The organism is Pseudomonas sp. CFBP 5748 (genome assembly GCF_053850495.1).
Genome location: NZ_JBSPTN010000002.1, coordinates 1 through 57,406 on the forward strand (window position 1 = coordinate 1; position 57,406 = coordinate 57,406).

Consider the following 57,406-nt stretch of genomic DNA (forward strand, 5'->3'; position numbering starts at 1 on the left):
ATCACGTTATTGGCGATGAAGAGGCTGTAGTAGCGGTAGGCGACCAGGTAGATGGCCACGGCTGCGACGACGATCCAGAGGGCGTTGATGGGTTCGCCGCGGCGCAAGGCCACGACACTCAACGCACAGGCTCCCAGAACAGCCACGGCAAACCAGGCGAGGTGTTTAACCAGACGGGTTGTCATTGCGTGTCTCCTGCCGATATCCAGTGGATTGCGGCGATTGTTTTTATAGTGTGCCCCGGCTATTCGGAGCCGGCCCAATATCCCTGTAAGTCGTCAATAAATAAATCCGCAGTACTACGTACGGGCCATCTACGTAGTTCTACGTAGATGGCCATATTCCACAGGTTTATGCCTCGCACATGGGTTTGACATATGATGCCCGCCATCCACCTCCCCGCCGCCGAATCCGGACAGGAGTACAGATGCTGCTCAAACACAAAATCGTCGCCCTCGGGATCCTGCCCCTGGTCCTGGCGATTGCCGTCATCTGCGCACTGGTGATCTCGCTCAATCGCCAGTTAGGCGATCAACAGGCCCAATTGATCGAAGACAGCATCCTGGCGAGCAAGCGCGCCGAGTTGAAAAACTATGTCGAGATGGCGCAGAGCCTGATCGCCCCACTGTATAACGGCGGTTTGGGCGACGAACGCGCGCAGCAGCAAGTCCTGGAGGAACTGCGCAAGCTCAGCTTCGGCATCAACGGCTATTTTTTCGTGTACGACCGCCAGGGCCGCAGCCTGATGCACGCCCGGCAGTCGGAACTGGTGGGGCAATACCTCTGGGACATGAAGGATCCCCACGGCCTGCCGGTGATCCAGGCGCTGCTCAAGAGTGCCGAATCCGGCGAAGGTTTCCAGCGCTATGCCTGGAACAAGCCCTCCTCCGGCCAAGTGACCGACAAGCTCGCCTACGTGGTGATGCTCGATCGCTGGGGCTGGATGCTCGGTACCGGGATCTATCTGGAGGATGTCGAGCGCGCCACCCAGCAAGCCCGCGATGAAGTGGCCCAGGGCATCCACACCACCATGCAGGCCATCGCTGCCATCGCATTGGTCGCGGTCCTGCTGGTGTTTGCCGGCGGCATGACCCTCAACGTCAGCGAACACCGGCTGGCCGACAAAAAGCTGCAGCGGTTGAACCAGCGCATCGTCAGCTTGCAGGAGGAAGAGCGTTCGCGAGTGTCTCGCGAACTTCACGACGGCATCAGCCAGTTGCTGGTGTCGATAAAATTCCAGTTCGAACTGGCCAGTCATGTGCTTGAAAACGGCCAGGAAAACGGCCTGGGCATTTTGAAAAACGCGACAGACCGACTCGGCGAAGCCATCGGCGAGATTCGCAGCATCTCCCACGACTTGCGCTCTTCCCTGCTCGACACCCTGGGCCTGCCTGCCGCCATCGGCCAACTCGCAGCAGAGTTCCAGCAACGCAGCGGGCTGGAGGTGTCCTACCGAAGCAACGAATTCGATTGCCGCCTGGAAAATGGAGCGCCGGTCTCGCTGTTTCGCATTGCCCAGGAAGCCCTGACCAATATCGAGCGTCACGCCGGTGCGAAAAGCGTCGGCATCACCTTGTTCGGCTCCGGCCAGTCCTTGCGCCTGACGGTGGTGGACGACGGGATGGGTTTCAACGTCCCACAGGTCGAACGTGGCCATAGCGGCATCGGCCTGCGCAATATCCGCGAACGGGTCGAGCATTTCGGCGGACGACTGGAGTTGACGTCGGTGCCGGGGCGAAGCGAGCTGGACATCCTGCTGCCCATGAACCTGTCGGCGACAGAAAGCTGATGCGCGCCCACTCCCACAAGAGCACCTGCCAATGAACCTGCCCCCCGTAATCCGCGTCGCGCTGGTCGACGACCACTCCCTGGTCCGCGACGGCATCAGGGCCCTGCTGTCCGTGATGCCCCGGCTGGAGGTGGTGGGCGAAGCCGAGAACGGCGCGCAAGCGATCGAGATGGTCGGTCGCTGCCAACCGGACCTGCTGTTGATGGACATCAGCCTCAAGGACATGAACGGGCTGGAACTGACTCGTTTGCTGGGCAAGCAATACCCCAGCCTCAAGATCCTCATCCTCAGCATGTACGACAATTATGAGTACGTCAGCGAATCCGTGCGATCCGGCGCCAGCGGCTACGTGCTCAAGAACGCGCCGTCGCGGGAGATCATCGCGGCCATCGAAGCCATCATCAGCGGCGGCACCTTCTACAGCGCCGAGATTGCCCAACGGCTCGCCACAGACCAAAACACCGATAACGAACTGACGCCGCGGGAGAGCCAGGTGCTGTCCAAAATGGTCCAGGGGCTGAATAACAAGGAAATGGCCCGGGAGCTGGACATCAGCGTACGGACAGTAGAAACCCACCGCCTGAGCATCCGCCGCAAGCTCAACATCGACAAACCCGCGGCGCTGGTGAAATACGCGATCGATCACGGGATCATTTCGCGCTGATAGAGAAACCCGCTGTGGCGAGACGATTTATCCCCTCACCACAAGGCTCAGTGTTCAGCAGATCGTATGCGTTACTTCGCAAACAACTGACTCATATCCTTGAACGCCTTGAACTCCAGCGCGTTGCCACAAGGGTCGAACAAAAACATCGTCGCCTGCTCGCCCACCTGCCCCTGGAAGCGGATATAAGGCTCGATCACAAACTCAGTACCAAAGGACTTCAAGCGCTCGGCCAGTGCTTCCCACTCTGCCCAACCCAATACCACACCAAAGTGCGGAACCGGAACGTCGTGGCCATCGACCGGGTTGCTGTGGACGCTTTCCTGGGACGCCGTCTTCGGGTGTTCATGGATCACCAACTGATGACCGTAGAAGTTGAAATCGACCCATTGCGCACTGGAACGACCTTCTGGCAGTCCGAACACATCCGCGTAAAAAGTACGGGCTGCCGCAAGATCGTAAACGGGAATAGCCAAATGAAAGGGAGAAAGACTCATCAGGACACCGGTCGTTTTCGCAAGAGAGAAACAAGCCTAGCGCCGCACTTGAAATAATAAAATCAATATAAATTAGTCAGAAACACAATTATTCTTTGTGAATGATCAAAGAACTGAAAACCCTCATCGCCGTCGCCCGCGAAGGCACTTTCGCCGCCGCCGGCCACCGCATTGGCCTCACCCAGGCAGCCGTGAGCGCCCAGATGCAACGCCTGGAGGCCGAACTTGGTTTCGAGATCTTCGATCGCAAGGGACGCTCGGCCCACCTGAACCGCAGGGGCCATCAGATCCTGCTGCAAGCCCAGGAGCTGCTTCGCCAATACGACAACCTGGGCTCCTCCAGCGTCGGCACACCGGCCAGCGTATTGATGAACATCGGCGCCATCGCGTCAGTCCAGCGTTCATTTCTGCCGGACGCCTTGGCACAGTTCCACCGCCAGTGCCCACACTGCCGGACGCGGGTGATTCCCGGTCTGTCGATCGAGCTGATCAACTTGGTGGACGTCGGCGAAATCGACCTCGCAGCCATCATTCGCCCACCTTTCTCATTGCAGAGCGATCTGCGCTGGACCACCCTGATCCAGGAACCCTACCGCCTGATCGTACCCCGCGATGTGCCGGGGGATGACTGGGCCGGATTGCTCGCCAGTCAGCCGTTCATCCGTTATGACCGCTCATCCTTTGGTGGCCGGCAGGTGGACCGCTTCCTGCGCCAGATGCACATCCCCCTGCGGGAGGTCTGCGAGTTGGACGAACTGGACGCGATCATCAAACTGGTGGAAAGAGGCGTCGGCATCGCGTTGGTTCCCCAGACCGCAGCCCATCACGACTGGCCTGCCGGGGTGCGGGTCCTGGACCTGGGCTCACATACCTTCCATCGCGACATCGGCCTCGTCCACCGCGCTCCGCAAAGCCTGACCGAGCCAGTGCGCCTGCTTGTACAGCTGATGGCCGAGCAGGCCCAGGGCAGCTGACGAGCCCCCCTGCGCCGGGAGTTCCGATCAACCACCGTAGATCGCGAACCGCTGTGCCCCATGGATGGCTCAAGATTTATAGTGAACGGGTACGGCCTGCTTCCCATCGGCCCGCCCCATCAACAACATCAAGGCGACCCCAAAGGAAAGTGCGACAGTCACGGCGCCGCCAAGGTAAACAGCCTCGATGCCCCAGCCACTCGCCAACACACCGGCCAGCGGACTGGTGAGGCCCAGGGAAATATCCAGGAACGCAACATAAGCCCCCATGGCGAGGCTGCGAGTTTGCGCCGGCGCGCGCCGCACCGCTTCCACCCCGAACCCCGGGAAGGCGAGCGAATAGCCAAACCCGGTCAATGCAGTCCCCAGGTAAGCGACAAGCGCGGTGTCGGCCCCCCAGATCAGCAGCAGCCCGACGGCCTCGATGACAACACAGACCAACGCCACCTGCGCACCGCCAAGCTTGTCCGGAAGATGCCCAAACAAGAGGCGAGCGCCAATGAACGCCAGGCCGAACGCGGTGAAGGCCAGCGACGAGTTGCCCCAGCCCCTGCTGGCGAACAACAGAGCGATGAACGCGGTGACAACCCCGAACCCGACACTGCAAAACGCCAGCCCCAGGCCCGGGGTCCATACAGTGCCCAGCACTTGGTAGAACGGCGTGCGCCGGGTCGCCGTGGGGGCGACAGCGGTGACATTGGCAACAACCAGCAGTGCCAGCAGCGGGATGAATACCGAGCTCACGGCAATGCCCATGAACCCCCACGCAGCATTCAGAAACACGCCCGCCGGCGCCCCCAAGGCAAAGGCGCCGTACATGGCGATGCCATTCCAGGCCATGACCTTGCCCGCATGTTGCGGGCCGACCAAACCAATGCCCCAGCCCAGCGCGCCGGTGACGATCAGGCTTTCGCCCATGGCCAGGATGACTCGGCCCAAGAGCAGCAGCCAGACTGAAACCACCGGCACCTCGACAAACGCCAGGGAAACCAGGTACATCAGGCCGGAACAGGCCGCTGTCACCAGGCCGGCAATCACCGCACGCTTGGTGCCGCGGATATCGGCGAAGTTGCCGGCCCAGGAACGCGAAAACAGCGCCGCGGCGAACTGCGCGCCCACCACCAGGCCTATCACCAGCGTGCCCATGCCCAGCGTGTCGTGCAGATGCAAGGGCAAGACGGGCAATTGCATGCCTATCGTCAGGAAGCCGATGAACACCGTCAGGGTCAGTGGAAGTAGCTTCAACACCGGATTGGCGCCGGCGTCCCCAGAGGTCGCCGAAGAAGCAGGATGCGTATGTTTGTGAGTCATGAGAGTCATACCAGAGGAAGTCGTTGAGTGCCGTTTGGGGGACGACTAAAATGCGATCAATTCGTCGCATTCAGAATACAAACACCTCGTCGCATTTCCTATTCGCATTCCCCCTACAAGGCTCATCCATTCATGTCCGAGCGCTCAAGCCCACAGATTTCCTCGAGAAAACAACCCCGACAGGCACGCTCGACCGAACTGGTCTCCGCCGTTCTGCAAGCCGCTGTTCAGGTTTTGGCAACGCAAGGCGCGCGGCGCTTCACCATGGCGCGCGTGGCTGAGAGGGCCGGGGTGAGCGTCGGTTCGGTGTATCAGTACTTTCCCAACAAAGCGGCGATCCTGTTCCGACTGCAAAGTGATGAATGGCGCCAGACGTGCGAGATGTTGCGCAATATCCTTCAGGACAACGGCAAATTACCCTTCGAACGGCTGCGTACACTTGTGCAGGCGTTTATCCAATCGGAATGCGATGAGGCGCTGATCCGTGTCGCACTCAGCGACGCCGCGCCGCTTTACCGTGACGCCCCCGAGGCGCAAGAGGCCAGGGCTTCGACGGAACAGGCGATGGGACTCTTCATGCAAGAGGTGCTGCCCACGGCAGCGGCGGAACACCGAACACTGGCCGCCGACTTGATCACCACGACGCTCAGTGCCGGAGGTAAACAGTTTTCAGCAACGCCTCGCTCGCCTGCGGAGATTGAAAAATACGCGCAGGCAATGGCCGATATGTTTTGCGCCTATCTGGCCAGTCTTGAACAGCCCTGAACCTCATCGTCCTTGGACCAGGGCGCTTGCTCAGGACTCAACCTCAGCCTGCCTGTCGAACCGATGTGACAACTCATCCGCCACCGTCTGGTTACGCCCGGCTCGCTTCGCCTGGTAAAGCAAGCTATCAACGCGTTTGTACAGGCTCTGCCAGGTTTCCTTGGGGCCTAGGCTGCCGACACCAAAGCTCGCGGTGACCGGCCCGACAGCATCCAGTGTGGCGCAACCACCGTGCTCGATGGCCATTCTCAAGCGCTCCGCGCACTCATGGGCTTCCCGGGCATCGGTGTCCGGCAGGAGCACGGCGAACTCCTCGCCGCCGAGCCGACCGACGATGTCGCGTTTGCGTGCCGAGGCACGCAGAAGTTGTCCAACCTCGCGCAGGACGTTATCGCCCACGTCATGACCGTGGGTGTCGTTGATGCTCTTGAAATTGTCGATGTCGCACAGTGCAAGCGACGTCGTGCCACGCGGGCTCTTCATCAGTAGCAACGACACCTGGTCCTCGAAGCCGCGCCGGTTCAAGACACCGGTCAACGGGTCGAAATCGCGCTCGCGCCGCAAGTCATCGATCACATCGGCAATGGCAGCGGCGAGAATCGTAAAGGCAAGCGCAACACCCAGCACCGCCAGGGACAACTGGAGCGCCTGCCAAAACACCGAGTTGACGAAAGTGATCCGGTCGACAGGCGCCGAAAGCCCGACGGTCAACAGGGTTCGCGGAAAGAAATGTAACGAGAAGACCAGCAACACCCAGAACAGTGCCTTGTCGACGAGTCTGCCGCCCACCAGGGATCTGAGCTTGAGCGCAGCCACCAACAGAATCGCGCCGTAGCCAAAGTTCTGGATGTAGATGCGCGCAAGGAGGTTACGGTCAATATAAAAAAACCAGGCCAGCGCCAGCGTGAGGAGACATACCACACCGACATCCAGCCGCCAACCGAAGCGCTTCTGCGAGCGCAGCAAAACGCCTTCGGCCACTGCCAGGACCGCCGAGGTATACAGTGCGCCGGACACAACAGCGTTGGGCCCGATGCCGGGCGGCAGGCCGAAAATCTGTGACATCGCGCCACACGCGAACAGGCCGCAACCAGCAGCCAGAAGCAGTAAGTAGTCGCGTTTTTTGTCAATGAACCACGCGCAGACGAACGCAACCCCAAAGACCGACAGGATCCCGGGGACCATCAACATAAGCGTGACTCTGACGACTGATGCGTCCATTGGAACTGGCTCTCGCCGATCAAGGTGTGCAATTGGCCATGATGACAGAGCTGAGGGAAGGAAACCTGTGAAGTTTGAGCAACTCGCTCGTGGCGGCGAGTTCCACGACGCCCGTGACAGCCCGCAAACACTTTTACTACACTGGCCCGTCTTGTCCCCTTCCCTTGCGAGACGTCCCTTCCATGAAAACCATAACAAGCACGATGACGATCTGTGGCCTGCTGGCGTTCTGCGGCAGCGCCCTGGCGCAACCTGCGCCCTCGCATCTGGACCAAGTGCTGCAACGCGGCGAACTGAAGGTCTGCACTACTGGCGACTACAAGCCCTATACCTATAAAGCTGAAACCGGCGAATACGAAGGCATTGACATCGACATGGCGCGCTCGCTGGCCACCAGCCTGGGGGTCAAGGTGCAATGGGTGCAGACCACCTGGAAAACCCTGATGCCGGACCTATTGGCGGAAAAATGCGACATCGGCATGGGCGGCATTTCAGTGACCCTGGAGCGCCAGAAGAAAGCCTACTTCAGCACCACCCTGGACGTGGATGGCAAGATCCCGCTGGTACGTTGCGAAGACCAGGCGCGCTACCAGACCATCGAACAGATCAACCAACCTTCGGTGCGCCTGGTAGAGCCGGCCGGCGGCACCAACGAAGCCTTCGTCCGGGCCTTCCTGCCCAAAGGGCAGCTCAACTTTCACGACAACGTGACCATCTTCCAGGAGCTGCTGGACAAGAAAGCCGACGTGATGATTACCGACGCATCAGAAGCGCTGTATCAGCAAAAACTCAAACCCGGCCTGTGCGCCGTCAACCCGACCCACTACCTGCAATATGGCGAGAAGGCCTACCTGCTGCCACGGGACGACACCACGTGGAAAATGTACGTCGATCAGTGGCTGCACCTGAGCAAGGCGAATGGCAGTTATCAGAAGGTCATTGGGCAGTGGTTGGCGGTCCCGGGCGCTCAGTAACAGACTGACAATAATCCTGTGGGAGCGGGCTTGCTCGCGAAGGCGTCGGGACATCCAACATCACTGCAAGCTGATCCACCGCTTTCGCGAGCAAGCTCGCTCCCACAGGGTTGAACTGTTTGAGGTCTGATTCAGCGTCAGGCCTTGGCTAACGACACTTCAACTCACTGCGCCGCCCGCACCTTGGCGATTTCGGCGTACATCATCTTCACCAGGTCGCCATCCAGGGATTTGGCGAACTTGTCGATCACCGGTTGCACGCGCTCACGGAAGCGATCTTTCTCCGCCGGGGTGATTTCGTTGACGGTCATCGCGCCGGCCAGCGTAGCTTTCGCCTTGTCCATGCTCGCCGCAGTGACTTCGCGCTGGAATTTTTGCGCCTCGGCAGCGGCCTGGCGAATCATCGCCTTCTCATCGTCGTTGAGGCGATTCCAGGTTTTCTGGCTGATGATCAACGACTGCGGATTGAAAATGTGGCCGGTCACTGAAAGGTACTTCTGCACCTCGTAGAACTTGTTGCCTTCGATCACCGTGAAAGGGTTTTCCTGGCCGTCGATGGTCTGCTGCTCAAGGCCGGTGTAGACCTCGGGAAACGCCATCGGCACAGGGTTGGCGCCCAGGGCAGTGAAGGTTTCCAGGTAGATCGGCGACTGGATGACGCGAACTTTCAAGCCCTGCATGTCTTCAAGTTTGGTCACTGGATGCTTACTGTTGGTCAGGTTGCGGAAACCCAGGTCCCAGTAGCCCAGGCCCACCAGACCTTTGCTGTCCAACTGCGCCGCCAGTTTCTGGCCGACCGGCCCGTCGATCACCGCATGGGCTTCTTCAGCGTTATTGAACAGAAAGGGGAAGTCGAGCATTGCATAATCCGGTGCCTGGGCCGCCAGGATGCCGGAGTTGAGCACGGTGATGTCCAGCGTGCCGCCTTGCAGGGCCGACACTGTTTGCACGTCGCCGCCCAAGGTACCACCGGGGAACAGGCGGACCTTGATCTTGCCGCCGCTCTTCTCGCTGAGCAGGTCGGCGAACTTCTGCGCGCCCTGCCCTTGTGGATGCTCCTTGACGTTCTGGAACGCGAATCGCAGGGTACGCTCGCGGATCTCATCGGCGTGGCTGGCCACGCTGCCCAACAGCAACCCGGTTGCACAGGCCCCGGCCAACAGGGTTTTCATCAGTTTTCGCATGTCACTCTCCGGTCATTATTGTTTTTAATCGAGCTACTACGGCTTGCACCGGCATCAGCCAGTGAAGAATTTCAACGGTCCCAGGACCAACTGAGGGAACACCACCAGCAGGAACAGCACCACAAACTGCGCGAACATGAACGGCCACACGCCGCGGACGATTTCCTCGAAGTCCAGTTTCGCCACCCCACACACCACATTGAGCACCGTACCCACGGGCGGCGTGATCAGGCCAATGGCCGTATTGATCAGAAACAGCACGCCGAAGTACACCGGGTCGATCCCCGCCTGGATGACCGCAGGCATCAGCACCGGGGTGAGGATGAGAATGGTCGGGGTCATGTCCATCACCGTCCCTACCAGGATGATCAGCACCATCATCACCAGCAGCAAAAGGGTCTGGTTATCCATGAAGGGCTGCAGCAGTTCCGCCAACTGGCCCGGCAGATCCGCGATGGTCACCAGCCACGATGAAACCATGGCCGCCGCCACCAGCAGCATCACCACCGAGGTGGTCTTGGCTGCGGACAGGATCACTTCGTACAACTGGCTGACTTTCATTTCCCGGTAGATCACCAAGGAAACGAACAGCGAATAGACCGCTGCGACCACTGCGGCTTCGGTGGGAGTGAAGATCCCGAATTTAAGGCCCAGGACGATGATCAAGGGCAGGCCCATGGCCCAACTGCCGTCGAGCAACGTGCGCAGCACTTCGGCGCGGGAACGCTTGGGCGGCGTCTCGACGTTCTCGCTGCGAGAGATGTACCACCAGGCCACGGCCAGCGAAGCACCAAGCATCAGCCCTGGCACGATACCGGCCAGGAACAGTTTGGATATCGATACCCCGGACGCCACACCAAAGACGATGAAGCCGATGCTCGGCGGAATAACCGGCGCGATGATGCTACCGGCGGCGATCAGGCCGGCTGAACGCCCACGGTTATGCCCAGCCAGCACCATCATCGGCACCAGCAACGCCGCCAGGGCCGCTGCATCGGCCACGGCCGAGCCGGAGAGCGACGCCAGCAGGCAGGAAGCAATAATAGCCACGTAACCGAGACCACCGCGCTTGTGCCCCACCAGCGCCATGGCAATATTGACGATGCGCTTGGACAGGCCGCCGACATTCATGATCTCGCCGGCCAGCATGAAGAAAGGCACTGCCATCAGCGGAAAGCTGTCGGCGCCGTTGAGCAGGTTCTGGGCGATGATTTGTGCGTCAAACAGATCCAGATAAAACATCAGCGCCACGCTGACCACCAGCAAGGCAAACGCAATGGGTATACCCAGCGCCATGCTGCCCATCAACGACCCGAGGAAAATAACCAGCGTCATGGGCGTGTACTCTTGATGGGGTTATGGGCGATCGCCTCGGCGGCGTCGTTGTCCTTGACCATGACCAGTTCGTCATCCCCCAGCTTGCCGAACAACGCCAGGTAGAGTTCATAAACCAGGATGGCCGCGGCGCTGGCACCGAACACCAGGCCGGCGGCGTAGAACAGTGCCATCGACAGGCCTGAGGCGGGTGCGACCACGTCCAGGTTGATGACCGCCTGCTGCCAACTGCCACTGAAAATCAGCCAGCAGATGTACAGCATCAGTAGATGCCCGATGACCAGGCAGAGACGCTTGCCGGCCGGCGGTAAACGCTTGACCAGGCTGTCCATCCCCAGATGAGCACGGTCCTTGAGCGCCACCAAAGCACCGAGAAAAATCATCCAGACGAAGAACCAACGCGACAGCTCTTCCGACACGCTGATACCGGAGTTGAAGGCGTAGCGCAGCACCACGTTGCCGAACACCAGCACGATCATTGCGAGCATGCACAACACAATCAGCAGCTTTAGCAGCTTGAAATACAGATCGACGACTTTTGCCATCTTGAAGACCTCTCGGATTGTCGAGTGCCGGGGTTCACCCGGCGCGATAGAACGGCAACGCAGGGATCGCTATTCGATCGAACCAGAGGTGTTGAAAGGTGCTTCAGGGCTCAAGCAGCGAAGCGGGGGGAAGGCGAAGGGCGCTCGCAGACGGGTACGCATAGGGTATTCCTCTATTTTTATTATGGTCTTGGTCATGCTGAAGAAGCGTGCTGCAGACAAAATGTACCACCCAGTTAATTTGGTCAATAACCCCGTCAGGTGTTCGACACAAAACGTTCGATTATCGGTTAGCTGCGCGGATGACCTGTCTACCCCCCGATACATGTCCAAGTCTGTTAGAGGGACTTTCCTTATCGGAAATAAATGATTGGCCTCATGAATCTTCAGTCACTCACTAGTTCTTCCCATCGGGAATTACAAAATGAAATTGAACTTCCTCCAACATCTAACTTTACCTAACCACTACTTACAATAAGGCCTCACACTTCCTGACAACATACAGGCGCCATTCCAATGACAACCCAAGTCAATCGCTGCACATAATACGGCGCCAAAAATACATCAATTCGATTTTCCGGGGTATTCCTAGCATCAAAAGCAAACATCTAAAACATAAAAAATCCTTATATTTCAATAAGTAATAAACCATTCACATCCACTAACACACTCCCCTTACCCACCCCCATCGAGCCTTCTAAAAAAACATTAATCAAACTTATGCATATAAAACTTTGCGATAACGGACTTTGATGTTATTAATTTGCCGCGCCAAGCTGCGAGATGCCACTACACCACTTCCCGTGGACGTAAAGCCCCTGCCTGACATCTACCAGTTGGACAATCAACTCACTTAAATCGCTTGTTTGCTCAAACGCGTGGTCGCGCCTGGGCGGGCTGTTGTGCTGCGCAGAAAACTGCGCGAGGAAGGGCGTTATCGCTATTCAAGACTCACGGATCAAGGTCCTTTCGATCTTCGGTACCCGTCCAGAAGCCATCAAGATGGCACCGTTGGTCAAGGCCCTCGCAGCCGAACCCGGCATTGAGTCGCTGATCTGCGTCACCGGCCAGCATCAAAGCATGCTCAAGCAGGTGCTGGATCTGTTCGATCTCGAGGCCGACTTCACCCTTGACGTGATGACGCCGCACCAGACCCTCAACTCCCTGACCGCCGCATTGTACGGTGCCATCGACCCGGTGCTGGAACAGACCCGGCCGGATCGGGTACTGGTCCATGGCGACACCACTTCAGCCATGGTGGCCTCGATGGCAGCCTTCCATCGGCGTATCCCCGTGGGTCATGTGGAAGCCGGGCTGCGCACCGGTGATATCTACAGCCCATGGCCGGAAGAAATGAACCGTCGCTGCATCGATCTCAGTGCCGACCTGCTGTTCGCCCCGACCGACCAATCTCGCGAAAACCTGCTGAGTGAACGTTTGCAGGGCCGTTGCCTGGTGACGGGCAACACGGTCATCGACGCGTTGCAGATGACCGCTCAACGCATCAATGCGGATACCTGGTTGCGTGACAAACTGGACCAACAGTTCCCGTTCCTGCAAGCCGGACGCAAACTGCTGCTGGTGACCGGCCACCGCCGGGAAAACTTCGGCGAGGGTTTCCTCGACATCTGCAAGGCCCTGCGCCACCTGGCTCAACGTCCGGATATCCAGATCGTCTACCCGGTGCACCTCAATCCCAACGTGCTTGGGCCAGTGACCGAGCAGTTGGGTGACCTGCCCAACGTGCACTTGATCAAGCCCCTGGATTACCTGGCGTTCGTGCGCCTGATGCAACACGCCCACGTCATCCTCACTGACTCCGGCGGTGTGCAGGAAGAAGCGCCATCCCTGGGTAAACCGGTGCTGGTGATGCGCGACGTCACCGAACGCCCCGAAGCCGTGGCGGCGGGCACCGTGCGCCTGGTGGGCACCTCCCCGGCCTCGATCGTTGCCGGGGTGGACGCGCTGTTCGACGACCAGGCCTTGTGGCGGCGCGCATCACAGGCGACCAACCCCTATGGCGATGGCAAAGCCAGCCAACGCATCGTCGACACCCTGATGGGGCGTCCGGTCAGCGATTTTGTCGTGGGCCAGGTGCATTCGTTCCAGGCGCTGACACACGCCCCGATGCCCGCACTACACGAGTTACTCGCCGATTTCACCTCATAACTGCTACCCACCCTTATCAGATCGAGATTTGCCTGAATGAAGCCTTCCGTTGCCATCTCTACGGGCGCGCTCAGCGCCCTTGCCTGTGGCCTGAGCCTGCTCGCGCTCATGCCAACCTTTGCCCTGGCTGCGGACAGCCCGCTCACCCAGGCAATCCATCGACTCAACGCCGATACCCGCCAGGAGCGCGAAATTCGCTTGCGGGATCTGGGTATCACGGCTCCGATCCTGCTGGGCGCCAGCGATGCTCGACGCGAGCTGTATTTGCCCGTCCCTGCCGGCGTAACCCTCAACGATGCGACGCTGCAGCTGGACGCCAGTTACCTCAATGGTGAAGGCGGCCGCAACACCATGCTGCTGTCGCTCGACGGCTATCCGGTGCGTGCCGAAGGGCTCAGCGAGGCGCAGGGCGATGCCAGCGTCAAGCTGGGCGTAGACAAGACCCCGCGTGACAACGGCCTGGTGCGCCTGGGCATTGCCTGGTCTTCGATCGTCTCCCGACCATTGTGCGAAGACGATCGAGTCATCGGCAACGTGTTGCGCATTCAACCCGACACGCGCCTGAACTACAGCTACGACGCCAGCCAACTGCAGGATGTCGGCGCGGCCTGGACGACACTGCCCACCAACCCCGGCATCCTGGTCGCACCGGGCTCGCTGTCCGCCGGCAGCTATGATGCAGCCTGGCGATTGGGCGTGGCCCTGGAGCGCATTGGCAAACATAGCCGCATCCTGCCCTTCCCTGCCGTGCAGGACAAAGTGGACCTGAGCGGTCTGCGGATCCCGGCCGAGCTGCTGAGCATTCCAGCCTTCGCCAGCCTCAACGGCAAAGGCCAGCACACCCTGGCCAACCCCGCCGAAATTGGCGCCCTGCTGATGCTCGGCCAGACACCGAATGTACAGGCCGACCTGGCCATCAATGACCCACAACTGCTCAAGGCCATCAACCAGGCCCTGGACGCCTTGCAGAATCAGGTCCAGGGCGTCGACGCAACAGCGGCCAGCGCATTGACCCAATGGCGCGATCAGCACGTCAACGCAGCCATGGCGAGCGCTGGCACTGACAACGTGCGCCTGGCACTGCTGGGCGCTCGCCCGGTACTGATCATCGCCCCGGATGCGACCGGCAAAGCCTTGTCCTTGCTCGGTTCGGCGTGGAACAAACTGGCCCGCAGCCGTCAGTTGACGGTGACCGAAGCCCAAACGCCGTTGAGCGACGATGGCCGCGTGGCCTTGTCGCGGCTGGGCGGCGCCCCGGGCACATTCGACGTGGCCTCGCGCTTCGACTGGAGCACCTCGTTCCCCCTGGGCAGCGTGGCGTATGACGGCCGCCTGCCCGTGACCGCGGTGGTGGACATTTCCGCAGCGCCGGGTGCTTCGCACACCCCGCCCGTGGCCTCGCTGTACTTCAATGACTTTCTGATCGGTGCCCAGCAGTTGACCACCGACGGTGAACCGCAACGCATCCAGGGGCATGTCCCACGCTACGCCCTGAGTTCGAAAAACGTCTTGCGCGTCTCCTTCCAACGTCAGCCGGTCAGCGACCGCTGCCTGGAAACCCCGCAGGCTTTCCCGGTGTCGGTCCTGCCAACCAGCCATATCGTGCTGGAAAAAACCTCGTTGGATGACGATTTTTCCGGTATCGCCGCACGCTTCGCTGTAGACACCCAACTGCTCGTTCCCCAAGCGTACCTCGACCATCCGGCCAGCAGCCTGGCCCAAGTGATCTCGGTGGCCGATGCATCCGGTGTATCGCCGCTGCGCGCGCAGTTGAAGGTCAGCACCGATCCAAAAGCCGTCGTCAGCCCGGATAAAGCCTTCCTGGCCTTCGAACTGCCACTCAAGGACACCAAGGAATCGGTGCAGGTCGATGAGCAGGGTCACCTGCGCATCAACCATAAGGACCAGGTGATGCTGGATGTGCAGCGCCTCGACCAATTGGCGTCACTGCAAGTGGTGCAGAGCTCGGGCCAGTACGGCCTGGTCTATCGAACCCTGGGCAGCCAGCCACCAAGCCTGGCCAAACCGATCGTGCTGACCCGTGGCGACGTGGCGATCCTGGGTGACAGCGGTGCCGTGGCGATCCTCGATATCCAGGATCCGAGCGGCAGCCAGTTGATCGGCCGGGAAGAACCCAAAGGCCTGGATGCCTGGCGCAAACCTTCGCTGCTTTGGCTGATTCCAGGCGCCATTATCCTGTTTCTCCTCTTGTTGCTGGCTGGCCGTAGCGCCCGTCGCAATCGCCAGTAACGGTAACCTTCGATGACGTCGCTTTATTGGCCCTATTGGCTGGCCCACTACTACAACTACCTGGAAGCCGCGACCATCGTGGTCGCGGTACTGATCCTGATCTCCAGCCTGGACGATCTGATCATTGACCTGTGGTACTGGTCTCGCCGCCTGTACCGCAAGTTTACCGTGGGCCGTAAATACCGGCCGCTGACCGTCGAGCAACTGTTGGCCCGGGACGAACAGCCCCTGGCGATCATGGTGCCGGCCTGGCTGGAATACGACGTCATCGCGCCGATGATCGAAAACATGGTCTCGACGCTCGACTACCAGAACTACGTGGTCTTCGTCGGCACCTACATCAACGACCAGCGCACCATCGACGAAGTCGAGCGGATGCGGCGACGCTACAAACAGTTGCACCGCGTGGAAGTGCCCCATGCCGGGCCGACCTGCAAGGCCGACTGCTTGAACTGGGTGATCCAGGCGATTTTCCTGCACGAGAAAACCCATGGCATGACCTTCGCCGGCGTCGTCCTGCACGACAGCGAGGACGTGCTGCATCCGCTTGAACTGCGTCTATTCAACTACCTGTTGCCGCGCAAGGACATGATCCAACTGCCAGTGGTATCGCTGGAGCGCAATTGGTACGAATGGGTGGCGGGTGTCTACATGGACGAGTTCGCCGAATGGCATGGCAAGGATCTGGTGGTGCGTGAAAGCATGACCGACACCGTGCCCTCGGCCGGCGTCGGTACCTGTTTCTCCCATCGTGCCCTGCAGGTATTGGCCGGTGAAACCAAAAATCAGCCGTTCAACACCGACAGCCTCACCGAGGACTACGACGTCGGCGCGCGGCTGTCCAAGGTTGGCATGAACGCGATATTCGTGCGTTTTCCGGTGCAGTTCCGGGTGCTGCGCAAATCCTGGTTCCGCAAGCCCTACGAATCGACCCTGACGATGCCTCTGTGCGTGCGTGAATTTTTCCCCGACACCTTCCGCACCGCGTTTCGACAAAAAGCCCGCTGGACCCTCGGCATCGGCCTGCAAGGCTGGGAACAGATGGGCTGGAATGGCTCGCTAGCCAACCGATACCTGCTGTTTCGCGACCGCAAGGGCGTAGTGACAGCGTTCATCAGCATCATCGCCTACGTGATCCTGGTGCAACTGCTGGGCCTGATTATCCTGCGCAACAGTGGCTGGTGGGACATCAGTTTCCCAACGCCGTTTGAAACCAACAGCGTGATCAAATACCTGCTGGTGGCCAACGGCATTGCGCTGGCCTGGAGAATCCTGCACCGCTACTACTTCACCACCGTGTTGTACGGCTGGCAGCACGGCTTGCTGTCGATCCCGCGCATGCTGGTGGGCAATTTCGTCAACTTCATGGCGGCCTCCCGGGCCTGGCGCATGTTTTTGGTGGGCAAGGTGATGAATCGCAAGCTGGTCTGGGACAAGACCATGCATGACTTCCCTTCCACCGACCTGGTTGCCATCGCACCGCGCCGATTGGGCAGCGTGCTGCTGTCGTGGCAGGCCATTACCGACACCCACCTGCAGAGCGCCCTGGATGAACAACAGTCGCGCAACGTGCCACTGGGACGGATTTTGCTGAATAACGGCTGGCTGGACGATGAAACCCTGGCCGAAGCCATCGCATTCCAGAATGACCTGCCCCGGGTCTTCGACGTGGCCGAAAAAGCCGCTACCTCAACCTCATCACTGACCAGCGAGTTTGCGTTGCGCTGGCGGGCCATTCCCTTGGGACCCAATGGCGAAGGTCGTGAACAGATCGCCGTCGCCAACCCGCTTTCCGACGAAGGCCTGCAGCAGGTCAGCGCCGAATTGGGCAGCGAACCGGTGCAATTGATCGCCAGGGAAAGTGAAATTCTCGCGCTGTTGCGCCGATTGCCGGAACGCAACGGCCATGCCGTACCGAATGCCAGTGCGCCGCTGTTGGGTGATTTGTTGATCGAAATGGGCTTGCTCGATCGTGATCAGTTCAGCCGCGCCATGTTGCAGTATCGGCCGCAGCACCACGGTCGGATCGGCGATTACCTGGTCGACAGCGGCGTGCTGCCCCGGGCGACTATCGAACAGGTGGTGGCACGCCAGCACAGCCTCTACCCGACGGAGCTTCCGGCATGAACCGCCCCTTTTTGACCCTCTTGGCCACGGGGCTGAGCCTGATCCCGGCGCTTGCGCCCGCCGAGACGTTGCCACTGCCGCTGACCGGTCCGGCCTACAGCGCCGCCAACGAGGCCTACAGCGCCTACGAGCGCAAGGACTACGACCTGGCCATCGCCAAGGCGCGCGAAGCCCTGCGCCAGCGCGCCGACGTGCCACGCCTGAACACGTTGATTGAGTTGGCCGAACGGGACAAGAAACTGCGCGACCAACCCCGGCGCGCCGCCTCTTCCCGCGCCGCCGCTTCACCGGGTTTCGCGGCGGCGTCCCAGGGCTTCAAGGCCTATGATCGCGAGCAATTCGGCCTGGCCGCGCAATCGGCCCGCAAGGCCATCGCCCAAGCGCCCCGTCGTCGCGATTATCGGTTGTTGCTGGTCGACTCCCTGGAGCGTCAGCAACATCTGGAAGACGCCGATCAGGCCGTCAGCGATGCCCTGGGCACCTTCGCCAACGACGCGACCTTGCTGATGCGGCGCAAAACGATCCGTCGCCAACTGGCCGTACCGCTGGCGACCCAAGGCTACCGCGCCCTGGAACAAGGCAATGCGGCCCTGGCCGTGGACCGGGCGCGCAAAGCCGTAGCCTGGGCTCCGGAAGTTTCCGCCAACCAGCAACTACTTATCAGCGCCCTGCTCTCGGCCAAGGATTACCCCGCTGCCGAACAGGCCGCGTCAGACGCGTTGGCCGTGGACGACCGTCACGCCGCCCCTTGGGTATTGCGCAGCTATGCCCGTAATCGCCAGGGCAAAACGCAGGCAGCCCAGGACGATCTGAACCGAGCCCAGTCCCTTGCTGGCCTGTCGGCAAGGGAAGTTCGCGACCTGCGCTCTGCGCTGGCCCAATCTTCGCCACCCGCCCTGGAGTGTCAGGAAAGCACCTACGGCCTGACCTGCGCCCTCTCGGGTAACACCGGCGCGTTGGCACCGGTGAGTGATCTACAGCTCGCTTATGATCGGGTTCGGGCCGGCGACGATGGGGCAGCCCATGCCGCGTTCCGCAAGGCCGATGCTGCCACCCCACTGCCGTCGGCGGCGGCCCAGGACGCTGCCTACAATGCCATGCGTGTCCACGAAGACGACGAAGCGGTGGCGTATTTCAAGCGCGTCATCGATGGGCAAAAAACCGCAGAAACGCCGATGTCCGCGCAACAACTGTTCGATACCCGTCGTACCGTGGGTGACGTTTCGCGCGCCATGGGCCTGACCAGCACCACCAGCTATCGCGGCTCCAGTGGTCTGAGCGGCGCGCCGAGCACCAATAGCAGCAGTGGCAGCGAAAGCAACGACCTGCTGCAAAACAGCACCGAACTGTCCTGGCGCCCGTTGGGTTATCGCAACGCCCGTTTTGTCGAACTCTACGGGCGCATCACCGACACCTTGTGGAGCAAGAACAGCGACTCGGACACCGGCGCGGATGCCTTGCAAGGGGCGCTCGGCGTGCGGGTCAAACCCTTCAGCTCCGTCAACATCATGGCCGCCCTTGAACGGACCTTCCCTCTCGGGTCTTCCAATGTCGACGGCGACTGGCTGGTGCGCCTGGGCTACGGCTCGAGTATCGGCACCGACCTGCGGGTTGATGTGCCGAGCTGGTGGACTTCGCAGTTGTATGCCGAAGTCGGTCATTACATCAATGACTCGCGCAACTACTTCAACAGCGAATGGCAAGTGGGTCGCAGCTATGCCATCGGCGGCACTGGATCACGCTGGGTGACCTTCCCCCATGTCGTGGCAGCGATCGACTACGATTCGAAGATGAAGAGCGGCTCCAACGGCGACTTCTCGTCCGGCGACGCCGGGGGGATCGGGGTCGGGAACAACGTGCGCTATTGGTTCCGCGAAGACGCCTACAATGCGCCGCGCTCCTACGTGGACTTTTCCCTGCAGTACCGGGCCAGGGTGTTTGGCGAGGACCGCGCCAAAGGCGTGTTTGCCCGCCTGACCTACTCCTATTGAGGACGCTGACGTGATATTCGACGCACGGGTACGAAAGGCGGCTCGCCTGGCCGAGTCACGACTACACTGCACCAGCAAGGGGCGTGCTTGAAAAGCTTCGCCAAATTCGTCAGTCGCAAGATCGGCGCGGTGCTGCTACTGGCCGCGTTCCTCGGCGCAGGTACAGGGACGTACTACATAATGACTACCACTGCGGCACCGAACCTCGTCGGCATCGTCTGGCAGCCGGATAACCAGACCGTCGGCATCAGCGGCAATTGGGAAGAACTGGGGGTGCATGAACTGCTGGTGCAATGGACGGTGGTGGACGACCAGGCCTTCGTGCCCGGCACCGGCTTGACCAGCGTTCCGGTGTTGCCGGACTGGGCGCGCATCGCCAAGACGCCTTGGGCCCAGGATGTCATCCTCGGACTGGCCGGCTATTTCAGCGAGAACCGCACCCGGGACAACATCGAGCAACTGGCTGCGCTGTCGGAACGCATCGCCGGGTTGCCGACGCCGCTGCATGTCACCGGTTGGTATTTTCCCGCCGAAGTCGATCCCAGTTGGGCACGTGCCACCGAGCTGCCGGCCTTGCTGGCCAAACTGCCACGCCCGCTATGGATCAGCGTCTACGACGGCGCCAATATCGGCCCTGCCGCCACCGCCGATTGGCTCAAACAGTGGTTGCCGAACGACATCGGAGTGTTTTTCCAGGACGGCGTCGGCGTCTACGCGCGCACCGCCCCGGTGGCCCGCGACTACGCCGATGCCTTGCGAGATCGACTGGGCAAGGATCGCGTGCGGATCATCGTCGAAGCCTTCCGCCCTAAATACGGCGGTGGCTTCCGCTCAGCCACCGTGGCCGAACTCACGCCGCAATTGGCAGCCTATGACGGCTATCCGCTCTACCTGTTCGACGGGCCGCATTACATGACGCCCGAGTTGGTGAAGCAGTTGAAGCAATCCTTGGCCAATCCTTGATCAAGGCTTGATGTTTTTCAGCTCATTGAGCAGAGCCAGCAGTTGCTGCATTTTTTCCTCGCCAAACTGCTCTTCAATCCGCCGATAGTTGCTTTCCATTCCCTCACTCATCGACACAAAGCACTGCTGGCCGCGTTCGGTCAGGCCGACGAAGACCCGACGCTGATCCTGGCTCGACTTCTGTCGCCGCACCAGGCCATCGCGCTCCAGCCGGCTGAGCACGCCGGTCATACTCGGCTTGAGTATGCAGGCCTGGTGGGCGAGCTGGTGGCTTTCCAGCTCTCCTTGCTGATGCAGGATGCGGATCACCCGCCATTGCTGTTCCGTGAGGTCATGCTGGTTCAACGCCGGGCGAAAAAACGCCATGGCCGCTTCGCGGGCTTGCAACAAGGTCAAGGTCAGTGAAGGTCTCGGGGTGGCCATGTTCGGACTGTTTGGATGGGCGAGTCGGCAGCTTAGTGTTGCCGCCAGGTTGCTGCAAGAAGCATGGCCACGCTATGTCACTGTGGAAGGGGATTCTGTGGGAGCAATCCCCCTCGCCACCAATCAGCGCAACCCCGATTGCCGCTGACGATACTCCCCAGGAGTGAGTTGCGAGTAACGCTGGAAAAACCGACTGAAATAAGCCGGGTCCTTGAATCCAAGCTGGTAGCAGATTTCGTTGACTGAACTGCCGGTGAATAACAGCAGTCGCTTGGCCTCCTGCATCAGCCGCTCCATGATCAACCGCTTGGAAGGCAGGTCGGCAATACGTCGGCAGACATCGTTGAGGCGCGCCTCGGTGACGCCGATGCCCTCGGCGTAACGCGACAGTGGCCAATGTTGCAGGTAATGAGCCTCGATCAGCTCATTGAAGCGGTGAAAGATCTTCAGGTCTTCATGCCGGGCCGGCCTGGCCTCCAGGGAATTGGAGCACAAGCGCAGCAGGCTGATCATGATCAGTCGCGTCAAAGCGTCGAGTGCCGCGCTACGCCCCGGGCGCCCGGCCGTCACCTCCTCGCTCAATTCCTCGAACAGGTATTCCAACCGCCGCACCTCCCCCGCCTGCCCAGGCCCCAATTGCGCCAGCGCAACGCAGGTTGCCGGCAACTGCACACCGGCTGGCGCCAGGCTTGGATCGGCGTCGATCAACTGCCACACCAGTTGCTGGCGCACCGTCAGCACATGCCCATCACTGTCGGCCTCAGTCACGAAGGAATGGGGGATGGTCGGCGGCGTGAGAAAGAACATCGGCCCGGATTCGACGTACTGCTGATCGTCCAGATACACCCGCACAGTACCGGTCTTGACGTAGTGCACCTGGAAAAACCGATCGTGACGATGCACCGGCATGTTGCGCCCGAAAAAACCCGCCAGGTTGGCGAGCCGGTCGTAATGCACCTCGGCGTCGCTGTAGCGCTGGTCGTACACCTGACCAATGTTGATGTTCGGGATCGGCTGGCGGTCGGTCATCACGCAGTACTCATTTTTATTCTGATTCAGGCACCTGCTCGCGCTCATCCTGCACCCAATTTGGCAAGGCAACCAGCGCCCGGCCATTTTGCCACGCTTGACGATAGTTAACATCTTAATTATAACTGTTAACACATTAACAATATGTGCAGAGCCCTCATCACTCTGCCACTGCCAGGAGACAAGCATGAGCCGTGCCCTGCATGACGTCGCGACCGGCACCCTGTTCGGGGTCGCGCTGAACTTTCAAGGGCTGCTGAAGCAGCGCCTCGCCGAGTTCGAGCAACCGCCCTACCAGAAGCCACCGATCAAGCCGGTGTTGTTCATCAAGACGCCCAACACCCGTAACCGCCATGGTGCCGAGGTGGTTCATCCTGGCCACGGCGAACGGCTGCAAGCGGGACCGGCGCTGGGGGTGGTGATGGGTAAATCGGCCAGTCGCGTCAGCGCCGCCGAGGCACTGGACTACGTGGCCGGCTACACGGTCGTCAATGAATTCAGCCTGCCGGAAGACAGCTACTACCGCCCCGCCGTCAAGGCCAAGTGCCGGGACGGCTTCTGCGTCATCGGCCCGGAACTGGTGCCGAGTGCCAACGTTGCCGATCCCCACAGCCTGGCAATCACGCTGTATGTAAACGCTGAGATTTGCCAGCAAAACAACACCGCCAACTTCGTTCGCAACATTCCCCAGTTGATTGCCGAGATCAGCGAATTCATGACCCTGCACGCCGGCGACGTGCTGATCACCGGCACGCCCGAGGGGCGGGTCGATGTACAACCCGGCGACCGCGTCGAAGTCGAAATCAGCGGCCTGGGCCGCCTCGTCAATACCGTCGTGGCCGAGGCAACAGGAGCACGTTCATGAAACACGCGCGCATTCGTTTTGAAGGACAGAACCACGCCGTCACCGTTGAAGCTCACAATGCCGTGCGCCTGGCTGACGGTCGCTTGTTGACCGAGGATCAGGTCCAGTGGCTGCCACCGGCCACCGGCAGCATGTTCGCCCTCGGGCTGAACTACGCCGACCACGCCGCCGAACTGGCGTTCAAACCGCCGACCGAACCCCTGGTGTTCATCAAGTCGCCCGGCACCTACACCGGCCACAACCAAGAGACCTGGCGCCCCGACAACGTCGCCTACATGCACTACGAGTGCGAGCTGGTGGCGGTCATCGGCAAAGCCGCGCGCAACGTCAAGCGCGAGGATGCGCTGGGCTACCTGGCCGGCTACACCGTGTGCAACGACTACGCGATCCGCGACTACCTGGAAAACTACTACCGCCCCAACCTGCGAGTGAAAAATCGCGATGCGACGACGCCTGTCGGCCCATGGATCGTCGATGTGACGGATGTAGCGGACCCGAGCAACCTGAAATTGCGCACCTGGATCAACGGCCAATTGCGCCAGGAAGGCAGCACCAAGGACATGATTTTCGACATCCCCTACCTGATCGAATACCTGTCCAGCTTCATGACCCTGCAACCCGGCGACATGATCGCCACCGGCACGCCGGAAGGCCTGGCGGACGTCGTGCCGGGTGATGAAGTGATCGTGGAAGTGGAAGGCGTCGGCCGCCTGGTCAACCACATTGTCAGCGAAGCCGAGTTCTTCGCATCCCGTAAAGAGGCGTGAGCAGCATGATCAAGCACTGGATCAACGGCCGCGAGGTCGAAAGCAAAGACGTTTTCGTCAACTACAACCCGGCCACCGGCGAAGCCATCGGCGAAGTCGCCAGTGGCGGTGCCGAGGAAGTTGCCCAGGCCGTGGCGGCGGCCAAGGACGCTTTCCCGAAGTGGGCCAATACGCCGGCCAAGGAGCGCGCCCGGTTGATGCGCAAGCTCGGCGAGCTGATCGAGCAGAACGTGCCGAAACTGGCCGAACTGGAAACCCTCGACACCGGCTTGCCGATCCACCAGACCAAGAACGTGCTGATCCCGCGGGCGTCCCACAACTTCGATTTCTTCGCCGAAGTCTGCACCCGCATGGACGGTCACACGTATCCGGTCGACGATCAGATGCTTAACTACACCCTGTACCAACCGGTGGGCGTCTGTGGGCTGGTATCGCCGTGGAACGTGCCGTTCATGACCGCGACCTGGAAGACCGCGCCCTGCCTGGCCCTGGGCAACACCGCCGTGTTGAAAATGTCCGAGCTCTCGCCCCTGACCGCCAACGAGCTGGGTCGCCTGGCCGTCGAGGCCGGCATTCCCAACGGCGTCTTGAACGTGATCCAGGGCTACGGTGCCACGGCCGGCGACGCGCTGGTGCGTCACCCGGATGTGCGGGCGATTTCCTTCACCGGCGGCACCGCCACCGGCAAGAAAATCATGCAGACCGCCGGGTTGAAGAAGTATTCGATGGAACTGGGCGGCAAGTCGCCGGTGCTGATTTTCGAAGACGCCGACCTTGAGCGGGCCCTTGATGCGGCCCTGTTCACCATCTTCTCGCTCAACGGTGAACGCTGCACCGCCGGCAGCCGGATTTTCATCCAGGAAAGCGTCTACCCGCAGTTCGTCGCCGAGTTCGCCGCCCGCGCCAAGCGCCTGATCGTCGGCGATCCGCAGGACCCGAAAACCCAGGTCGGCTCGATGATCACCCAGGCCCACTACGACAAGGTCACCGGTTATATCAAGATCGGCATCGAAGAAGGCGCCACCCTCCTGGCCGGTGGCCTGGAACGTCCGGCCAACCTGCCGGCCCACCTGAGTCGCGGCCAGTTCATCCAGCCGACGGTGTTCGCCGACGTGAACAACCAAATGCGCATCGCCCAGGAGGAAATCTTTGGTCCGGTGGTCTGCCTGATCCCGTTCAAGGACGAAGCTGAAGCCTTGCAACTGGCTAACGACACCGAGTACGGCCTGGCGTCGTACATCTGGACCCAGGACATCGGCAAAGCCCATCGCCTGGCCCATGGCATCGAGGCCGGCATGGTGTTCATCAACAGCCAGAACGTGCGCGACCTGCGCCAGCCTTTCGGCGGCGTGAAGGGTTCCGGAACCGGCCGCGAAGGTGGACAGTACAGCTTTGAAGTGTTCGCCGAGATCAAGAACGTTTGCATCTCCATGGGCAGTCATCACATTCCGCGGTGGGGCGTATGACTGTAGAAAAAATCTGGTGATTAACCTTGTGGCGAGGGGCTTGAGCCATCCAGAGCATCAAGCTGTGACTTACCGATTGCTCGTACTCAACAAGAACAATTTTTCAGGAGAATCATCATGGGCGAAGTCGTCCTGGCTGCGAAAATCTGCCACGTTCCCTCGATGTACCTGTCGGAGCTGCCCGGCAAGCACCACGGCTGTCGCGCCGCGGCAATTGCCGGGCACAAGGAAATCGGGCGCCGCGCCCGTGAGCTGGGCGCCGACACCGCCGTGGTGTTCGACGTGCATTGGCTGGTCAACAGCGCCTATCACGTCAACAGTGGCGAACAATTCAAAGGCATCTACACCAGCAACGAGCTGCCGCACTTCATCAAGAACATGGAGTACGAATACTCGGGTGCCCCGGAGCTGGGCGAGTTGATCGCCGCCGAGGCCAATGCCGCCGACGTGCGCACCCTGGCCCACAACATCCCGAGCCTGGAGCTGGAATACGGCACGCTGGTGCCCATGCGTTACATGCACATGGACGTCCCGCAAGAACAGAAATTCAACGTTGTGTCGATTGCCGCCTGGTGCGCCTGGCACCGCCTGCAAGACAGCTTCACCTTTGGCGCCGCCGTACGCCGGGCCATCGAGAAAAGCGATCGCAAGGTGCTGGTGCTGGCCTCCGGCTCGCTGTCGCACCGGTTCTCCGACGATCGCAATGCCGAAGCCAATATCCATAACTGGACGCGCGAGTTCGACAAACAAGTCGACCTGCACGTCGTCGAGCTATGGCGCCAGGGCCGCTGGAAAGAGTTCTGCGCCATGCTTCCGGACTACGCCGAACACTGTTTCGGCGAAGGCAAGATGCATGACACCGCCATGCTTCTGGGGCTGCTCGGGGGGCCGGATTACGACAAGCCTGCCGAAATCATCACCGAGCCTTTCGGCAGCTCCGGCACCGGCCAGATCAACGCCATTTTCCCCGTTTGAGCAACAGCTTCACGCTGTCGTCGCAGGAGGCTTCCATGCCGCACTTCATCGCTGAATACACCGACAACATCGAACAACAGGCCGACCTGCCCGGCCTGTTTGAAAAGGTCCACACCTTGCTGGGCGACAGCGGCGTGTTTCCCCTGGGCGGCATCCGCAGCCGCGGCGTGCGCCTGGACACCTGGCGCATGGCCGACGGCAAGCACGACTACGCCTTCGTCCACATGACGCTGAAAGTCGGCCATGGTCGCGATTTGGCCACGCGCCAGAAAGTCGCGGAAAAACTCTTCGAGGTGATCACCGCGCACTTCGCCGAACTCCAGGCTCAACGTTTGCTGGCCCTGTCGTTCGAGATGATCGAGCTGCACGAACAGCTCAACTTCAAGGCCAACAACGTCCACGCCTTCCTCAAGGCCCAGACGCGTTAAGCCTGCCGACCCGCTCGTCCCTTCGGCCTCTCTGACAAAAAGTACAAAACCATGAGCACAGCCAATACCGCCGACACTGCCGGCACCATCGCGCACGACCGCACCCATGCCACCATCACCTGGCGGCTGATGCCGCTGCTGTTGGTCTGCTACCTCTTCGCCCACCTGGACCGCATCAACATCGGCTTCGCCAAGATGCAGATGAGCGCTGACCTGCAATTCAGCGACACGGTCTACGGCTTCGGCGCCGGTCTGTTCTTCATCGCCTATGCGCTGTTTGGCGTGCCGAGCAACATGGCCCTGGACCGGATCGGCCCGCGCCGTTGGATCGCGACACTGATGGTGATCTGGGGTGCCTTGTCCACCGGCATGTTCCTGATTGAAAGCGCAGCTGGCTTCTACGTCTTGCGTTTCCTGCTGGGGATGGCCGAGGCCGGTTTCTTCCCGGGGATCCTGGTGTTTCTCAACCGCTGGTACCCGGCTCGGCGCCGGGCCCAGGTGACCGCGCTGTTCGCCATTGCCGTGCCGATGGCCGGGGTGATCGGCGGGCCATTGTCCGGTGGTATTCTCGAGCATTTCCATGATGTTGGCGGTTTGCGCGGCTGGCAGTGGATGTTCGTCATCGAAGGGCTGCCGGTGATCCTGCTCGGCCTGGTGGTGCTCAAGTGCCTGCCGGACAGTTTCGAGGTGGTCAGTTGGCTAACGCCGCAAGCCAAGCAGCAACTGCGCGAACAACTGAGCGTTGAAGAGCAAGGCAAATCCATTACCTCGTTCTCGGCGATCCTCAACAACCCGCAGGTCTGGTTGCTGGTGGCGGTGTATTTCGCGGTGATGCTGGCGGTCAATACCCTGGCCTTCTGGATGCCCACCTTGATCCACGGCGCCGGCATCGGCAGCGACGGCAAGGTTGGGCTGCTCAGCGCCGTGCCCTACCTGGCGGGCTGCTTCTTCATGATCGGCTGCGGACGGTCCTCCGATCGTAATCGCGAACGGCGTTGGCACCTGTGTGTACCGCTGCTGATGGCGGCGGCCGGCATCGCGCTCGCCGGGCTCTCGCCCAGCAACCCGACCCTGGTGCTGGCTGGCCTGATTGTCGCCGGCATGGGCGCCAGCGCAGCGTTGCCGATGTTCTGGCAACTGCCACCGGCCTTCCTGTCCAACAGCACCCAGGCCGCCGGCATCGCCCTGATCAGCTCCTTCGGCAGCATCGCTTCGTTCTTCGCCCCCTACCTGATCGGTTGGATGCGCGACACCACCCAGAGCGCCAGCCTGGCCCTGTATGTGCTGGCGCTGCTCATCGCCCTTGGCGGCCTGCTGGTGCTGCGCACCCGGGCCGCCATCGTCAATCCTCACTAAGAGATCCTTGCCATGCTCGACCAGAACCTCATCCAACAAGCCGCCGCCCGCCTCGACCACGCCGAACGTTCGCGCGAACAGGTGCGGCAATTTTCCCTCGACCACCCGGACATCACGATCGATGATGCCTACGCCATCCAGCGCGCCTGGGTCGCGCAAAAGATCAAGGACGGCCGCAAGCTGGTCGGCCACAAAATCGGCCTGACGTCCCGGGCCATGCAGGTTTCGTCGAACATCACCGAACCAGACTACGGCGCGCTGCTGGACGATATGTTTTTCGACGAAGGCACCGACATCCCATTCGAACGCTTCATCGTGCCACGGGTGGAAGTCGAACTGGCGTTCATCCTCGGCAAGCCGTTGAAGGGCCCGAACGTGACCGTGTTCGATGTGCTGGACGCCACCGAATGGGTGATCCCGGCGCTGGAAATCATCGATGCGCGCATCCAGCAAATCGATCCGCAGACCAAGGCCACCCGCAAGGTCTTCGACACCATTTCCGACAATGCCGCCAACGCTGGCGTGGTGATGGGCGGGCGGGCGGTACGTCCCACGGAGATCGACCTGCGCAAGGTGCCAGCGGTGCTCTACCGCAACGGCGTGATCGAAGAATCCGGAGTCTCGGCGGCGGTACTCAATCATCCGGCCAAAGGCGTGGCCTGGCTGGCAAACAAGTTGGCGGCCTACGACGTGACGTTGCAACCGGGGCAAATCATTCTGGGTGGCTCTTTCACCCGCCCCGTGGCGGCCAACCCGGGCGATACCTTCCATGTCGACTACGACATGCTCGGTTCCATCGCTTGCCGTTTCGTCTGATCGGAGACCGGTTCATGGACATGCCTATCAACACCTTCAAACAACGCCTGCGCAGCGGTGAAGCGCAGATCGGCCTGTGGCTGGGCCTGGCCGATGCCTACTGCGCCGAACTCGCCGCCAACGCCGGCTTCGACTGGCTGCTGATTGACGGCGAACACGCGCCCAATGACCTGCGCACGATGCTCGGCCAGCTCCAGGCCTTGGCCCCCTACCCCTGCCAACCGGTGATCCGCCCGGTGATTGGCGACACCGCGCTGATCAAGCAAGTGCTCGACATTGGCGTGCAAACCTTGCTGGTACCGATGGTGGAAAGCGCCGACCAGGCGCGCGAGCTGGTGCGTGCCATGCACTACCCACCCCACGGTGTGCGCGGGGTCGGCAGCGCACTGGCCCGGGCGTCGCGCTGGAACAGCATCCCCGGCTACCTCGACAAGGCCGATGAACAGATGTGCCTGCTGGTGCAGATCGAAAGTCGCGAGGGCCTGGCCAACCTGGACGCCATCGCTGCGGTGGACGGTGTTGACGGGGTGTTCATCGGGCCGGCGGACCTGAGCGCGTCCATGGGCTTTCGTGGCAATCCCGGCCACCCGGATGTGCAAGCCGCCATCGAGGACGCCATCGGCCGGATCCGCCAGGCGGGTAAAGCCGCCGGGATTCTCAGCGCCGATGAAAAACTGGCTCGGCGATACATCGAACTTGGCGCCGCGTTTGTCGCGGTGGGCGTCGACACCACGGTGTTGATGCGCGGTTTGCAGACCCTGGCCGCGACGTTCAAAGACACACCAAAGCCTGCGGCGGGTGGTGTGTACTGATAGCAACACAAACCTCTTGTGGCGAGGGAGCTTGCTCCCGCTGGGTCGCGAAGCGGCCCCGCTTTCTTACGATTGCTACGCAATCGAGCGGAAGCAAGCCCCCTCGCCACAAAAGCTGAGTGGAGCCGCCTGGATGTCTCAGCGCCTGATCGCTTTCAAGTCATTGAGCAACCCCAGCAACGTCTGCAGCTTTTCCTCCCCCAACTGGCCCTGCAAGCGCTGGTAATTCTCCTCCATGCTCTGGCTCATCGAATCGAAGCATGCCTGCCCCTGGGGGGCCAGGCGCACCAGCACCCGCCGCTGATCCTGTTCGGCCTTGCGCCGCTCCACCATGCCCGCCGCTTCCATGCGCACCAGCACGCCGGTCATGCTGGGCTTGAGAATGCAGGCCAGTTCGGCCAGGCGATTGATCTCCAGCTCGTCGTGCTGGCTGAGAATACGGATGACCCGCCATTGCTGTTCGGTCAAGCCGTGCTGATTGAGGGAAGGACGGAAAAACCCCATGGCCGCTTCACGGGCCTGTAGCAAGGTCAGGGTCAAGGATTGGCGCGGTTTGGGCATGGAGGGTGTTCGCGAAAGGGGATTTAGTTAATGAGTTAACTAAATCTTAACAGCTTCCAGCCAATACCGAACCCTCCATTCAAAGAGTCTGGATCAGGATCAAGTAGCCATGAACCCGAAGTCCCCATGGCGAGGGAGCTTGCTCCCTCGCCATGGGATTGCTGTCGATACAGGCTCAAGCGCCTTTGATCACGCCCTTGAGCACCTCCTTGAAATGCTCGACCTGCTCCTCGCTGAACTGGCCGAACACCTTATCCTGCTGTTCCTTGGCAATTGCCCAGAGCCCTTCGGTTTCATCGACACCTTTGACGGTCAGGCGCACTCGATCGCCTTCATCGCTCACCAGGCCCTTGCGCTTGAGGTTGGCCACGGCTTCTTCGATCTCGCGCACCGGCATCGCCACTTCCCGCTGCAGATCGCAGAGGCCCAGCCCGGCGTCGTTCTCCAGCACCATCAACATCCGCGCTTCACTGGTACGCAACCCAGTGGACAACTGGCGAGGCTGGTAGCTGGCCTGGTAGGCCCGCAACGCCTGGGTCATCAGGTAATACAGATTGTGGCTCAAGCGACCTTGGAAGTGACTACTGGGGGACTGCCCCTCTTCCCGTTTGGTCATGCGGGTGTGGGGCAAGACCATCGAGTAGGCACCCTGGTGATAGAGCAATGGCGAACGCCCAAAATCGTCAAAGGCCACGACCTTGCCGATCATGATCCAGTGATCGCCGCCGTCAACCTGTTGGAATTTTTCACAATGAAAGCGCGCCGAGCAGTCCACGAACACGGGGGCCCCACCTTCACCGGCCTCGAACTGGATCTCGGCGAAGCGGTCCTCCTTGGGCCGGGCGAAGTTGTTCGACAGGTCGATCTGGTCGGCGGCCAGCACGTTCACGGCAAAATGGCTGGCCGCTTCGAACACGCCGTGACTGCTGGAGCGTTTGTCGATGCTCCAGAGAATCAGCGGCGGGTCCAGGGACACCGAATTGAAACTGTTGGCCGTCACGCCGACCTTGCGGCCATCGTCAGTCGCGGCGGTGACCACGGTCACGCCCGTGGCAAAGTTGCCCAGGGCGCGACGGAACGCGCGGGTGTCGAAAGCGGTATCGCAAACATTAGACATGCAAGACTCCCGGCCGCCTCAGGCGACGGCCTCGATTGTTGTTATATGAGCCGGGCTCGGTGAGCAGGCGGTCAAACCATGGTGGGATCGGGCTCCAGGCCCATCAATTCACGACCGAGGATCTGCGCACAGACGTCGTAATCGGTGTAGGCGTGAGCGCCGGTGAGGTGGGCATCGCGGAACAGTCGCTGCAGTTCGTTATTCTCGAACCACGCGCCACCACCGGCCGCCTCCATCAGGCGATCCACTGCCTGGATGCACATCTTGGTGGCATACGCCTGGTTGGTCCGCCAGAACGCCAGGGTTTCACGGCTGGGGTATTGCTGGCGCTCACCGTGTTCGGCGTGCTCCTGCCAGGTTTTCTCCAGGAAGGCCCGGGCCGCCGCGACTTGATGGGTAGATTCGGCCAGCCGCATCAACGCCGGGGTGGCCGCGCCTACCGCTGCACCGGTGTAGGCGCGCACGCGGTTGCGGGTTTTCTCACGAAAGACCTCCAGCATGCGTTCGGCCACGCCCAGGCTGACGGTGGAAAACCCACTGGCGAAATACGGACGATACGGCGAGTAGAAAATCTTGCTGTCGGGGTACAGGCCAAACCCGCCGGATTTGCCTTCCATCATGTCCTTGGCTTTCTGGATCCGATGCTCCGGCACGAACGCGTTATCGACGATCAATGTCTTGCTGCCACTGCCGCGCATGCCCACCGCGAACCAGTCATCGCGAATCTCATAATCGCTGCGAGGCAACACGGCGAAGCAATAGTCCTGGGTGCCTTCGGCGTTTTTACGGCGAAACCCCATGATCGCCCACTCGGCATGGTCGCAACCACTGCTCCAGCCCATCTCACCGCTGAACGTCACACCCCCCTCGACTTCCTCGGTGCGGCCAAACGGCGCGATGCTGCTGCTGGCGGTGGCATCGGGATCATCGCCCCAGACTTCCTCCTGAGTCTTGGCCGGGAACATTGCCAGTTGATGGCTGTGGGTGCACAACAGGCTCATGGCCCAGGCGGTGCTGGCGCAGGAACCGGCCAGCAACGCGATGCAATCGGCGAACTGCGGCAGGGAAATCTCCATGCCCCCGTACTTTTTCGGCTGGAAGGCCTTGTGCATGCCGATGCCTTTGAGCAGGGCTATATTCTCGGCAGGGACGCTACGGTCCTTTTCCGCCTGGAAGGCATTGGCGGCAATCGCCGGCAGGATAGGCTTGAGGTCTTCGAGCAGCGGATTTGGCTTTTTCATGGACGGGCTCTTTTATTATTTGACATCTACCGATCCCGCGTTTTCCCGGCAACCTGAGGGTGCGGAAACGGCGGGATCAATGATTAAGGCCGCTCCAGTATGGGTAATCGAGAGCCAGCGAAAAATGCACCTTCCAGATCCAAGATTGTACTTTTCATGGCGCCGGTTTCAGCCACATGGCGCGCTCGATCAAATACCCCGGCACGGATGATCAAGACAGGCGTTCCCGCCAGGGCTCTTAATAGGGCCAACGCATGCAGCGCTTTGCGAAGGCGCTGCAACGGAGTTTCCTTTCACTTTGTCAGGTTGCGTCATGATCAATATCGAAACGCCCACCTATTACACGGCCACCAAGAAATACAACCTCAGCTTCCCTACCCTGGAACAGGATGTGGAAGCCGACGTTGTGGTGATTGGCGGCGGTTTCTCCGGCATCAATACCGCGCTGGAGCTCGCCGAAAAAGGCATCACCAACATCGTGGTGCTGGAGGCGCGTTACCTGGGCTTCGGCGGCACCGGGCGCAACGGCGGGCAGATCATGGCCGGCATCGGTCATGACCTGGAAAAAATCAAGAAGGACGTCGGTGAAGAAGGCCTGCGCCAGATCTTCGAGATCAGCGACCTGGGCGCGGACATCATCAAGGACCGCATTGCCAAGTACGCCATCGATGCCGACTTCTGCCACGGCTACGGCTATATGGGCTTCAACGCTCGCCAGGAAAAAACCCTGCGAGCCTGGGAAAAAGACTTCAAGTCGGTCAATAGCAAGCACGAGATCCGCTTTCTCGGCGGCTCCGACGTGCAGCAGATCATCGGTTCCAAGGCCTATGGCAGCGCCTTGCTGCACATGGGTGGTGGGCACGTGCATTCGCTGAACCTGCTGCTGGGTGAAGCCAAGGCGCTGGTCAGCCACGGCGTGCGAATTTTCGAAAACAGCCCGGCCCTGGAGGTCAGCTATGGCGAACGGATCACCGTGCGTACCGGCCGCGGTTCGGTCAAGGCCAGCAAGCTGCTCTGGGCCTGCGACAGTTTCCTCAACAAGCTGGAGCCGGAGCTGCACCGCTCGACCATCAACACCTACGCCTTCCAGATGATGACCGAGCCGTTGTCGGACGAACTGATCCAGCGCATCAGCCCGATTCGCGGCGCCTACAGCGATATTCGCCCGGTGATCGACTACTACCGCGTCACCAACGAAAACCGCCTGCTGTTCGGTGCCGCCACGCCCTTGGTGGAGCATATTCCCCAGGACCTCAAGGCTTGGAACCGACGCCTGATGCTGAAGATTTTCCCGTATCTCAAGGACGTGAAGATCGACCTGGCCTGGGGCGGCCCGATGGCGTGCAGTCCGAACCTGTTCCCGCAAATCGGCACCCTGCCCGGTCGCAGCAATGCGTTTTTCGTCCAGGGTTACTCAGGCTTTGGCGTCACGCCGAGCCACATCATCTGCAAGGTGCTGGCCGAAGGCATGAGCGAGGGCTCGGCGCGCTACGACCTGGTCAGCTCGATCCACCGCCCGACCATCATCGGCAAAGACGCCATCCGCCCACTGCTACTGACCGCCGGCAAGTCCTGGCATCAGCTGTCGGGTTACTGGAATGGCCGTCGCTGACGGCCAGACACCCCTGGATGTCGGTCAGTTAAGCAACCCCTTGTGGGAGCGAGGTTTAACTGACTGGCACTGGACACACCCCACCTTTGTTATTTCAATCACCAGGAGTCACTGCCATGCCCCTCATCACCCTCAAAAAAGACATCCAGCTGTCCGAACTGGACGCCTGGGGCACCGTCGCCGATCTCGGCTCACAAATTCTCGAAGGCGAAGTCAAAGCCTTCGGCAAGATGACCTTTGGCGCACCGAACGACCCGATCAGTAGTGCCTACTTCGGCACGACACAGGGCAAGTTCCGAATGGTTTATCCGTTCTGCGAACAAGCCACCGTGGTCACCGGCGAAGTGGTGCTCACCGACGAAGCCACCGGCCAAAGCACCCGCTACCAGGCGGGCGACAGCTGGTTCGTGACCAAGGGCACGCCCGTGCTGTGGGAAGTGGTCAGCGAAAGTTTCGTCAAACACTACTTCGCGGTAGCCTGATCGGACCCGGCCGCCGGCCCCAGCGGCGGCCCTTTTGACGAAGGTCGCGACCATGAACGTCATCCCCACCCAGGACATCGCCGGCCACTGCCTGCACGCGTTCACCCAGCTCATTCCCGCCAGCCGGGCGGCCTTCTACTGCGTCGACCGGCACCTGCAGGCCCATGACTTCAGCTTGCAGGGCATGAGCGGCGAGATGCATCGCGACTATCTGGACCACTACCGCCAGTTCGACCCGCTGCAACCGCGATACTGCGTGTCCAGCGACCTGGCCGTGGTGCCGCTGGGCCTGGCCATGGCCCGCCAACCGATGCGGGACAGCGAGCGCTATCGCAGCTTCTTGCAGCGCTACGGCGTGGTAGATGTCGTGGAAGTCTTCGCCCATCGGGACGGTCAGCCTCAAGCTGCCATTTCGTTATTGCGCACTGTCGACCAAGGCGTTTTCACCCACCAGCAGTTGACCCAACTCAACGCGTTACAGGCCTTGCTGCAACTGGCGGTCGCCCATCTGCCGGCCCATGAGGACGCATTAAGCGACCTGACGCCCAAGGAACGCCAGATTGCCTTGCTGCTGCGCCAAGGCGTAAGCAACAAACAGTTGGCTCGGGAGTTGGATGTGGGCTTGCCGACCATCAAGACTCACCTGATCAACCTGTTCCGCAAGGTTGGCGTGAGCAGTCGTACCGAGTTGGTCAGCGCCCTGTTTCTCTAGCGCAGTTCAACCATACGGTTGATAGGCCGCCGTTGCTCAGAACCGCATGATCCGGGTGGCTATCTCACCCAACCGGAGCCTTGCAATGAGCACACCTACAGACTGGATCACCGTCGGCGCCCTGGCCGACGGCTTCGCCCCTGAAGCCTTCATCCTGCCCAACCTGGCGGATCTGAAGGGCAAGACCTTCACCCTGAATTTCGCCAATGGCTGGCAGATCGAGCATCGATTTGAACAAGACACCGTGTCCTGGGACGCGGCTGACGGGCACTCCAGTGGCACCGCGGTCTATCGGGCCACGTCGGTACGCCCAGGTCTGTACCTGGTGGATTTCCTCAAGGGTGAAGGCACGCAAACCTTTTCGGTCAGCCTTGTGCTCGATACCGCCAGCGCTGCATTCACCGCTGTGATCGGCCGTATGCCCGCGCCGGAGCAAACCCGTGAAGGCCTTTACAGCCGCGCCTTGGCCGGCAAGCCACTGACCTCGGTTGAAGTGCAGTTCCTCCACGGCAGCCTCGACCGCCCCTGGCAGCCAGGCCTGTGCCCGCACGCCCCGACCAGCGAACTGGTGGGGCTGCGCAACCTGTATCGCTACAGCCCGAGCGAGGTCTATGAACACATTTACCTCAACGACCAGTTCTATTCGTGGCAATGCCTCAAGGGCGTTGAACAAGGCCTGTGCGACACCGATCGCTGCGACACCTACAAGATCGCCGATCAGTTGTACCTGTTCGTCTGGCGGGAAAAGATCATCCCAACCCTGGGCCTGGTGCTGATCGACCTGCAACAACACCGCAGCGACGGCAAGATCTTCGGCTACGCCGGCGCCTCCTTCGATGAGTTTTCCAATTTCCCGGTCAGCTCCTACTGCCAGGTGCTCAACCGGACGGAGTATCCCGATGCCTGAATTACGCACCGTCGTGATCACCGGCGCAGGCACCGGCATCGGTGCCGCCTGCGCCCGATCGTATGCCGCCGAAGGCGCCAACCTGGTGTTGATCGGCAGGCGTCGCGAGCCCCTGGAGCAACTGGCCAGGGAAATCGGCGGCCTGGTGCTGGTGGGCGATGCGGCCTGCCCGACGACCTGGGACGCCTTCATCGCGCAGATCCGCGAGCACTATGGCCGACTCGATGTGTTGCTGGCCTGTGCCGGCGGCATGGGGCTGGGCAGCGCCACCGAGACCAGCCCGCCGTCCTGGGAAGCGGCCCTGCGCAGCAACCTCGACAGCGCCTTCTACAGCGCCCGGGCTTGCCTGCCGCTGCTGCGGGAAAACGCTGGCAACATTGTGCTGATCGCCTCCATTGCGTCATTGGCGGCAGGCCCCCAAGTCTGCGGCTACACCACCGCCAAGCATGCGCTACTGGGCCTGAACCGCTCCCTGGCACGGGACTATGGTCCCAAAGGCGTGCGGGTCAACGCCGTCTGCCCTGGCTGGGTCCGCACGCCGATGGCCGATGAGGAAATGCAGGTATTGATGCAGTTTCATGGCGAGACGCTGCAACAGGCCTACGACCGGGTCTGCGCCGATGTGCCATTGCGCCGCCCCGCCAGCGCGCAGGAGATTGCCAATGTCTGTCGCTTCCTGGCTTCGGAACAAGCCTCGATCATCACGGGTGCGACGTTGGTGGCCGACGGCGGTTCCAGCATCGTAGATGTGCCAACCCTGGCGTTCAGTCGGATGGAGCAAACTCATGCCTGAGGATCTGGATTTCAGCGGTAAGACCGTGCTGGTGACCGGCGGCGCCCAAGGTATTGGCCGGGCCATCGTTGAAGCCTTCGCCCTGCGCGGGGCCTGCGTGGTGATCGCCGACCTGGGCCTGACGCAAGCCGAGGCCGTGGCGAGCCAATTGACTGCCGAGGGTTGTCAGGTGGAAGCCGTGGGCGTCGACCTGGCCGACGCTACGGCGATCTCCGGGATGATGGCCGGACTGGAGCTGCGCCTGGGCAGGCTGGATATCCTGGTGCACAACGCCGGGTATTTCCCGCTGACGCCCTTCGCCCGGATCACGCCGCCGCTGCTTGAGCGAACGCTGGCGGTGAACCTGTCGGCGCTGTTCTGGCTGACCCAGGCCGCGCTGCCGATGTTCCGGCGCCAGGGCCAGGGTTGCGTGCTGGTGACCTCCTCGGTCACCGGCCCGCGGGTCGCGTATCCGGGCCTGAGCCACTACGCGGCGTCGAAGGCCGGGGTCAACGGTTTCATTCGTAACGCGGCGCTGGAACTGGCCGCTGAGAATGTGCGGGTCAACGGTGTCGAGCCCGGCATGATCGCAACACCGGCCATGGCCAACCTCGGGGACGATGAAGTCAACCAGGACATCGCCCGCCGGGTACCGCTGGGGCGCCTCGGCAAGCCGAGCGACATCGCTGGGGCCATGCTGTTCCTGGCCTCGGACCTGGCCGCCTATGTCACCGGACAAACCCTGGTGGTCGACGGCGGTTCGACGTTGCCGGAGGTTTGAGTTTGGGAGCCGGGCTCTTCCGGCAATAGTGGTAGAGCTGCCTGCTCAAATGTTGAATGTGCCGCCGCCATCGCGAGCAAGCTCGCTCCCACATTGGTTTGCGGGCAATCACAAAGTCTGCTTCCACAACCAATCCCTGTGGGAGCGAGCTTGCTCGCGATCAACGATGACGCGGTCTGGTTGAAGCCCACGGCATCACCCGAAGCGTCCTTAAGGTTTGACTCAGGCCCGCACCTGGCCGAAGCTTGCGACATTTCGCGCTTCTGGTTATGGATTTCCTGCATGCATCTGCCCCGCCGCTATCTGCTTATCAGCCTGTCCGTCCTGTTGGTGATCGGTCTCCTCGCGGTGTGGCTACGCAGCACTACCCCGCAGATCCCCGAGGCGATCAAGCGTGGCTACAGTGAAGCCCTGGAAAAGGCCCGCAACGGGCAGCCGGGCGCGGCGCGAATGCTTTATCAACAACTGGGACGCCCGGACCTCTCACCCAAGCGGCGCGTGTGGCTGCACGCCGAGTTGCCCAACTACCCAAGCCCTCAGGCCCTCAAACTGGCGGCCGCGGACCTGCACAGCGAATCGCCAGATGTACGTCGAGCGGCCATTGGCAGCATCGTCGGGCTGGTGCCGACAGGCCAACGCAGCCTATTGCTGGGACCGTTGCTCGATGATGATGACCAGAGCGTCCGATTCGCCGCCGTGAACGCACTACTGGGTTCGTCACCGGATGACCTCGGCTTGTATTTCGGCGCGATGCAGCTCGCCATCGACACCTGGGAGCAGGTGCTTGAAGACGGCCCGCAAACGGCCGAGTCGCACTATCAGCTTGCCCGCCTGCACTTGCACAACGCCGAGCTGAAAAAGGCCCAGCAGGCGCTGGAACACACCTTGCGCCTGCAACCGGACAACCTGCCGGCGTTGGTCATGCAGATCGAAGTGCTGGACAAACAGGGCCAGGGCGAAGCCGCAAGACATTTGCTCGCCCGGCAGTTGCAAACCCAACCGGACTCGGCTTATCTGCAACATGCATTGGGCCTGTGGCTGCTGCAACATGGCCAGAACGAATACGCGGTACTGGGCCTGGCAAAAGCCGTGGAACTTGAACCCAATAACCGCACATACCGTTATGACCTGGCAACCACCCTGCACGCCGAGCAGGAACTGGAAGCCGCGCAGAAACAGCTACAGGAAATCGTCCAGCGCTACCCCGCCGACCGCAAGGCCCGAGTGTTGTTGATCAACTACTGGAAGGAGACCGGACAATTGCAGAATGTGCAGATCCTGCTGGCCCAACTCGAGCAGCTCAACCCCGACGATCCGGCCTTGCAGCAAGGCCTGTAGGCATCGCACCACCAGCCAGAAATTGTGCAGTAGACCTCGTTTTGCAACAGAAAGCGGAACCGCCATCATCGCAAAAGGTCAAGTGTTCAGGCAGTTCATTCTCAGGCGTACTCCAGCCTGCTGCCCACTTCCCTAGTCATGAGAGGGCTATTTTTGTCTACATCTATTGAGTTGATCAGCGCAAAAGCCGCCACCGGTATTGAAGGGTTGGACGATATCCTTTGCGGTGGCCTGTCCCGCGGCCATGTGTTCCTGCTGGAAGGGGAACCGGGGACCGGCAAGACCACGGTCGCGTTGCAATTCCTGCTGGCCGGCGCCAAAGCCGGTGAACGTTCGTTGTACATCACGCTGTCGGAAACCGAGCGTGAACTGCGCCAGGGCGCGGCATCCCACGGCTGGACCATCGATGAGAACGTTCATATCTTCGAGCTGACCCCGCCCGAAAGCCTGCTCAATGCCGAGCATCAACAAAGCCTGTTGTACTCCTCGGACCTGGAGCTGGGCGAAGCGACCCGCCAGATCTTCGAAGTGGTCGAGCGCGTCAAGCCGACCCGGGTGGTGCTCGACAGCCTGTCGGAGATCCGCCTGCTGGCGCAAAGCTCCCTGCGCTATCGCCGCCAGATCCTGGCGATCAAACACTACTTCGTGCGCTATGACGCTACGGTGTTGCTGCTGGACGACTTGACCACCGAGTCCCTGGACAAGACCGTGCACAGCGTCGCCCACGGGGTGATCCGCCTGGAAGAACTGACCCCCAATTATGGCGCCGAGCGGCGGCGGATCCGGGTGGTGAAATATCGCGGGCAAAAATACCGCGGTGGCTTTCATGATTTCACCATCATGGGCGACGGCATCCATGTTTTTCCGCGCCTGGTGGCAGCCGAACACCGCGGGCAGTACCTGCGCCAACAGCTCTCCAGCGGCCTGGATGGCGTGGACGCCCTGCTCGGTGGCGGTATCGAGACCGGCTCCAGCACGTTGATCCTGGGTCCCGCCGGCACCGGCAAGTCCTTGATTTCGATGATCTTTGCCGCCGCTGCCGTGCAGCGCGGCGAGAAAGCCGCGCTGTTCATCTTCGACGAAGAGTTGGGCCTGCTGTTCGAGCGCATGAAGAACGTAGGCATCGACCTGGAGGCGCTGAGAAGGACCGGAAACCTGGTGATCGAACAGGTGGACGCCGCCGAGCTGTCCCCCGGCGAATTCTCACATCGGGTGCGCAGCTGCGTCGATGAAGGCAACATCAAGACCGTTGTGATCGACAGTATCAACGGCTACCAGGCCGCCATGCCGGAGGAAAACGCCCTGGTGCTGCATGTGCATGAACTGCTGCTCTATCTGAACCGCAGGGGCGCGGCGACCTTCATGACCGTGGCACAACACGGCCTGGTGGGCGACATGCAGGCGCCTGTGGACATTACCTACCTGGCCGACACGGTGATTCTGTTGCGTTATTTCGAGGCGCTGGGCAAGGTCCGCCGCGCGATATCCATCATCAAGAAACGCACCGGCAGCCACGAATCCACCATTCGCGAATACCGCATCAGCCCCCAGGGCATGACTATCGGCGAACCGCTGGAAGCGTTCCAGGGCGTATTGCGCGGGGTGCCAAACTATGTGGGAGCGGATAACCCGCTGCTCAAGGATGACTTACCGTGACGTTGGCCGAGCCCCTGTCGGAGCGGGCATTGATCCTCGCACCGCTGGGACGGGACAGCCAGATCGCCCTGATGATCCTCAACGAAGCCGGCTTTGCCGGCCTCATCTGTCGCCATCTGGGGCACCTGTGCGAAGAACTGGAGCACGGCGCCGGTCTGTTGGTGGTGTCCTCGGAGGCCCTGGTCGGGCCGGACCTCGAAACCCTGCTCCTGCATATCGAACAGCAACCGGCCTGGTCCGACCTGCCCATCGTCCTGTTGACCCACCACGGCGGCCCTGAACAGAACCCGGCAGCCCGCATCGGTGCCCAACTGGGTAACGTGACGTTCCTCGAGCGCCCTTTTCACCCGGTGACCCTGGTGAGCCTGGTGACCACTGCCGTACGCGGTCGCCGAAGGCAGTACGAAGCCCGGGACCGCCTGATCGACCTCAGCAACAGTGAACTGCGCCTGCAAACGATCCTCGAAACCCTCGAGCAGCAGGTGGAGGAACGCACGGCCCAATTGCGACATAACGAAGAGGCCCTGCGCCAGTCGCAGAAAATGGAAGCCGTCGGCCAGCTCACTGGCGGCATCGCCCATGACTTCAACAACATGCTCACCGGAATCATCGGCAGCCTTGAGTTGCTGCGCCGGCGCCTGGCCCGAGGCCGCACCGAGGACCTGGACAGTCTGATCGACCTCGGCGTGACCTCGGCCAACCGCGCCGCCGGCCTGACCCATCGCTTGCTGGCCTTCTCCCGCCGGCAATCGCTGGATTCAAAAGCCGTGCAGATGAACACACTGGTGCTGTCCATGGGGGAGCTGCTGCAACGCAGCCTCAACGAGAGCGTGCGGCTGGACATGCAACTGGACGATCAGCTCTGGATCGCCGAAGCCGACCCCAACCAACTGGAAAGCGCGTTACTTAACCTGGTACTCAACGCCCGTGACGCCATGCCGGACGGCGGAGAGCTGGTGGTTCAGACGTTCAACCGACACTTGGATGCCGGTTTCACCGACGCCTACAGTAACCTGGAGCCCGGCGACTATGTCGTGCTGAGTGTCCGGGACACTGGTTGCGGCATGCCCGAAGCGGTCATCAATCGCGCATTCGACCCATTCTTCACCACCAAGCCCATCGGCCAGGGCACCGGGCTGGGCCTGTCGATGATCTATGGGTTCAGCAAGCAATCGCGTGGCCATGTGACGATCGACAGCGAAGTCGGCAAGGGCACCACGGTCAATCTTTACCTGCCACGCTTCGTCGGTGAAGCGATACAGGAGCCCCCGATCGTCACCCCGAACGCGCCGCATGCGCGGGATGGCGAGACGGTGCTGATCGTCGAGGACGATCCGGCGGTACGGGTGCTGGTCAGTGCCGTGTTGAGCGAACTGGGCTATGCGTTTGTCGAGGCCGCCGACGCCGACGGCGCGATGCCGCTGCTCCAGTCCGACCAACGCATCGATCTGTTGATCAGCGACGTAGGCCTGCCGGGCATGAATGGCCGGCAACTGGCGGAAATCGGCCGGCAGATCCGCCCGGACCTGCGGGTGTTGTTCATCACCGGGTATGCCGAGCATGCAGCGGTCCGTGGCGGCTTCCTGGACCCAGGCATGCAGATGATCACCAAACCGTTCACCTTTGATTTGTTGACGGCCAAGGTGCGGGAAATGATCCTGTAGAGGCTGCCGAAGGCGGCGATCTTTTGATCTTTCGCTTGCGACTCAATTGTCTGGGGCGAGATCGCAGCCTCGTTGCACTCGGCAGCTCCTACAGGGCAGGTGAGATGGTTATGACAGCATGGCCTGCATCATTTCCTGCAACACATCCAGGTCGAACGGTTTTGCCAGGATCGGGGCCGTGCGGGTGATTGAGCTGTCGGTCTCGCGCACTTCCTGCGGATAACCGCTGATGAAAATGACTTTCAGGTCGGGGCGCAACCGGACCGCCGGTTCAGCGATCTGCACACCGGTGATGCCGCCCGGCAGGCGGAAGTCGGTGATCATCATGTCCAGGTGGGGCTTGCTTGCCAGGATCTCGAACGCCTGCTCGCCGTTTTCCGCCTGCAGTATCCGATACCCTTCGCCCGACAGGTAGGCAGACAGCACCATCAGGATCGACGGGTCATCCTCGACGATCAGTACAACGTCTTGCGCATCTTCACTCATGAGAAGCCTTTGTTCGATCAATAGCTGCTGATACGACCTTAGGGTCACCCAGAGGTTGCGTCTGTTCGATGGTTTTGTGCAAGGTGGTTTTCAGCAAAGGCAGGCAAACACGGAATAACGCCCCTTCGTTGATGCGACTATTGACCGTGATTGTCCCCCCATGAGCGCTAACAATCTGCTCGGAGATGAACAGCCCCAACCCCAGGCCGGAGGCAACCGCCTTGGACGACACCCGCTCGAATTGCTGGAAGATACGCTTCTGGTTTTCTTCGCTGATGCCAATGCCGTGGTCCTGGACTTCGACGCAAGCATGGTCCTGCGTCTTGTAGACGCGCACCTCGATCGGGCTTCTACCGCCATAGCGCAAGGCGTTGGTCAGCAGATTCGACACCACCTGTTCGACCCGGAACTCATCCCAGAGCCCCTCCACTTCCGGCTCCGCGGTGCAGATCAATGAGCATTCGGCAGCGGCGATCTGTGGCTGGAAATTGTGCAACAGGTTCTGCACCAGCGCCGTCAGGTTGAAGCGCGAGGGACGGATGGACAACTTACCGGTGCGAATCCGCGAGACGTCCAGCATGTCTTCGATCAAGCGGATCAGGCTCTTGATCTGGCGCTCATCGCGTTCGACCATCGCCCGCACCTTGTCCAGGCTGAAGGCTGCGGCGTTGTCCCGGGCCAAGTGCATCTTGCGCAGTTGCGTCTCGAGGATCAGGCCATTGAGGGGAGTACGAACCTCATGGGCGACGATCGACATGAAGTCATCACGCATCCGCACTGCCTGCTCCAGCTCGCTGCGAGTGGCCTCCAACTGCTGCAACAAAATCTCCTGCTCCCGGCGACTCTGCTCCAGGGCAACAACCTGTTCCTTCATTGCCTTTTTCTGGCGATAGAGCTCGACGAACACATTGACCTTGCTTTTGACCGCGTGGGTGTCCAACGGCTTATGCAGGAAGTCCACCGCGCCGCTTTCATAACCGGTGAAGGCGTAGTTGCGTTCACGACCCGCGGCGCTGACAAAAATGATCGGGATGCTGCGGGTCTTTTCAGTACCGCGCATCAGCTCGGCCAGTTCGAAACCGTTCATTCCCGGCATCTGCACATCAATGATGGCCAGGGCAAACTCATGCTGCAGCAACAGGGACAGCGCTTCGTCAGCCGACAGGGCCGTGAAGACCTCGCGGTCATCGCGCCTGATCAGCGCGTCCAGGGCCAACAGATTCTCCGGCAGATCGTCAACGATCAGCAGCTTGGCTTGAATATCTCTTGGCATGTGGTTCATTCCAGCCCGGCCAGCAACTGGCCGATGTCTTGCAAAGTAAGGATATGGTCGGGCTCATGCAGAGCCAGCGCGGCTTCGGGCATGGTCGAGACGTGTGCTTCGTCAGGATCCTGGACCACCGTGACGCCGCCCAGCTCCCGGACCCTGGCCAGCCCCTTGGCGCCGTCGCTATTGGCACCGGTGAGGACCACCGCCAGCAGGTTCGCCCCGTAGACATCAGCGGCCGACTCGAACAGCACATCAATGGACGGCCGCGAGTGGTGCACCGGGTCCTCCAGGCTCAACGACAAACTGCGGTCGGCCTCGACCGACAAGTGGTAGCCGGGCGATGCCACGTACAAGGTACCCGGCACGACGTCCTGCTTGTCCCGCGCCTCTTCCACCGGCACGGCCAGCCGGTGGCCGAACACACTGGCCAGTTGGCTATCGCGCTCATCCGGCAAATGCAGCACCACCAGGATTGGCACGCCGAACCCCTTGCGCAGGTACCCGAAGACTTTGAGCAGCGCTTCGACGCCGCCAGCGGAGGCGCCAACGACAATGGCCTCGATTCGGGATCTGGATCTGTCCATCATGTAATTCATAACTTGCGATAGATCCGTTCCTGTTTGATCAGCGCGTCGAATCGATGGCCATAAGCCGAAAAATCCAGCGTCTCCTTGCTGCCCAACACCAGGAAACCGCGGTGGCAGAGGGACTCATGAAACAATCCAAACGCACGATCCTGAAGTTTTTTATTGAAATATATCAATACGTTACGACATGAAATTAACTGAGTTTCTGAGAAAACACTATCCGTTGCCAGGCTGTGATCGGCAAAGGTCACGTTCTCACGCAGGGTTTTATCAAACATCGCGTAATCGTAGGCGGCGGTGTAGTAATCGGCAAACGATTGCCGCCCCCCGGCACGCTGGTAGTTTTGGGTGTAGGCCCGTATGTTTTCCAGGGAAAAAATGCCTTGCTTGGCTTTTTCCAGTGAGCGTGGATTGATATCAGTGGCATAGATGAGCGTGCGATCCAGCAGGCCCTCCTCACGCAGTAGAATCGCCATGGAGTAGACCTCCTCGCCTGTGCTGCACCCGGCGATCCAGATCTTGATCGACGGATACGTCCTGAGCAGCGGCACCACTTCCTCGCGGATCGCCAGGAAATGCGCTGGGTCGCGAAACATCTCGCTGACCGGAATCGTCAGCAGTTGCAGCAACTGCATGAACGCGCCCGGGTCATGCAGCACGCGCTCCTGCAGTGCCGAGATGGTCCGGCACTCGAACTGGCGCAGCGCATGGTGGACCCGGCGCTTGATGGACGCACCAGAGTAATCGCGAAAATCGTAGCTGTACTTGAGGTAGATCGCTTCGATCAACAACCGAAGTTCAATATCAGTGTCACGGTCCACTAAATTCTTTCCATATTCGGCAACCACACGCGAATCAGTGAGAACAGACGATCCAGGTCGATCGGCTTGGCCAGGTAATCGTTGGAACCCGCCGCCAGGCAGCGCTCCTGATCATCCTTCATGGCCTTGGCCGTCACGGCAATGATCGGTAACTTGCGCCAGCGCGGATCCTTGCGGATCAACGCGGTGGCTTCAAAACCGTCCATCTCCGGCATCATCACGTCCATCAGCACCAGGTCGATGTCTTCGACTTCATTCAAACGGTCGATCGCCTCAAAGCCGTTACGGCCGATGATCACGATCGCCCCCTTCGCCTCCAGGGCGCTGGTCAGGGCAAAGATGTTGCGCACATCGTCGTCCACCAGCAGCACCTTGCGGCCTTCGAAAACCTTGTCGCGGCTGCGGGCGGTCTTGAGCATCCGCTGCCGTTCATGGGACAACCGGGATTCGACTTTGTGCAAAAAGAGTGTCACCTCGTCCAGCAGACGCTCTGGCGAGCGGGCGCCCTTGATGATGATCGAACGCGAATACTTGCGCAGCTCGGCCTCTTCGTCGCGGGTCAGGTTGCGCCCGGTGTAGACGATCACCGGAGGGAACGAACAGATCTCTTCGGTGGACATGCGCTTGAGCAGGTCATTGCCCAGCATGTCCGGCAGCTTGAGGTCGATGATCATGCAGTCATAGACGTTGGTGCGCAGCAGGTCGAGCGCTTGCTGGGCCAGGCCGACGGCGGTGATTTCGATGTCATCGTCGCCGATCAGGCGGGTAATGCTGTCACGCTGCAAGTCGTCGTCTTCCACCAGCAGCACGCGCTTGACCTTTTGGGTCAATTTGGCCTCCAGGCGGGCGAACACGTCCTTGAGCTCCTCGCGGGTGGTCGGCTTGACCGCATAACCGACAGCGCCCATGTGCATTGCCGCTTCGACGCGATCCTCGACGGAAATGACGTGCACCGGGATATGCCGGGTTTCGGCCTGCTCCTTGAGCCGCTGCAATACCGTCAACCCGGAATGATCCGGCAGGCGCATGTCCAGCAGAATAGCGTCGGGGCTCAGCTTCAAGGCCAGGTCAAAGCCTTCATCGGCGCCGTGGGCCACCAGGCACTGGTAACCGAGCTCATGGGCCAGGTCGAACAGGATCCGGGCAAACTCAGACTCATCTTCGATTACCAGGATGCAGCGGGTGTCGAACGGCGCCTTGTCGCGGTCATCGGCGAAGCGGGCGATGGAGGTGTCCAGCTGGGCGATCGGCGGCGCAGGCGCAGGTTTCTGAGGTGTCGGCGCCAACGTGGTGGCCGTCGGGGTGAATACTCTCGGCTGTGCCGGAGTTGGCCCCGGCTCGACATAGCGTTCAGGCAAGACCAGCGTAAACACACTGCCCTGCCCCGGTTCACTGGTCACCGAGATCGAACCACCCAATAACGTGGCCAGGTCGCGGGAAATCGACAACCCCAGACCGGTGCCGCCGTAACGGCGGTTGGTGGTGCCATCGGCCTGGCGGAACGCCTCAAAGATGCTTTGCTGCTGATCGGCGGCGATACCGATACCCGAGTCGCGCACCATGAACGCGATGCCTGAGCCCGGCTGGCCGGCAACAGACAGGCGCACGGCCCCCTGCTCGGTGAACTTCACGGCGTTGGATAACAGGTTCTTGATTACCTGCTCCAACCGCTGGCGGTCGGTGTACAACATCGCCGGCGCGTCAGCCAGCATCTCCACCTCGAAACCCAGGCCCTTTTCGGCCGCCAGTGGCTTGAACATATCGTGCAACCCTTCCACCAAGCGCGGCACACTGGTGTTTTCCGGGCGCACTTCCAGTTTCCCGGCCTCGACCTTGGAGATATCAAGAATGTCGTTGATCAGATTCAACAGGTCGTTGCCCGCGGAGTAGATCGACTCGGCAAACTTGACCTGCTCTTCGCTGAGGTTTTGCTGCGGGTTCTCCGCCAACAGCTTGGAGAGGATCAGCGAACTGTTGAGCGGTGTCCGCAGTTCATGGGACATGTTGGCCAGGAACTCGGACTTGTACTTGCTCGAACGTTGCAGCTCTTCGGCACGTTCCTGCAATTGGACCTGGGCCAGGTTCAGCTCGCTGTTCTTCTGGTCCATGATGTCGCGCTGCTGCGCCAATTGTTCGTTGGTCTGCTCCAGTTCCAGTTGCTGGGTTTCCAGGTGAACCTGGGATTCCTTGAGGATGCGTGATTGTTCTTCCAGCTCTTCGTTGGCCGTCTTGAGCTCTTCCTGCTGGACTTGCAGCTCTTCGTTCAACTGTTGGGTCTCGGCCAACACCTCCTGCAAGCGTTGACGATAACGCGCTGCTTCAATGGAGGTGCCAATATTGCCAGCCACCAGTTCCAGCAGTTCGATGTCGCGCTCGCTCAGTGGGCGCAGGAAACCCAGTTCGATGACACCGTTGATCCGGTCGTCGTCGCTGGTCGGCACCACCACCACGCTATTGGGCAAGCCCTGGCCCAGTCCCGAGCTGACTTTCAGGTAATCGTTGGGCACATCATCCAGGCGGATCGGACGTCCTTGCTGTACGGCTTGGCCAACAATGCCTTCACCGACGATGATCACCTGATGCTGTTCATCCTCCTCCCGAGACATGCCATAAGTGGCCACGCGCTTGAGCAGGCCGTTCTCCTCCCGCGTATAAAGCGCCGCCACGACAGTACCCATGTACTGCGCACAAAACTGCAGGATATTGCGCCCCAGCAGGTTCAGCGTCAGTTGCCCCAGGACCTGCTCGGCCAGCAGTGTCTGGCCATTGCGCAGCCAAGCCTGTTTCTCCAGGTGCAAGGCGCTCTGCTGCTGGATTTTGAGGCTCGCGCTGTAGTTGCTGGACAGGGTCAGCAGGTCCCGGCGACCGACGTAGGCCAGTAACCCGCTGACGGCGGCAACAAACAGCAGATACAGGGCGATGCTCCAGACGGTGGTGGCGCGCACCTCCTCGTTGCGCCGCGCGCGCAGGTGCTGCTCGGTCTCGACGATGTCTTCGAAGGTCCTGCGAATCTCGTCCGTCAGGCGTTTGCCGCGCCCACCCCTCACTATGCCCCTGTAATCGCCGCTGCTGCGTTGCAGGTCGATCAGGCTCTGGGCGTAATTGGCCCATTCCACCTGAAGCGCTTGTACCTTGTGCAGGCGGTCGGTCTGGATGGGGTTGTCGGCTGTCAATTCCAACAATGTTTCCAGCGCCACGGCAATCCGCGGTTTGGCGACTTCATAGGGCTCGAGGAAATGCTCATCGCCGTTCAGGAGGTAGCCACGCATGCCGGTCTCCAGGTCCACGCTCAGTTTCAGCGCTTCGTTGGCATTATTGATCACCCGGTCGGTATGCCCGACCAATTGAATGACCGACAGCAGATAGGTGATCAACACGATGAAGAACACCGCGCTGAGGGCACCCATGCCCAGCGGCAGGCTGATATTACGGCTCAAAAGCTTGCGAAAACTGTGCTCGTCAACCGAAGACGAAGGAGTCATGGAAAAGGCCTTGGTGGACAGTTGAAAACCATGGATTCTGCCCGAAAAACATCGGTTGGATCCACATTTCTGACGAGACAAAGACGCTAATCCTGCGGCGAACTGCCTTGTAGCCAAGAAGCGACTATCCTTGTCAGCTCTTGTACTATAGATCCTTTCTTGTACAACTCAGGGAACTTGTGCTGCCTTGCCACTTACTCATGCATGAGGCGGTTTTTTTATGCCCTTCCCGACCCCATTTTGAGAATGCCACTATGTCCATCCCCGCTCCCGCCACTCAACCCACCATTCTGGTCGTCGAAGACGACGACATTGTGCGTATGTTGATCGTCGACGTACTGGAAGAGCTGGAATACCAGGTGTTGGAAGCGGACGGTTGTGAACAGGCATTGGCGTTTCTGCGCGACGACGAGCAACCCATCGCCCTGATGATGACGGACGTCGGCCTGCCGATAATGGACGGGCGTGAGTTGGCGAAGCAGGCCTGCCTGGTGCGGCCTGGGCTGGCGATCCTGTTTGCCAGCGGTTATGCCGAAAGCATCGATATACCCGAAGGCATGGCAGTCATCGGCAAGCCCTTCTCCATCGATCAGTTGCGTGACAAGGTCAAAAGCATTCTGGCTTGAGCCCAGGCGGATTCTTGGTCACTATCGGCGCCCCCTGCTTGACTGCGCCTGATTCGCTCCAAGCTGATTCATTCCAAGGAAACGCCCGTCCATGCCTCATCCCTCCGCCACCAAGGTCCTGGTTATCGGCTATGTCTGGCCCGAGCCGCGCTCATCGGCCGCCGGTGGACACGTCATGCAACTGCTGGAGACTTTCCTCGGGCAAGGCTGGGACATCACCTTCAGCAGCCCCGCAAACCCAGGCGAAAACCGCGCCGACCTGATCGCGCTGGGCATCCGCGAAGTGCCGATCGAGCTCAATAGCAGCCGTTTCGATGCGTTCATCCGTGAGTTGGCCCCGGATATCGTGTTGTTCGACCAGTTCATGATGGAAGAACAATTCGGCTGGCGCGTCGAGAAAAACTGCCCGCACGCCCTGCGCGTGCTGGAGACTTCCGACCTGCAGAGCCTACGCCACGCCCGTCATCAGCGCCTGAAGGATCGCTTGAAGGTCGATGACGTTTCCCAGGATTTCAGCGACGTTTTTGCCCCGGCCCTGCATGAAGAGTTCGCACTGATGGCCGGCACCGACCTGGCCCAGCGGGAAATCGCCGCCCTGTACCGCTGCGACCTCAACCTGATGGTGTCCGAGGTTGAAATCGAACTGCTGGTGGAACACTTCAAACTGCCCCGCAGCCTGCTGCTCTGGTGCCCGTTGATGCTCGACCTGCCGAGTGAACCACTCGTGCCGTTCGAAGAGCGGGCGCACTTCTTGAGCATCGGCAACTTCCGCCATGCGCCGAACTGGGACGCGGTGCTCTGGATGAAAAACGCCATCTGGCCGCTGATCCGCCAACAACTGCCCGGTGCGCAACTGCATCTATACGGCGCCTACACCCCGCCCAAGGCTGCCGCGTTGCACAACCCGGCCCAGGGTTTCCACATCATGAACTGGGCCGAAGACGCCTTGCAGGTGATGTCGGCGGCACGGGTCTGCCTGGCACCCTTGCGTTTTGGCGCCGGCATCAAGGGCAAACTGATCGAAGCCATGCTCTGCGGCACGCCCAACGTCACCACGCCCATCGGCGCCGAAGCCATGTACGGCGAACTGCCCTGGCCCGGGTCGATTGCCCAAAGCGCCGAAGACATCGCCCGCGCCGCCGTGCAGTTGTACTGCGACCCGGTGCGCTGGACCGAGGCCCAGGATGCCGGCCTGGCCTTGCTGGCGAACCGTTACCAGCGTCAGGTACACGGCCCGACGCTGATTGAAAGCATCACGGCCTGCCGGGCCGAGCTTGCGCAACGACGCCGGGACAATTTCACCGGCAGCATGCTGCGTCACCACCAGCACAAGAGCACCCAATACATGTCCCAGTGGATCGAAGAAAAGAACCGCAACGCCTAGGGGCGTAAGTGCCACCTCCCCAATCAGGGTGGCACCTGTGCGGCGATGGGGGCATTATTCAGCGGCGATAACAACAAAAGACGTCAGGCACATGACCCGAACAGCGCGAATCACCGATCCTTCCTACGAGTTGATGGACGACCATAACGGGCTGTCCATCATCTACCGTCAGCACGGTTTCCCCTGCCCACTGGTGCGTTGGCATTTCCACAAGGAATACGAGCTGCACCTGATCGTCGCCAGTTCCGGCAAGGTGTTCATTGGCGATTACATCGGCAACTTCTATCCGCAGTCGCTGTTTCTCACCGGCCCCAACCTGCCCCACAACTGGATCAGCCAGGTGGCCGAAGACGAAGTGGTGCCCAAGCGCGACATGCTGGTGAATTTCACCGACGAATTGTTCGAAAGCGGCCATCAAGTGTTTGCCGAGCTCAAGACCGTCGCGCCGCTGCTTGAACGCGCCCAGTACGGTATCGAATTTCGCTGCAAGCGCACCATCCGCCAGGCCATGATCCTGATGCAGCGCATCGCCGACTCCCGGGGCATGAGCCGCCTGGGGCATTTTTTCATTCTGATGGAGCTGCTGGCCGCCACGGATGACTATCAACTGCTCTCCGGCGCCACGGCCCCGCAAACGGCGGACGAACACAGCATCGACCGCACCAACCGGGCGGTGGATTACATTTTCGCCCATTACGCCCGGGAACTGTCCCTGGAAGAAGTCGCCGAGCACCTGGGCATGAAACCCACCTACTTCAGCCGGGTGTTCAAACAGGCCACCGGGCGGTGTTTCATCGAATTCGTCAATCGGCTGCGCATCAGCAAATCCTGCGAATTGCTGGCCGATGGCGATAAACCGGTGACGGACGTGTGCTTTGAATCCGGTTTCAACAACATCTCCAACTTCAACCGGCGTTTCCAGCAGCTCAAGGGCATGACCCCTTCCCACTACCGGCGGCTGGCGGTACAGCGCTTGACCGAGCAGAACCAGGGCTGACACGCTCGAATGATCCTGTGGCGGGATTTATGTGGGAGCAAAGCTTGCTCCCACAAAGCGGAGATAAATCCCCTCGCCACGGGGTTCTTTGTTTGGCCTGAATCTTCATCAGTGCAAAAAAGTATCAGCATAAGTGCGACGGATGATTTGTCACGCCGTCCATAGAGGGCTGTAATCAGCGCACATTCTTCCCTTCATTCGGAAGACACAAAAACAATAACTGTCCTTCTGCAGCCTTCCGGGCGCGGAAAAGGAGTGCGCGATGAAACCTTCGGTAAAAGCTCTGCTTGTCTCCACCTGCATGACCCTCAGCAGCGTCAGTTTCGGCGCACAGACCCTCACCATTGCCACCGTCAACAATAGCGACATGATCCGCATGCAAAAGCTCTCGAAAACCTTCGAGGCCGAGCACCCGGATATCAAGCTGAACTGGGTGGTGCTCGAAGAAAACGTGCTGCGCCAGCGCCTGACCACCGACATCGCCACCCAGGGCGGCCAGTTCGACGTGCTGACCATTGGCATGTACGAAGCCGCACTCTGGGGCGCCAAGGGCTGGCTGGAGCCGATGAAGGATCTGCCGGCCAGTTACGCCCTCGACGATATATTCCCATCGGTACGCGAAGGTCTGTCAGTCAAAGGCACGCTCTACGCCCTGCCGTTCTATGCCGAAAGTTCGATCACGTATTACCGCACCGACCTGTTCAAGAATGCCGGGCTGACCATGCCCGAACACCCGACCTGGACCCAGATCGGTGAGTTCGCAGAAAAACTCACCGACAAGAGCAAGGAACAATATGGCCTGTGCCTGCGGGGCAAAGCCGGTTGGGGCGAGAACATGGCGCTCATCACCACCCTGGCCAACGGTTATGGCGCGCGCTGGTTCGATGAGAAGTGGCAGCCGCAATTCAATGGGCCCGAGTGGAAAGACGCACTCAACTTCTACGTCGACAACATGAAGAAATCCGGCCCGCCGGGTGCTTCCAGCAACGGTTTCAACGAAAACCTGGCGCTGTTCAACAGCGGCAAATGCGCGATCTGGGTCGATGCCAGCGTCGCCGGTTCGTTCGTCACCGACAAGACCCAGAGCAAGGTGGCCGATCACGTTGGATTCACCTTCGCCCCCCACGAAAAAACCGACAAAGGCACCTCGTGGATGTACTCCTGGTCGCTGGCCATCCCCACCAGTTCCAAAGCCAAGGACGCCGCCACGGTCTTTACCACGTGGGCGACTTCCAAGGAGTACGGCCAATTGGTCGCCAAGACCGACGGCATTGCCAACGTACCGCCAGGAACACGCACCTCGACCTACAGCGACGACTACATAAAGGCCGCGCCGTTTGCCAAGGTGACCCTGGAATCGTTGAAAGTCGCCGACCCGAAAGCGCCAACCCTCAAACCTGTGCCCTACATCGGCATCCAGTTGGTGACCATTCCCGAGTTCCAGGCCATCGGCACCCAGGTAGGCAAATTCTTTGCGGGCGCGCTGACCGGCCAGCAGACCGTGGACCAGGCGTTGACCGCCGCGCAGTCCACCACCGAACGCGAGATGAAACGCGCTGGGTATCCCAAGTAACCCGCGCCGCCGCTCTTCCTTTTGTGGGAGCGGGCTTGCTCGCGAAAGCGATCTGTCAGTCACATTGATGTTGGATGTGCTGCTCTATTCGCGAGCAAGCCCGTTCCCACAGGGGATTTTCGTAGGCCTGCACAAAATCGGTTCAATGCCATGAATAGTTCAACGACAACCGCCAAAGCACCCATCGAGATCGCCCCACCGGCGCGCAAGCTCCGCCTGGCCAACCCCGGCTGGTTCCTGGTCAGCCCTTCGGTCGCCTTATTGCTGCTGTGGATGATCGTGCCGCTGGGCATGACCGTCTATTTCTCGCTGATCCGCTACAACCTGCTCTATCCCGGCGAAAACGAATTCGTGGGACTGGAGAATTTCACTTATTTCCTCACCGATTCGGGTTTCATGCCCGGCGCCACCAACACCCTGTTGCTGGTGGGCAGCGTGTTGCTGATCAGTATCGTGCTCGGGGTGTTGATCAGCGCGCTGCTGGAGGCCAGTGAGTTTTTCGGTCGCGGCATCGTACGTGTACTGTTGATCTCGCCCTTCTTCATCATGCCCACCGTGGGCGCGCTGATCTGGAAGAACCTGATTTTCCACCCGGTCTCGGGGATCCTCGCCTCGGTGTGGAAACTGTTCGGCGCGCAACCGGTGGACTGGCTGGCCCATTACCCGCTGCTGTCGATCATCATCATTGTGTCCTGGCAATGGTTGCCCTTCGCGATCCTGATCCTGATGACCGCCATGCAGTCCCTCGACCAGGAGCAGAAAGAAGCCGCGCGCCTGGATGGCGCCGGTCCCATCGCGATTTTCTGGCACCTGACCTTGCCGCACCTGGCCCGCCCGATTGCCGTGGTACTGATGATCGAGACGATTTTCCTGCTGTCGGTGTTCGCCGAGATTTTCACCACCACCAACGGTGGCCCTGGCTACGCCTCGACCAACCTCGCCTACCTGATCTACAACCAGGCGCTGGTGCAGTTCGACGTCGGCATGGCGTCGGCCGGTGGCCTGATTGCCGTGGTCATCGCCAACATCGCCGCCATCATCCTTGTCCGGATGATCGGCAAAAACCTCACCGACAAGCACTGAGGCCGCCGCCATGACTCTTCAACAATCCCGCCGGCTGCAAAGCCTGCTGCTGGGCACACTGGCCTGGGCCATCGCGATCCTGATTTTCTTCCCGATCTTCTGGATGGTGCTGACCAGTTTCAAGACCGAAATCGATGCCTTCGCCACACCACCGCAATTCATCTTCACCCCGACGCTGGAAAACTACCTGCACATCAACGAGCGCAGCGACTACTTCAGTTTTGCCTGGAACTCGGTGGTGATTTCCTTCAGTGCCACCGCCCTGTGCCTGCTGATCGCGGTGCCGGCGGCCTACTCCATGGCGTTCTACGAAACCCAGCGCACCAAAGGCACGCTGCTGTGGATGCTCTCCACCAAGATGCTGCCACCGGTAGGCGTGCTGATGCCGATCTACCTGCTGGCCAAGAGTTTTGGCCTGTTGGACACCCGGATAGCGCTGATCATCATCTACACGTTGATCAACCTGCCGATTGTGGTCTGGATGATTTACACCTACTTCAAGGACATTCCCCGCGACATCCTCGAAGCCGCGCGTCTGGATGGCGCCACGCTGTGGCAGGAAATGGTCCGCGTGCTGCTGCCGATTGCCAAGGGCGGCCTGGCGTCCACCGTGCTGCTGTCGCTGATCCTGTGCTGGAACGAGGCCTTCTGGTCACTGAACCTCACATCGTCCAAAGCCGCGCCACTGACGGCATTGATCGCCTCTTACTCAAGCCCCGAAGGTCTGTTCTGGGCCAAATTGTCGGCCGTCTCGACCCTGGCCTGCGCGCCGATCCTGATTTTTGGCTGGATCAGCCAGAAACAGCTGGTGCGCGGTTTGTCCTTTGGCGCCGTGAAATAACGCGCTCTACACACTACTCAGAAGTGGAGGCCCATCATCATGGCCAACCTGAAAATCAAGAACCTGCAAAAAGGCTTCGAAGGCTTTTCCATCATCAAAGGCATCGACCTGGAAGTGAACGACAAGGAATTCGTGGTTTTCGTCGGCCCGTCGGGCTGTGGCAAATCCACGCTGCTGCGGCTGATTGCCGGCCTGGAAGAAGTCAGCGACGGCACCATCGAACTGGACGGCCGGGACATCACCGAAGTCAGCCCGGCCAAACGCGACCTGGCGATGGTGTTCCAGACCTACGCCCTGTACCCGCACATGAGCGTGCGCAAGAACATGTCCTTCGCCCTGGACCTGGCCGGCGTGCCCAAGGCCGAGGTCGAGAAGAAGGTCAACGAAGCGGCACGCATCCTCGAACTGGGGCCAATGCTCGAGCGTAAGCCCAAGCAACTGTCTGGCGGCCAGCGCCAGCGTGTGGCAATTGGCCGGGCCATCGTGCGCAACCCGAAAATCTTCCTGTTCGACGAACCCTTGTCCAACCTTGACGCCGCCCTTCGCGTACAGATGCGCCTGGAACTGGCCCGGCTGCACAAGGAGTTGCAAGCGACCATGATCTACGTGACCCACGACCAGGTCGAAGCCATGACCCTGGCCGACAAGGTGGTGGTGCTCAATGGCGGGCGCATCGAGCAGGTCGGCTCGCCGCTGGAGCTGTATCACCAACCGGCCAATCTGTTTGTCGCCGGGTTCCTCGGCACGCCGAAAATGGGCTTCCTCAAAGGCAAGGTTACGCGCCTGGACAGCCAGGGTTGTGAAGTCCTGTTGGACGCCGGAACCCGTATCAGCTTGCCGTTGAGCGGGGCCAACTTGAGCGTCGGCGGCGCGGTGACCCTGGGGATTCGTCCGGAGCACCTGAACCTGGCACAACCGGGCGATTGCACGTTGCAAGTCACCGCCGATGTCAGCGAACGCCTGGGCAGCGACACCTTCTGCCACGTCGTGACCGCGTCCGGCGAAGCCTTGACCATGCGCGTTCGCGGAGACCTGGCGAGCCAATTCGGCGAGCAACTGAGCCTGCACCTGGACGCCGAGCACTGCCACCTATTCGATGCCGAAGGCGTAGCGGTCACCCGTGCGCTACGCGCCGCCGCCTGATTGCCGAGACTTGTGATGAAACTCAACCGACAGAACCTGCACCACCTCAAGCCTGAGATCGCCCTGCCCGCCTACTCCTTGAGCGAGATTCGCCAGGGTATTGCCCACATTGGGGTCGGCGGTTTCCACCGCGCTCACCAGGCGTACTACACCGATGCGCTGATGAACACCGGCGCTGACTTGGATTGGGCCATCTGCGGCGTCGGCTTGCGCGCTGAAGACCGCCGTGCCCGGGACGACCTGGCCGGCCAGGACTACCTCTTCACGCTGTATGAATTGGGCGATACCGACGACACCGAAGTCCGGGTAATCGGCGCCATCGCCGACATGCTGCTGGCCGAAGACGGCGCCCAGGCGCTGATCGACAAACTCGCCGATCCGCACATCCGCATTGTCTCGCTGACCATCACCGAAGGCGGCTACTGCATCGACGACAGCAACGGCGAGTTCATGGCCCACCTGCCGCAGATCCAGCACGACCTGGCCCATCCCGACGATCCAAAAACAGTATTTGGCTTCCTTTGCGCCGCCCTGGCCAAGCGCCGCGCCGCCGGCACCCCGGCGTTTACCCTGA

52 protein-coding genes (1 of these 52 cut by a window edge) are annotated in these 57,406 nt (G+C 60.7%); 35 read left to right on the top strand and 17 right to left on the bottom strand.

Features of this window, described 5'->3' with window-relative positions; all coding sequences use genetic code 11:
• The coding region (locus ACWNZ1_RS04645; protein ID WP_204128157.1) for a hypothetical protein at positions 1-185 on the bottom strand (185 nt) is incomplete at its 3' end.
• 242 nt (positions 186-427) lie between these two features.
• Between ACWNZ1_RS04645 and ACWNZ1_RS04650 the strand changes: the two genes are divergently transcribed.
• Entirely contained in the window at positions 428-1,789 is a 1,362-nt protein-coding gene (locus ACWNZ1_RS04650; protein WP_135845300.1) for a cache domain-containing protein, read from the top strand.
• A gap of 31 nt (positions 1,790-1,820) precedes the next feature.
• The gene (locus ACWNZ1_RS04655; protein WP_256452806.1) at positions 1,821-2,453 is read left to right on the top strand and encodes a response regulator; all 633 of its coding nucleotides are present in this window, start codon (positions 1,821-1,823) and stop codon (positions 2,451-2,453) included.
• Positions 2,454-2,524: 71 nt separating this feature from the next.
• Here ACWNZ1_RS04655 and ACWNZ1_RS04660 read toward each other — a convergent pair whose 3' ends face one another.
• Complete coding sequence (locus ACWNZ1_RS04660; RefSeq protein ID WP_135845298.1) at positions 2,525-2,950, bottom strand: VOC family protein; 426 nt, start codon at positions 2,948-2,950, stop codon at positions 2,525-2,527.
• A 101-nt stretch (positions 2,951-3,051) separates the two neighbouring features.
• Between ACWNZ1_RS04660 and ACWNZ1_RS04665 the strand changes: the two genes are divergently transcribed.
• Entirely contained in the window at positions 3,052-3,924 is an 873-nt protein-coding gene (locus ACWNZ1_RS04665; RefSeq protein WP_135845297.1) for a LysR substrate-binding domain-containing protein, read from the top strand.
• A 69-nt stretch (positions 3,925-3,993) separates the two neighbouring features.
• Here the strand turns inward: ACWNZ1_RS04665 and ACWNZ1_RS04670 are convergent, their stop codons facing one another.
• The gene (locus tag ACWNZ1_RS04670; RefSeq protein ID WP_265073066.1) at positions 3,994-5,235 is read right to left on the bottom strand and encodes an arabinose transporter; all 1,242 of its coding nucleotides are present in this window, start codon (positions 5,233-5,235) and stop codon (positions 3,994-3,996) included.
• 132 nt (positions 5,236-5,367) lie between these two features.
• Between ACWNZ1_RS04670 and ACWNZ1_RS04675 the strand changes: the two genes are divergently transcribed.
• Positions 5,368-6,000: a TetR family transcriptional regulator gene (locus ACWNZ1_RS04675; protein ID WP_135845295.1), complete on the top strand. Its 633-nt coding sequence runs from the start codon at positions 5,368-5,370 to the stop codon at positions 5,998-6,000.
• A gap of 30 nt (positions 6,001-6,030) precedes the next feature.
• Here the strand turns inward: ACWNZ1_RS04675 and ACWNZ1_RS04680 are convergent, their stop codons facing one another.
• Complete coding sequence (locus tag ACWNZ1_RS04680; protein WP_280944919.1) at positions 6,031-7,191, bottom strand: GGDEF domain-containing protein; 1,161 nt, start codon at positions 7,189-7,191, stop codon at positions 6,031-6,033.
• 212 nt (positions 7,192-7,403) lie between these two features.
• Here ACWNZ1_RS04680 and ACWNZ1_RS04685 point away from each other — a divergent pair, with 212 nt between their 5' ends.
• A complete protein-coding gene (locus ACWNZ1_RS04685) occupies positions 7,404-8,195 on the top strand; it encodes a transporter substrate-binding domain-containing protein (protein ID WP_135845293.1) in 792 nt (263 codons plus the stop codon).
• A 164-nt stretch (positions 8,196-8,359) separates the two neighbouring features.
• Here ACWNZ1_RS04685 and ACWNZ1_RS04690 read toward each other — a convergent pair whose 3' ends face one another.
• From ACWNZ1_RS04690 to ACWNZ1_RS04700, 3 genes are read right to left on the bottom strand one after another with little or no spacing between them, the layout of a single operon-like run.
• Positions 8,360-9,379: a TRAP transporter substrate-binding protein gene (locus ACWNZ1_RS04690; RefSeq protein WP_456027454.1), complete on the bottom strand. Its 1,020-nt coding sequence runs from the start codon at positions 9,377-9,379 to the stop codon at positions 8,360-8,362.
• A 54-nt stretch (positions 9,380-9,433) separates the two neighbouring features.
• A complete protein-coding gene (locus ACWNZ1_RS04695) occupies positions 9,434-10,714 on the bottom strand; it encodes a TRAP transporter large permease subunit (protein WP_256452803.1) in 1,281 nt (426 codons plus the stop codon).
• Positions 10,711-11,259, bottom strand: a complete 549-nt coding sequence (locus tag ACWNZ1_RS04700) for a TRAP transporter small permease (RefSeq protein ID WP_135845290.1) — start codon at positions 11,257-11,259, stop codon at positions 10,711-10,713. The genes ACWNZ1_RS04695 and ACWNZ1_RS04700 overlap by 4 nt, the downstream gene beginning before the upstream one ends.
• 936 nt (positions 11,260-12,195) lie before the next feature.
• On the opposite strand from ACWNZ1_RS04700, the gene wecB reads away from it, so the two are divergent.
• From wecB to ACWNZ1_RS04725, 5 genes are all read left to right on the top strand, one after another.
• A complete protein-coding gene (gene wecB / locus ACWNZ1_RS04705; RefSeq protein WP_238346756.1) occupies positions 12,196-13,428 on the top strand; it encodes a non-hydrolyzing UDP-N-acetylglucosamine 2-epimerase in 1,233 nt (410 codons plus the stop codon).
• Positions 13,429-13,464: 36 nt separating this feature from the next.
• Positions 13,465-15,678: a hypothetical protein gene (locus ACWNZ1_RS04710; protein ID WP_280944917.1), complete on the top strand. Its 2,214-nt coding sequence runs from the start codon at positions 13,465-13,467 to the stop codon at positions 15,676-15,678.
• Positions 15,679-15,690: 12 nt separating this feature from the next.
• Positions 15,691-17,805, top strand: a complete 2,115-nt coding sequence (locus ACWNZ1_RS04715; protein ID WP_135845287.1) for a glycosyl transferase family protein — start codon at positions 15,691-15,693, stop codon at positions 17,803-17,805.
• On the top strand, positions 17,802-19,796 hold the full coding sequence (locus tag ACWNZ1_RS04720) for an NfrA family protein (protein ID WP_256452800.1): 1,995 nt from the start codon (positions 17,802-17,804) through the stop codon (positions 19,794-19,796). Before ACWNZ1_RS04715 ends, ACWNZ1_RS04720 begins: the two co-directional genes overlap by 4 nt.
• Before the next feature lie 180 nt (positions 19,797-19,976).
• On the top strand, positions 19,977-20,759 hold the full coding sequence (locus tag ACWNZ1_RS04725; RefSeq protein ID WP_238346755.1) for an alpha-amylase family protein: 783 nt from the start codon (positions 19,977-19,979) through the stop codon (positions 20,757-20,759).
• Here the strand turns inward: ACWNZ1_RS04725 and hpaR (ACWNZ1_RS04730) are convergent, their stop codons facing one another.
• Complete coding sequence (gene hpaR / locus ACWNZ1_RS04730; protein ID WP_135845284.1) at positions 20,760-21,182, bottom strand: homoprotocatechuate degradation operon regulator HpaR; 423 nt, start codon at positions 21,180-21,182, stop codon at positions 20,760-20,762.
• 123 nt (positions 21,183-21,305) lie between these two features.
• Positions 21,306-22,211, bottom strand: a complete 906-nt coding sequence (gene hpaA / locus ACWNZ1_RS04735) for a 4-hydroxyphenylacetate catabolism regulatory protein HpaA (RefSeq protein ID WP_135845283.1) — start codon at positions 22,209-22,211, stop codon at positions 21,306-21,308.
• Between the two features lie 187 nt (positions 22,212-22,398).
• Here hpaA and ACWNZ1_RS04740 point away from each other — a divergent pair, with 187 nt between their 5' ends.
• The 8 genes from ACWNZ1_RS04740 to hpaI all read left to right on the top strand — a co-directional run bounded on the left by ACWNZ1_RS04740 (position 22,399) and on the right by hpaI (position 29,696).
• Entirely contained in the window at positions 22,399-23,076 is a 678-nt protein-coding gene (locus ACWNZ1_RS04740) for a fumarylacetoacetate hydrolase family protein (protein WP_256452799.1), read from the top strand.
• A complete protein-coding gene (locus ACWNZ1_RS04745) occupies positions 23,073-23,843 on the top strand; it encodes a fumarylacetoacetate hydrolase family protein (RefSeq protein WP_135845281.1) in 771 nt (256 codons plus the stop codon). The genes ACWNZ1_RS04740 and ACWNZ1_RS04745 overlap by 4 nt, the downstream gene beginning before the upstream one ends.
• A 5-nt stretch (positions 23,844-23,848) precedes the next feature.
• Positions 23,849-25,309: a 5-carboxymethyl-2-hydroxymuconate semialdehyde dehydrogenase gene (hpaE, locus tag ACWNZ1_RS04750; protein WP_135845280.1), complete on the top strand. Its 1,461-nt coding sequence runs from the start codon at positions 23,849-23,851 to the stop codon at positions 25,307-25,309.
• A 117-nt stretch (positions 25,310-25,426) separates the two neighbouring features.
• Positions 25,427-26,284, top strand: coding sequence for a 3,4-dihydroxyphenylacetate 2,3-dioxygenase (gene hpaD, locus ACWNZ1_RS04755; RefSeq protein WP_135845279.1), 858 nt, complete (start codon positions 25,427-25,429; stop codon positions 26,282-26,284).
• Positions 26,285-26,319: 35 nt separating this feature from the next.
• Entirely contained in the window at positions 26,320-26,712 is a 393-nt protein-coding gene (locus tag ACWNZ1_RS04760; RefSeq protein ID WP_135845278.1) for a tautomerase family protein, read from the top strand.
• Positions 26,713-26,763: 51 nt separating this feature from the next.
• Positions 26,764-28,068 (top strand): MFS transporter, encoded by a 1,305-nt coding sequence (locus ACWNZ1_RS04765; RefSeq protein ID WP_256452798.1) that lies wholly within the window; start codon positions 26,764-26,766, stop codon positions 28,066-28,068.
• A 12-nt stretch (positions 28,069-28,080) separates the two neighbouring features.
• Entirely contained in the window at positions 28,081-28,884 is an 804-nt protein-coding gene (hpaH, locus tag ACWNZ1_RS04770; RefSeq protein ID WP_135845276.1) for a 2-oxo-hept-4-ene-1,7-dioate hydratase, read from the top strand.
• Between the two features lie 14 nt (positions 28,885-28,898).
• The gene (hpaI, locus tag ACWNZ1_RS04775; protein ID WP_456027455.1) at positions 28,899-29,696 is read left to right on the top strand and encodes a 4-hydroxy-2-oxoheptanedioate aldolase; all 798 of its coding nucleotides are present in this window, start codon (positions 28,899-28,901) and stop codon (positions 29,694-29,696) included.
• Between the two features lie 138 nt (positions 29,697-29,834).
• Here the strand turns inward: hpaI and hpaR (ACWNZ1_RS04780) are convergent, their stop codons facing one another.
• The 3 genes from hpaR (ACWNZ1_RS04780) to ACWNZ1_RS04790 form a co-directional block, all read right to left on the bottom strand.
• Entirely contained in the window at positions 29,835-30,257 is a 423-nt protein-coding gene (gene hpaR / locus ACWNZ1_RS04780; RefSeq protein ID WP_265073063.1) for a homoprotocatechuate degradation operon regulator HpaR, read from the bottom strand.
• 175 nt (positions 30,258-30,432) lie between these two features.
• Entirely contained in the window at positions 30,433-31,374 is a 942-nt protein-coding gene (locus ACWNZ1_RS04785) for a p-hydroxyphenylacetate 3-hydroxylase reductase component (RefSeq protein WP_135845273.1), read from the bottom strand.
• Between the two features lie 71 nt (positions 31,375-31,445).
• Entirely contained in the window at positions 31,446-32,615 is a 1,170-nt protein-coding gene (locus ACWNZ1_RS04790; protein ID WP_135845272.1) for a p-hydroxyphenylacetate 3-hydroxylase oxygenase component, read from the bottom strand.
• A 313-nt stretch (positions 32,616-32,928) separates the two neighbouring features.
• Between ACWNZ1_RS04790 and ACWNZ1_RS04795 the strand changes: the two genes are divergently transcribed.
• The 9 genes from ACWNZ1_RS04795 to ACWNZ1_RS04835 all read left to right on the top strand — a co-directional run bounded on the left by ACWNZ1_RS04795 (position 32,929) and on the right by ACWNZ1_RS04835 (position 42,539).
• Positions 32,929-34,227, top strand: coding sequence for an NAD(P)/FAD-dependent oxidoreductase (locus ACWNZ1_RS04795; protein WP_135845271.1), 1,299 nt, complete (start codon positions 32,929-32,931; stop codon positions 34,225-34,227).
• Positions 34,228-34,343: 116 nt separating this feature from the next.
• Positions 34,344-34,709, top strand: a complete 366-nt coding sequence (locus ACWNZ1_RS04800; protein ID WP_135845270.1) for a cupin domain-containing protein — start codon at positions 34,344-34,346, stop codon at positions 34,707-34,709.
• Positions 34,710-34,761: 52 nt separating this feature from the next.
• Complete coding sequence (locus ACWNZ1_RS04805) at positions 34,762-35,421, top strand: helix-turn-helix transcriptional regulator (RefSeq protein ID WP_256452796.1); 660 nt, start codon at positions 34,762-34,764, stop codon at positions 35,419-35,421.
• A gap of 85 nt (positions 35,422-35,506) precedes the next feature.
• Positions 35,507-36,328 carry a molybdenum cofactor biosynthesis F family protein gene (locus ACWNZ1_RS04810; protein WP_256452795.1) on the top strand — a complete coding sequence of 274 codons (822 nt, stop codon included), beginning with the start codon at positions 35,507-35,509 and terminating at the stop codon, positions 36,326-36,328.
• On the top strand, positions 36,321-37,121 hold the full coding sequence (locus ACWNZ1_RS04815) for an SDR family NAD(P)-dependent oxidoreductase (protein WP_256452794.1): 801 nt from the start codon (positions 36,321-36,323) through the stop codon (positions 37,119-37,121). The genes ACWNZ1_RS04810 and ACWNZ1_RS04815 overlap by 8 nt, the downstream gene beginning before the upstream one ends.
• Positions 37,114-37,881, top strand: coding sequence for an SDR family oxidoreductase (locus tag ACWNZ1_RS04820; protein WP_256452793.1), 768 nt, complete (start codon positions 37,114-37,116; stop codon positions 37,879-37,881). The genes ACWNZ1_RS04815 and ACWNZ1_RS04820 overlap by 8 nt, the downstream gene beginning before the upstream one ends.
• Before the next feature lie 282 nt (positions 37,882-38,163).
• On the top strand, positions 38,164-39,219 hold the full coding sequence (locus tag ACWNZ1_RS04825; RefSeq protein WP_135845265.1) for a tetratricopeptide repeat protein: 1,056 nt from the start codon (positions 38,164-38,166) through the stop codon (positions 39,217-39,219).
• Positions 39,220-39,372: 153 nt separating this feature from the next.
• Complete coding sequence (locus ACWNZ1_RS04830; RefSeq protein ID WP_135845264.1) at positions 39,373-40,875, top strand: ATPase domain-containing protein; 1,503 nt, start codon at positions 39,373-39,375, stop codon at positions 40,873-40,875.
• Positions 40,872-42,539 carry a response regulator gene (locus ACWNZ1_RS04835; RefSeq protein ID WP_256452792.1) on the top strand — a complete coding sequence of 556 codons (1,668 nt, stop codon included), beginning with the start codon at positions 40,872-40,874 and terminating at the stop codon, positions 42,537-42,539. Before ACWNZ1_RS04830 ends, ACWNZ1_RS04835 begins: the two co-directional genes overlap by 4 nt.
• 108 nt (positions 42,540-42,647) lie before the next feature.
• On the opposite strand, the gene ACWNZ1_RS04840 is transcribed toward ACWNZ1_RS04835, so the two are convergent.
• Genes ACWNZ1_RS04840 through ACWNZ1_RS04860 form a run of 5 tightly spaced genes read right to left on the bottom strand, consistent with a single transcriptional unit; the run spans position 42,648 to position 49,185 of the window.
• Positions 42,648-43,025 carry a response regulator gene (locus ACWNZ1_RS04840; RefSeq protein ID WP_135845262.1) on the bottom strand — a complete coding sequence of 126 codons (378 nt, stop codon included), beginning with the start codon at positions 43,023-43,025 and terminating at the stop codon, positions 42,648-42,650.
• Complete coding sequence (locus ACWNZ1_RS04845; RefSeq protein WP_256452790.1) at positions 43,018-44,298, bottom strand: hybrid sensor histidine kinase/response regulator; 1,281 nt, start codon at positions 44,296-44,298, stop codon at positions 43,018-43,020. Before ACWNZ1_RS04845 ends, ACWNZ1_RS04840 begins: the two co-directional genes overlap by 8 nt.
• Before the next feature lie 5 nt (positions 44,299-44,303).
• Positions 44,304-44,891 carry a chemotaxis protein CheB gene (locus ACWNZ1_RS04850; RefSeq protein ID WP_456027456.1) on the bottom strand — a complete coding sequence of 196 codons (588 nt, stop codon included), beginning with the start codon at positions 44,889-44,891 and terminating at the stop codon, positions 44,304-44,306.
• Positions 44,888-45,703 (bottom strand): CheR family methyltransferase, encoded by an 816-nt coding sequence (locus ACWNZ1_RS04855; RefSeq protein WP_135847986.1) that lies wholly within the window; start codon positions 45,701-45,703, stop codon positions 44,888-44,890. The genes ACWNZ1_RS04850 and ACWNZ1_RS04855 overlap by 4 nt, the downstream gene beginning before the upstream one ends.
• Complete coding sequence (locus tag ACWNZ1_RS04860; protein WP_456027457.1) at positions 45,703-49,185, bottom strand: response regulator; 3,483 nt, start codon at positions 49,183-49,185, stop codon at positions 45,703-45,705. Before ACWNZ1_RS04860 ends, ACWNZ1_RS04855 begins: the two co-directional genes overlap by 1 nt.
• A 254-nt stretch (positions 49,186-49,439) precedes the next feature.
• Between ACWNZ1_RS04860 and ACWNZ1_RS04865 the strand changes: the two genes are divergently transcribed.
• The 8 genes from ACWNZ1_RS04865 to ACWNZ1_RS04900 form a co-directional block, all read left to right on the top strand.
• A complete protein-coding gene (locus ACWNZ1_RS04865) occupies positions 49,440-49,811 on the top strand; it encodes a response regulator (RefSeq protein WP_135845258.1) in 372 nt (123 codons plus the stop codon).
• A gap of 91 nt (positions 49,812-49,902) precedes the next feature.
• On the top strand, positions 49,903-51,195 hold the full coding sequence (locus ACWNZ1_RS04870; protein ID WP_456027458.1) for a glycosyltransferase: 1,293 nt from the start codon (positions 49,903-49,905) through the stop codon (positions 51,193-51,195).
• 91 nt (positions 51,196-51,286) lie between these two features.
• On the top strand, positions 51,287-52,192 hold the full coding sequence (locus tag ACWNZ1_RS04875) for an AraC family transcriptional regulator (protein ID WP_135845256.1): 906 nt from the start codon (positions 51,287-51,289) through the stop codon (positions 52,190-52,192).
• A 262-nt stretch (positions 52,193-52,454) separates the two neighbouring features.
• Positions 52,455-53,765: an ABC transporter substrate-binding protein gene (locus tag ACWNZ1_RS04880; protein WP_456027459.1), complete on the top strand. Its 1,311-nt coding sequence runs from the start codon at positions 52,455-52,457 to the stop codon at positions 53,763-53,765.
• A 150-nt stretch (positions 53,766-53,915) separates the two neighbouring features.
• Positions 53,916-54,848 (top strand): carbohydrate ABC transporter permease, encoded by a 933-nt coding sequence (locus ACWNZ1_RS04885; protein WP_135845254.1) that lies wholly within the window; start codon positions 53,916-53,918, stop codon positions 54,846-54,848.
• A 10-nt stretch (positions 54,849-54,858) separates the two neighbouring features.
• Positions 54,859-55,689 carry a carbohydrate ABC transporter permease gene (locus tag ACWNZ1_RS04890; RefSeq protein WP_135845253.1) on the top strand — a complete coding sequence of 277 codons (831 nt, stop codon included), beginning with the start codon at positions 54,859-54,861 and terminating at the stop codon, positions 55,687-55,689.
• Between the two features lie 39 nt (positions 55,690-55,728).
• Positions 55,729-56,832 (top strand): ABC transporter ATP-binding protein, encoded by a 1,104-nt coding sequence (locus tag ACWNZ1_RS04895; RefSeq protein ID WP_135845252.1) that lies wholly within the window; start codon positions 55,729-55,731, stop codon positions 56,830-56,832.
• 15 nt (positions 56,833-56,847) lie between these two features.
• On the top strand, positions 56,848-57,406 hold the 5' end (the start) of the coding sequence (locus ACWNZ1_RS04900) for a mannitol dehydrogenase family protein (protein WP_135845251.1). Its footprint extends 923 nt past the window's final position; the window shows 559 of its 1,482 coding nt (coding positions 1-559); the start codon lies at positions 56,848-56,850; its stop codon lies off the right edge, out of view.

Excerpts from the sequence above, each read along its gene's own strand:
- ACWNZ1_RS04650 (WP_135845300.1), top strand. The coding sequence starts at position 428 with ATGCTGCTCAAACACAAAATCGTCGCCCTCGGGATCCTGCCCCTGGTC.
- ACWNZ1_RS04655 (WP_256452806.1), top strand. The coding sequence starts at position 1,821 with ATGAACCTGCCCCCCGTAATCCGCGTCGCGCTGGTCGACGACCACTCC.
- ACWNZ1_RS04660 (WP_135845298.1), bottom strand. The coding sequence starts at position 2,950 with ATGAGTCTTTCTCCCTTTCATTTGGCTATTCCCGTTTACGATCTTGCG.
- ACWNZ1_RS04665 (WP_135845297.1), top strand. The coding sequence starts at position 3,052 with ATGATCAAAGAACTGAAAACCCTCATCGCCGTCGCCCGCGAAGGCACT.
- ACWNZ1_RS04670 (WP_265073066.1), bottom strand. The coding sequence starts at position 5,235 with ATGACTCACAAACATACGCATCCTGCTTCTTCGGCGACCTCTGGGGAC.
- ACWNZ1_RS04675 (WP_135845295.1), top strand. The coding sequence starts at position 5,368 with ATGTCCGAGCGCTCAAGCCCACAGATTTCCTCGAGAAAACAACCCCGA.
- ACWNZ1_RS04680 (WP_280944919.1), bottom strand. The coding sequence starts at position 7,191 with ATGTTGATGGTCCCCGGGATCCTGTCGGTCTTTGGGGTTGCGTTCGTC.
- ACWNZ1_RS04685 (WP_135845293.1), top strand. The coding sequence starts at position 7,404 with ATGAAAACCATAACAAGCACGATGACGATCTGTGGCCTGCTGGCGTTC.
- ACWNZ1_RS04690 (WP_456027454.1), bottom strand. The coding sequence starts at position 9,379 with ATGCGAAAACTGATGAAAACCCTGTTGGCCGGGGCCTGTGCAACCGGG.
- ACWNZ1_RS04695 (WP_256452803.1), bottom strand. The coding sequence starts at position 10,714 with ATGACGCTGGTTATTTTCCTCGGGTCGTTGATGGGCAGCATGGCGCTG.
- ACWNZ1_RS04700 (WP_135845290.1), bottom strand. The coding sequence starts at position 11,259 with ATGGCAAAAGTCGTCGATCTGTATTTCAAGCTGCTAAAGCTGCTGATT.
- ACWNZ1_RS04710 (WP_280944917.1), top strand. The coding sequence starts at position 13,465 with ATGAAGCCTTCCGTTGCCATCTCTACGGGCGCGCTCAGCGCCCTTGCC.
- ACWNZ1_RS04715 (WP_135845287.1), top strand. The coding sequence starts at position 15,691 with ATGACGTCGCTTTATTGGCCCTATTGGCTGGCCCACTACTACAACTAC.
- ACWNZ1_RS04720 (WP_256452800.1), top strand. The coding sequence starts at position 17,802 with ATGAACCGCCCCTTTTTGACCCTCTTGGCCACGGGGCTGAGCCTGATC.
- ACWNZ1_RS04725 (WP_238346755.1), top strand. The coding sequence starts at position 19,977 with ATGACTACCACTGCGGCACCGAACCTCGTCGGCATCGTCTGGCAGCCG.
- hpaR (WP_135845284.1), bottom strand. The coding sequence starts at position 21,182 with ATGGCCACCCCGAGACCTTCACTGACCTTGACCTTGTTGCAAGCCCGC.
- hpaA (WP_135845283.1), bottom strand. The coding sequence starts at position 22,211 with ATGACCGACCGCCAGCCGATCCCGAACATCAACATTGGTCAGGTGTAC.
- ACWNZ1_RS04740 (WP_256452799.1), top strand. The coding sequence starts at position 22,399 with ATGAGCCGTGCCCTGCATGACGTCGCGACCGGCACCCTGTTCGGGGTC.
- ACWNZ1_RS04745 (WP_135845281.1), top strand. The coding sequence starts at position 23,073 with ATGAAACACGCGCGCATTCGTTTTGAAGGACAGAACCACGCCGTCACC.
- hpaE (WP_135845280.1), top strand. The coding sequence starts at position 23,849 with ATGATCAAGCACTGGATCAACGGCCGCGAGGTCGAAAGCAAAGACGTT.
- hpaD (WP_135845279.1), top strand. The coding sequence starts at position 25,427 with ATGGGCGAAGTCGTCCTGGCTGCGAAAATCTGCCACGTTCCCTCGATG.
- ACWNZ1_RS04760 (WP_135845278.1), top strand. The coding sequence starts at position 26,320 with ATGCCGCACTTCATCGCTGAATACACCGACAACATCGAACAACAGGCC.
- ACWNZ1_RS04765 (WP_256452798.1), top strand. The coding sequence starts at position 26,764 with ATGAGCACAGCCAATACCGCCGACACTGCCGGCACCATCGCGCACGAC.
- hpaH (WP_135845276.1), top strand. The coding sequence starts at position 28,081 with ATGCTCGACCAGAACCTCATCCAACAAGCCGCCGCCCGCCTCGACCAC.
- hpaI (WP_456027455.1), top strand. The coding sequence starts at position 28,899 with ATGGACATGCCTATCAACACCTTCAAACAACGCCTGCGCAGCGGTGAA.
- hpaR (WP_265073063.1), bottom strand. The coding sequence starts at position 30,257 with ATGCCCAAACCGCGCCAATCCTTGACCCTGACCTTGCTACAGGCCCGT.
- ACWNZ1_RS04785 (WP_135845273.1), bottom strand. The coding sequence starts at position 31,374 with ATGTCTAATGTTTGCGATACCGCTTTCGACACCCGCGCGTTCCGTCGC.
- ACWNZ1_RS04790 (WP_135845272.1), bottom strand. The coding sequence starts at position 32,615 with ATGAAAAAGCCAAATCCGCTGCTCGAAGACCTCAAGCCTATCCTGCCG.
- ACWNZ1_RS04795 (WP_135845271.1), top strand. The coding sequence starts at position 32,929 with ATGATCAATATCGAAACGCCCACCTATTACACGGCCACCAAGAAATAC.
- ACWNZ1_RS04800 (WP_135845270.1), top strand. The coding sequence starts at position 34,344 with ATGCCCCTCATCACCCTCAAAAAAGACATCCAGCTGTCCGAACTGGAC.
- ACWNZ1_RS04805 (WP_256452796.1), top strand. The coding sequence starts at position 34,762 with ATGAACGTCATCCCCACCCAGGACATCGCCGGCCACTGCCTGCACGCG.
- ACWNZ1_RS04810 (WP_256452795.1), top strand. The coding sequence starts at position 35,507 with ATGAGCACACCTACAGACTGGATCACCGTCGGCGCCCTGGCCGACGGC.
- ACWNZ1_RS04815 (WP_256452794.1), top strand. The coding sequence starts at position 36,321 with ATGCCTGAATTACGCACCGTCGTGATCACCGGCGCAGGCACCGGCATC.
- ACWNZ1_RS04820 (WP_256452793.1), top strand. The coding sequence starts at position 37,114 with ATGCCTGAGGATCTGGATTTCAGCGGTAAGACCGTGCTGGTGACCGGC.
- ACWNZ1_RS04825 (WP_135845265.1), top strand. The coding sequence starts at position 38,164 with ATGCATCTGCCCCGCCGCTATCTGCTTATCAGCCTGTCCGTCCTGTTG.
- ACWNZ1_RS04840 (WP_135845262.1), bottom strand. The coding sequence starts at position 43,025 with ATGAGTGAAGATGCGCAAGACGTTGTACTGATCGTCGAGGATGACCCG.
- ACWNZ1_RS04845 (WP_256452790.1), bottom strand. The coding sequence starts at position 44,298 with ATGCCAAGAGATATTCAAGCCAAGCTGCTGATCGTTGACGATCTGCCG.
- ACWNZ1_RS04850 (WP_456027456.1), bottom strand. The coding sequence starts at position 44,891 with ATGAATTACATGATGGACAGATCCAGATCCCGAATCGAGGCCATTGTC.
- ACWNZ1_RS04860 (WP_456027457.1), bottom strand. The coding sequence starts at position 49,185 with ATGACTCCTTCGTCTTCGGTTGACGAGCACAGTTTTCGCAAGCTTTTG.
- ACWNZ1_RS04865 (WP_135845258.1), top strand. The coding sequence starts at position 49,440 with ATGTCCATCCCCGCTCCCGCCACTCAACCCACCATTCTGGTCGTCGAA.
- ACWNZ1_RS04870 (WP_456027458.1), top strand. The coding sequence starts at position 49,903 with ATGCCTCATCCCTCCGCCACCAAGGTCCTGGTTATCGGCTATGTCTGG.
- ACWNZ1_RS04875 (WP_135845256.1), top strand. The coding sequence starts at position 51,287 with ATGACCCGAACAGCGCGAATCACCGATCCTTCCTACGAGTTGATGGAC.
- ACWNZ1_RS04880 (WP_456027459.1), top strand. The coding sequence starts at position 52,455 with ATGAAACCTTCGGTAAAAGCTCTGCTTGTCTCCACCTGCATGACCCTC.
- ACWNZ1_RS04885 (WP_135845254.1), top strand. The coding sequence starts at position 53,916 with ATGAATAGTTCAACGACAACCGCCAAAGCACCCATCGAGATCGCCCCA.
- ACWNZ1_RS04890 (WP_135845253.1), top strand. The coding sequence starts at position 54,859 with ATGACTCTTCAACAATCCCGCCGGCTGCAAAGCCTGCTGCTGGGCACA.
- ACWNZ1_RS04895 (WP_135845252.1), top strand. The coding sequence starts at position 55,729 with ATGGCCAACCTGAAAATCAAGAACCTGCAAAAAGGCTTCGAAGGCTTT.